Annotated in this window: 52 protein-coding genes and 1 tRNA gene (2 of these 53 only partly in view); 5 read left to right on the top strand and 48 right to left on the bottom strand. The window is 57.6% G+C overall.

Going from position 1 to position 57,503, the window contains the following annotated elements; translation table 11 throughout:
- From phnE to ACVKSX_RS01105, 15 genes are all read right to left on the bottom strand, one after another.
- Positions 1–204, bottom strand: partial view of a phosphonate ABC transporter, permease protein PhnE gene (phnE, locus tag ACVKSX_RS01175; protein ID WP_010670882.1) — the beginning only. It extends 657 nt beyond the left edge of the window; only the first 204 of its 861 coding nucleotides appear in the window; its start codon is at positions 202–204; its stop codon lies beyond the left edge, outside the window.
- Positions 205–297: 93 nt separating this feature from the next.
- Positions 298–1,224, bottom strand: a complete 927-nt coding sequence (phnD, locus tag ACVKSX_RS01170) for a phosphonate ABC transporter substrate-binding protein (RefSeq protein WP_010247773.1) — start codon at positions 1,222–1,224, stop codon at positions 298–300.
- A 26-nt stretch (positions 1,225–1,250) separates the two neighbouring features.
- A complete protein-coding gene (gene phnC, locus ACVKSX_RS01165; protein WP_010247776.1) occupies positions 1,251–2,081 on the bottom strand; it encodes a phosphonate ABC transporter ATP-binding protein in 831 nt (276 codons plus the stop codon).
- A 78-nt stretch (positions 2,082–2,159) separates the two neighbouring features.
- Positions 2,160–2,930 (bottom strand): phosphonate metabolism protein PhnP, encoded by a 771-nt coding sequence (gene phnP, locus ACVKSX_RS01160; protein ID WP_163763120.1) that lies wholly within the window; start codon positions 2,928–2,930, stop codon positions 2,160–2,162.
- Positions 2,931–2,995: 65 nt separating this feature from the next.
- A complete protein-coding gene (phnN, locus tag ACVKSX_RS01155) occupies positions 2,996–3,532 on the bottom strand; it encodes a ribose 1,5-bisphosphokinase (protein WP_163763041.1) in 537 nt (178 codons plus the stop codon).
- A complete protein-coding gene (phnM, locus tag ACVKSX_RS01150) occupies positions 3,532–4,668 on the bottom strand; it encodes an alpha-D-ribose 1-methylphosphonate 5-triphosphate diphosphatase (protein ID WP_062757903.1) in 1,137 nt (378 codons plus the stop codon). The genes phnN and phnM overlap by 1 nt, the downstream gene beginning before the upstream one ends.
- Positions 4,665–5,378 carry a phosphonate C-P lyase system protein PhnL gene (gene phnL, locus ACVKSX_RS01145; protein WP_187492837.1) on the bottom strand — a complete coding sequence of 238 codons (714 nt, stop codon included), beginning with the start codon at positions 5,376–5,378 and terminating at the stop codon, positions 4,665–4,667. Before phnL ends, phnM begins: the two co-directional genes overlap by 4 nt.
- On the bottom strand, positions 5,379–6,140 hold the full coding sequence (gene phnK / locus ACVKSX_RS01140) for a phosphonate C-P lyase system protein PhnK (RefSeq protein WP_354438222.1): 762 nt from the start codon (positions 6,138–6,140) through the stop codon (positions 5,379–5,381). It abuts the gene before it with no gap.
- Positions 6,130–6,978, bottom strand: coding sequence for an alpha-D-ribose 1-methylphosphonate 5-phosphate C-P-lyase PhnJ (locus ACVKSX_RS01135; RefSeq protein ID WP_010247794.1), 849 nt, complete (start codon positions 6,976–6,978; stop codon positions 6,130–6,132). The genes phnK and ACVKSX_RS01135 overlap by 11 nt, the downstream gene beginning before the upstream one ends.
- A complete protein-coding gene (locus tag ACVKSX_RS01130) occupies positions 6,971–8,047 on the bottom strand; it encodes a carbon-phosphorus lyase complex subunit PhnI (RefSeq protein WP_354438220.1) in 1,077 nt (358 codons plus the stop codon). The genes ACVKSX_RS01135 and ACVKSX_RS01130 overlap by 8 nt, the downstream gene beginning before the upstream one ends.
- Positions 8,047–8,622 carry a phosphonate C-P lyase system protein PhnH gene (gene phnH / locus ACVKSX_RS01125; protein ID WP_010247799.1) on the bottom strand — a complete coding sequence of 192 codons (576 nt, stop codon included), beginning with the start codon at positions 8,620–8,622 and terminating at the stop codon, positions 8,047–8,049. The genes ACVKSX_RS01130 and phnH overlap by 1 nt, the downstream gene beginning before the upstream one ends.
- Entirely contained in the window at positions 8,622–9,068 is a 447-nt protein-coding gene (gene phnG, locus ACVKSX_RS01120) for a phosphonate C-P lyase system protein PhnG (protein ID WP_010247802.1), read from the bottom strand. Before phnG ends, phnH begins: the two co-directional genes overlap by 1 nt.
- Positions 9,068–9,781 (bottom strand): phosphonate metabolism transcriptional regulator PhnF, encoded by a 714-nt coding sequence (phnF, locus tag ACVKSX_RS01115; RefSeq protein WP_010247805.1) that lies wholly within the window; start codon positions 9,779–9,781, stop codon positions 9,068–9,070. The genes phnG and phnF overlap by 1 nt, the downstream gene beginning before the upstream one ends.
- Positions 9,782–10,114: 333 nt before the next feature.
- Entirely contained in the window at positions 10,115–11,425 is a 1,311-nt protein-coding gene (locus tag ACVKSX_RS01110) for an SIR2 family NAD-dependent protein deacylase (protein ID WP_187495947.1), read from the bottom strand.
- Between the two features lie 188 nt (positions 11,426–11,613).
- Positions 11,614–12,705, bottom strand: coding sequence for a mechanosensitive ion channel family protein (locus tag ACVKSX_RS01105; RefSeq protein WP_010247815.1), 1,092 nt, complete (start codon positions 12,703–12,705; stop codon positions 11,614–11,616).
- A gap of 416 nt (positions 12,706–13,121) precedes the next feature.
- Between ACVKSX_RS01105 and ACVKSX_RS01100 the strand changes: the two genes are divergently transcribed.
- Entirely contained in the window at positions 13,122–15,308 is a 2,187-nt protein-coding gene (locus tag ACVKSX_RS01100; protein ID WP_159226541.1) for a putative bifunctional diguanylate cyclase/phosphodiesterase, read from the top strand.
- Positions 15,309–15,416: 108 nt separating this feature from the next.
- On the opposite strand, the gene biuH is transcribed toward ACVKSX_RS01100, so the two are convergent.
- From biuH to ACVKSX_RS01085, 3 genes are read right to left on the bottom strand one after another with little or no spacing between them, the layout of a single operon-like run.
- Positions 15,417–16,103, bottom strand: coding sequence for a biuret amidohydrolase (biuH, locus tag ACVKSX_RS01095; RefSeq protein WP_159226542.1), 687 nt, complete (start codon positions 16,101–16,103; stop codon positions 15,417–15,419).
- Entirely contained in the window at positions 16,084–17,400 is a 1,317-nt protein-coding gene (locus ACVKSX_RS01090) for a purine-cytosine permease family protein (protein WP_305820418.1), read from the bottom strand. Before ACVKSX_RS01090 ends, biuH begins: the two co-directional genes overlap by 20 nt.
- Positions 17,397–18,833: an amidase gene (locus ACVKSX_RS01085; protein ID WP_172608035.1), complete on the bottom strand. Its 1,437-nt coding sequence runs from the start codon at positions 18,831–18,833 to the stop codon at positions 17,397–17,399. Before ACVKSX_RS01085 ends, ACVKSX_RS01090 begins: the two co-directional genes overlap by 4 nt.
- Positions 18,834–19,039: 206 nt before the next feature.
- Here ACVKSX_RS01085 and ACVKSX_RS01080 point away from each other — a divergent pair, with 206 nt between their 5' ends.
- Positions 19,040–19,417 (top strand): hypothetical protein, encoded by a 378-nt coding sequence (locus ACVKSX_RS01080; RefSeq protein WP_267712455.1) that lies wholly within the window; start codon positions 19,040–19,042, stop codon positions 19,415–19,417.
- Positions 19,401–19,628 carry a hypothetical protein gene (locus ACVKSX_RS01075; protein WP_029519618.1) on the top strand — a complete coding sequence of 76 codons (228 nt, stop codon included), beginning with the start codon at positions 19,401–19,403 and terminating at the stop codon, positions 19,626–19,628. Before ACVKSX_RS01080 ends, ACVKSX_RS01075 begins: the two co-directional genes overlap by 17 nt.
- An 87-nt stretch (positions 19,629–19,715) precedes the next feature.
- On the opposite strand, the gene ACVKSX_RS01070 is transcribed toward ACVKSX_RS01075, so the two are convergent.
- From ACVKSX_RS01070 to ACVKSX_RS00940, 27 genes are all read right to left on the bottom strand, one after another.
- Entirely contained in the window at positions 19,716–20,558 is an 843-nt protein-coding gene (locus tag ACVKSX_RS01070; RefSeq protein WP_187500170.1) for an oxidoreductase, read from the bottom strand.
- Positions 20,559–20,656: 98 nt separating this feature from the next.
- A complete protein-coding gene (locus ACVKSX_RS01065) occupies positions 20,657–22,438 on the bottom strand; it encodes a thiamine pyrophosphate-requiring protein (RefSeq protein WP_033767679.1) in 1,782 nt (593 codons plus the stop codon).
- A gap of 62 nt (positions 22,439–22,500) precedes the next feature.
- The gene (locus ACVKSX_RS01060) at positions 22,501–24,459 is read right to left on the bottom strand and encodes a hydantoinase B/oxoprolinase family protein (protein ID WP_354438219.1); all 1,959 of its coding nucleotides are present in this window, start codon (positions 24,457–24,459) and stop codon (positions 22,501–22,503) included.
- Between the two features lies 1 nt (position 24,460).
- A complete protein-coding gene (locus ACVKSX_RS01055) occupies positions 24,461–26,506 on the bottom strand; it encodes a hydantoinase/oxoprolinase family protein (RefSeq protein ID WP_354438218.1) in 2,046 nt (681 codons plus the stop codon).
- An 18-nt stretch (positions 26,507–26,524) separates the two neighbouring features.
- On the bottom strand, positions 26,525–26,971 hold the full coding sequence (locus tag ACVKSX_RS01050) for a GNAT family N-acetyltransferase (protein ID WP_354438217.1): 447 nt from the start codon (positions 26,969–26,971) through the stop codon (positions 26,525–26,527).
- Between the two features lie 271 nt (positions 26,972–27,242).
- Positions 27,243–27,755 (bottom strand): Lrp/AsnC family transcriptional regulator, encoded by a 513-nt coding sequence (locus tag ACVKSX_RS01045; protein ID WP_010247853.1) that lies wholly within the window; start codon positions 27,753–27,755, stop codon positions 27,243–27,245.
- 290 nt (positions 27,756–28,045) lie between these two features.
- Positions 28,046–29,362 carry a 4-aminobutyrate--2-oxoglutarate transaminase gene (gene gabT, locus ACVKSX_RS01040; RefSeq protein ID WP_172608031.1) on the bottom strand — a complete coding sequence of 439 codons (1,317 nt, stop codon included), beginning with the start codon at positions 29,360–29,362 and terminating at the stop codon, positions 28,046–28,048.
- A gap of 113 nt (positions 29,363–29,475) precedes the next feature.
- Entirely contained in the window at positions 29,476–30,609 is a 1,134-nt protein-coding gene (locus ACVKSX_RS01035) for a M20 aminoacylase family protein (RefSeq protein ID WP_172608030.1), read from the bottom strand.
- A gap of 1 nt (position 30,610) precedes the next feature.
- Positions 30,611–31,537, bottom strand: a complete 927-nt coding sequence (locus ACVKSX_RS01030; protein ID WP_191921409.1) for a 2-hydroxyacid dehydrogenase — start codon at positions 31,535–31,537, stop codon at positions 30,611–30,613.
- Entirely contained in the window at positions 31,537–32,379 is an 843-nt protein-coding gene (locus tag ACVKSX_RS01025; RefSeq protein WP_122458183.1) for a GNAT family N-acetyltransferase, read from the bottom strand. Before ACVKSX_RS01025 ends, ACVKSX_RS01030 begins: the two co-directional genes overlap by 1 nt.
- Positions 32,380–32,390: 11 nt before the next feature.
- Positions 32,391–33,722 (bottom strand): NAD(P)/FAD-dependent oxidoreductase, encoded by a 1,332-nt coding sequence (locus ACVKSX_RS01020; protein ID WP_010670909.1) that lies wholly within the window; start codon positions 33,720–33,722, stop codon positions 32,391–32,393.
- Positions 33,723–33,857: 135 nt separating this feature from the next.
- Positions 33,858–35,522 (bottom strand): ABC transporter ATP-binding protein, encoded by a 1,665-nt coding sequence (locus ACVKSX_RS01015; RefSeq protein WP_033788375.1) that lies wholly within the window; start codon positions 35,520–35,522, stop codon positions 33,858–33,860.
- The gene (locus ACVKSX_RS01010) at positions 35,519–36,370 is read right to left on the bottom strand and encodes an ABC transporter permease (protein WP_010247873.1); all 852 of its coding nucleotides are present in this window, start codon (positions 36,368–36,370) and stop codon (positions 35,519–35,521) included. Before ACVKSX_RS01010 ends, ACVKSX_RS01015 begins: the two co-directional genes overlap by 4 nt.
- Positions 36,367–37,323 (bottom strand): ABC transporter permease, encoded by a 957-nt coding sequence (locus tag ACVKSX_RS01005; protein ID WP_354438213.1) that lies wholly within the window; start codon positions 37,321–37,323, stop codon positions 36,367–36,369. The genes ACVKSX_RS01010 and ACVKSX_RS01005 overlap by 4 nt, the downstream gene beginning before the upstream one ends.
- A gap of 27 nt (positions 37,324–37,350) precedes the next feature.
- Complete coding sequence (locus ACVKSX_RS01000) at positions 37,351–38,958, bottom strand: ABC transporter substrate-binding protein (RefSeq protein WP_354438212.1); 1,608 nt, start codon at positions 38,956–38,958, stop codon at positions 37,351–37,353.
- Between the two features lie 82 nt (positions 38,959–39,040).
- Complete coding sequence (locus ACVKSX_RS00995; protein ID WP_187510679.1) at positions 39,041–40,318, bottom strand: NAD(P)/FAD-dependent oxidoreductase; 1,278 nt, start codon at positions 40,316–40,318, stop codon at positions 39,041–39,043.
- A gap of 10 nt (positions 40,319–40,328) precedes the next feature.
- Positions 40,329–40,997, bottom strand: coding sequence for a haloacid dehalogenase type II (locus tag ACVKSX_RS00990; protein ID WP_010247881.1), 669 nt, complete (start codon positions 40,995–40,997; stop codon positions 40,329–40,331).
- Positions 40,998–41,025: 28 nt separating this feature from the next.
- Positions 41,026–42,495: an aldehyde dehydrogenase family protein gene (locus tag ACVKSX_RS00985; protein WP_354438211.1), complete on the bottom strand. Its 1,470-nt coding sequence runs from the start codon at positions 42,493–42,495 to the stop codon at positions 41,026–41,028.
- Between the two features lie 443 nt (positions 42,496–42,938).
- Entirely contained in the window at positions 42,939–44,396 is a 1,458-nt protein-coding gene (locus ACVKSX_RS00980; protein WP_033758293.1) for an NAD-dependent succinate-semialdehyde dehydrogenase, read from the bottom strand.
- A 160-nt stretch (positions 44,397–44,556) separates the two neighbouring features.
- Entirely contained in the window at positions 44,557–45,516 is a 960-nt protein-coding gene (gene cbl, locus ACVKSX_RS00975) for an HTH-type transcriptional regulator Cbl (protein WP_010247887.1), read from the bottom strand.
- A gap of 183 nt (positions 45,517–45,699) precedes the next feature.
- Entirely contained in the window at positions 45,700–46,152 is a 453-nt protein-coding gene (locus ACVKSX_RS00970) for a hypothetical protein (protein WP_010670915.1), read from the bottom strand.
- Positions 46,149–46,505 carry a tlde1 domain-containing protein gene (locus ACVKSX_RS00965; RefSeq protein WP_010247892.1) on the bottom strand — a complete coding sequence of 119 codons (357 nt, stop codon included), beginning with the start codon at positions 46,503–46,505 and terminating at the stop codon, positions 46,149–46,151. The genes ACVKSX_RS00970 and ACVKSX_RS00965 overlap by 4 nt, the downstream gene beginning before the upstream one ends.
- 12 nt (positions 46,506–46,517) lie before the next feature.
- Positions 46,518–47,009: a type VI secretion system tube protein TssD gene (gene tssD, locus ACVKSX_RS00960; RefSeq protein ID WP_010670916.1), complete on the bottom strand. Its 492-nt coding sequence runs from the start codon at positions 47,007–47,009 to the stop codon at positions 46,518–46,520.
- A 768-nt stretch (positions 47,010–47,777) separates the two neighbouring features.
- A complete protein-coding gene (gene nac / locus ACVKSX_RS00955; protein ID WP_010247899.1) occupies positions 47,778–48,695 on the bottom strand; it encodes a nitrogen assimilation transcriptional regulator NAC in 918 nt (305 codons plus the stop codon).
- A gap of 454 nt (positions 48,696–49,149) precedes the next feature.
- Entirely contained in the window at positions 49,150–50,175 is a 1,026-nt protein-coding gene (locus ACVKSX_RS00950) for an ABC transporter permease (RefSeq protein ID WP_170933484.1), read from the bottom strand.
- A 23-nt stretch (positions 50,176–50,198) separates the two neighbouring features.
- A complete protein-coding gene (locus ACVKSX_RS00945; RefSeq protein WP_187511790.1) occupies positions 50,199–51,683 on the bottom strand; it encodes a sugar ABC transporter ATP-binding protein in 1,485 nt (494 codons plus the stop codon).
- A 32-nt stretch (positions 51,684–51,715) separates the two neighbouring features.
- Positions 51,716–52,639: a sugar ABC transporter substrate-binding protein gene (locus ACVKSX_RS00940; protein ID WP_010247907.1), complete on the bottom strand. Its 924-nt coding sequence runs from the start codon at positions 52,637–52,639 to the stop codon at positions 51,716–51,718.
- Between the two features lie 505 nt (positions 52,640–53,144).
- Between ACVKSX_RS00940 and ACVKSX_RS00935 the strand changes: the two genes are divergently transcribed.
- Positions 53,145–53,220, top strand: a tRNA-Asn gene (locus tag ACVKSX_RS00935).
- Positions 53,221–53,310: 90 nt separating this feature from the next.
- Here the strand turns inward: ACVKSX_RS00935 and ACVKSX_RS00930 are convergent.
- The 3 genes from ACVKSX_RS00930 to ACVKSX_RS00920 form a co-directional block, all read right to left on the bottom strand.
- Positions 53,311–53,613, bottom strand: coding sequence for a helix-turn-helix domain-containing protein (locus ACVKSX_RS00930; protein ID WP_010247918.1), 303 nt, complete (start codon positions 53,611–53,613; stop codon positions 53,311–53,313).
- Between the two features lie 4 nt (positions 53,614–53,617).
- A complete protein-coding gene (locus ACVKSX_RS00925) occupies positions 53,618–53,971 on the bottom strand; it encodes a type II toxin-antitoxin system RelE/ParE family toxin (RefSeq protein WP_010670918.1) in 354 nt (117 codons plus the stop codon).
- Between the two features lie 298 nt (positions 53,972–54,269).
- Complete coding sequence (locus ACVKSX_RS00920) at positions 54,270–55,358, bottom strand: YncE family protein (RefSeq protein ID WP_287062464.1); 1,089 nt, start codon at positions 55,356–55,358, stop codon at positions 54,270–54,272.
- Between the two features lie 395 nt (positions 55,359–55,753).
- On the opposite strand from ACVKSX_RS00920, the gene fhuE reads away from it, so the two are divergent.
- A protein-coding gene (gene fhuE, locus ACVKSX_RS00915) for a ferric-rhodotorulic acid/ferric-coprogen receptor FhuE (protein WP_354438208.1) crosses the window boundary here: on the top strand, positions 55,754–57,503 show its 5' portion. Its footprint extends 413 nt past the window's final position; 1,750 of the gene's 2,163 nt are visible here — the first part of the coding sequence; its start codon is at positions 55,754–55,756; its stop codon lies beyond the right edge, outside the window.

The following is a 57,503-nucleotide window of genomic DNA, read 5'->3' as shown; positions in this document are numbered from 1 at the left end:
AAACAGCAGCGGCAGATGCAGTACCGGCAGGATTTCGTGCAGGTAGTCAAAGAAGTGCGGCAGCGACTGCCAGACGGTAAGCAGATTAAATTCTGCCACCCTGCCCGCCGCCAGGTAGAGTGCCACCAGCAGCAGTGACCAGAGCAGCGTGTCTCGTTTCTGCTGGCGACGGATGCGTTGGTAGTAGTGTTCGAATTCGGTCAAAGGGGATCTCCGGCGCTAAAGCAGCGGGACGCGGGCAAGTTTGCCGCGCCCCGCTTTCCCCGCCTGAGCGGAGAAGAAAAGGAGTAGCTGGATTTAGCCGCGGCTGCCTTTCATCAGGTCGCGCTTCATATCGATGATGTTCTGATAATCGGCAACCGTCGCCTGACCGATGTGCTGCTCGCCGCCCACCGCTTTCACGAAGCAGGCGTGATCTTCCTTATCCAGCTTTTTAATTGCCGACACCACTTTCGCTTTAAAGTCAGCGGGCAGCTTGTTGCTGACCAGCACCGGACCGTTGGGGATCAGCGGTGACTGCCAGATAATGCGGATCTGCTTCATCAGATCAGGATGGTCCATGCGGATCAGACGGCCAAACGCGCCAGAGGTATAGCCGCTGTTGTAGTCACCGACCAGTGAGGTCCAGGTCACTGCGCCATCAAACTGGTTATTCAGCACGCCCAGAATGTCCTGCTCATGGCCGCCGGAGAAGGTCACGCTGGAGAAGGTGTTGTTATATTTGTCATCCACTGAGCCGCCGAACATCTTCTTAAACGCCTGGTTTGGCATCAGGAAGCCGGACGTCGAGTCGGGATCGGCCATACCGAAAGATTTCCCTTTCAGGTCTTCCAGTTTTTTGTAGGGGCTGTCCGCTTTGACGATCACCACCGAGTGGTAGCCGCGTGACTGATCTTTGTCATCCACCACAATGCCAACCACGTCCACCGCTTTCGGGTCCTGAATGTAGACCGACGCAAACGAGGCTGGCGACATGCTCAGCACCATATCAATCTTGCCACCCAGCAGACCCTGAATCACGCCAGAGTAGTCGGAGGCGTTGCGCATCTGGGTATCCACACCCAGCTCTTTATCAAAGAAGGTCTTCACACACTGATTATCGCCAATCTGCTGGGTGGCGTTCTGACCGCCCAGAATCCCCAGATTAAGCTGTTTCGGCGCATCCGCTGCGCTGACACCAAACGCCATTACACTGGTCAGGAGTGCTAAAGAAGTCAGTTTCATTCGGGGTTGTTCTCTTGCTGTGGAAGTTAATGGATTTGGTTAAGTTCATCGCCGTACAGCTGGTGCAGCAGGCTGTCGGTCAGTCCTGAAGGATGGCCGTCAAACAGCACCACGCCGCGCTGAATGCCAATCACCCGGGTGCAGTAGCTTTTCACCAGCTCAATCGAGTGCAGGTTGACCATCACGCTGATGCCCTGCTCGCTAACCTGACGCAGCACATCCATGATACGCTTGGTATTTTTGGGATCGAGTGACGCCACCGGCTCATCGGCCAGCAGGATTTTGGGGTTCTGCATCAGGGCACGGCAGATCGCCACACGCTGCATCTGACCGCCAGAGAGGTTTTCCGCCCGCTGCAGCGCCTGCGGCAGCATGTTCATCCACTGCAGCAGTTCGATGGCGTGCGCCCGGTCATTGTCGGAGAAGATTTTAAAGAAGGATTTCAGCGTACCGGTCTGGCTCAGACGGCCCAGCAGCACGTTGGTCAGCACGTCGAGGCGTGGCACCAGACAGAAATCCTGAAAGATCATGCCGCACTGGCTGCGCCATTCGCGCAGCTGGCGGCTGTTGAGCGTAACCACGTTACGATCCGCTTCGCCATGATGCAGACTGATAATCGCGCCGGAAGTCGCTTCAATCGTGCCGTTGAGCATGTGCAGCAGGGTCGATTTACCCGCGCCAGAGCGGCCAATCACCGCCACCAGCTCACCGGCGTGCAGGTCGAAACTGACCTGATCCAGCACCTGAGTGTCGCCGTAGGCTTTGCTCAGTTTCTGCACCGACAACACTTTTTGTCCGCTGAGGCTGGCCGGTGGCAGGTCGTTGTCGACCACCGTTTTCAGAAGTGCCTGTGCCATGGTTTCTCCGTCATCGCTGATTGCGTTCTGCGGGTTATTAAGGCGTGACGCGATGAACACGAGATGACAGTCAGATGATCAAACCGTGACAGGCCAGTGCGCGCCGCACAGCAATGTCTGGCCGTCACGGGCAGCCAGCACGCCGTCCGGTAACGGGTTCTCAGCTAACCAGTTATCCATCTCATGACTGAGATGGGTGAGCCAGGTCTGACGCGGCTGGAGCATCTCTGCTATCGCCAGCGCCTGGGTCACATCATTATGGTTACGCGGTTCTGCTTGCGGCGGATCGTTGCAGTCAATCACCAGCTGATCCAGTGGCTGGCCGCGCAGGAAGTCGGCGGTGTCAGGCGGCAGACCGCAGGTGTCACACAGCCAGGCGAGCCGGGTGCCGTGCCAGTCGAACAGATAGCCATGCGTCAGCTTCGAGTGTTGCAACGGCAGCGGTGTGACCTGCATTTCTCCAAAGGCGTGCGCCACAAACGGCGTTAAGGCGGGACGGAAATCGAGCAGGCCAGGGTGTTTGTAGAGATCGTCACAGCCTCGCGGATCGGGTGGCCCCCAGACCGGAATCGGCGCGCCCACTCCCCAGCGCAGTGCAAAAAGCCCCTGCACATGATCCATGTGGTAGTGAGTCAGCAGAATGCGTGTCAGTGTGCCGGGCGGGAAGCGCGACGCCAGCAGCGGCAGACCGGCATCCAGCAGGATGCGCTCGCGACCAAACTCAATCAGCGCGCTGCAGGGTGCACGCGCGTAGCCACTGTTGAGCTGCGCCCGCTGACAGGCGCGACAGGCGCAGCCCGACAGCGGTGCGGCAGTGACCCCGCCAGTACCCAGAAAAGTGAGTTTCATTGATGCACCTTTGGTAGCGGATGTCGATGCCGGACTGTCTCCGCCGGTGCCAGGATAAGAGAGTTTCATTGATGCGCCTCCAGTATCTGACGCAGCAGGCACACGGTATCCACCAGCGCGCCGTCGTTGTTGAGGATAAGGCAGCCATCGGGCTGTGGCTGTGCGGCGCGCGCCAGCCGCCGGGCGATCTCCGCCTCATCTTCCCGTCCGCGCTGGCGCAGCCGCGCTGCCAGCACGGCGGGCGTGACCTGCAGACAGACCGGCAGCAGCTGCGAGCCGAAACGGGCCTGCGCCTGCGCCAGATGCAGCCGCGAACCGTTCACCACCACATTCTGCCCGCGCAGCAGCCACTGTTCCGTCTCACAGCCAATGCCATAGCTGAAACCGTGCGCCTGCCAGCTCACCGCGAACAGACCGAGTGCTGCGCGACGGGCAAACTCCGCCTCGGTCAGTGCCACATGGTTTTCACCGCCCGCATCGGCGGCGCGGGTAATGTAGCGATGGGCGATCAGCAGCCGTGGCGGAGGTGCCGCCCGCAGCGCATCCAGCAGGCTGTCTTTACCCGAGCCCGAGGGACCGGTGAGCCAGATCAGCCGCGCCATCAGTACACCTGCCGGCCTTTGCTCCAGACGTGCCGCACGTGCGGGTAGCCGTGTGCGGTGTGCGCCAGCACCAGATCGGCGCGGCAGCCTTCGGCGATTACCCCGCGATCTTCGAGCCCTAAGGCGCGCGCCGGGTTACAGGTGACCAGCGCGATCGCCTGCGCCATGCCGAGGCTGTTGCGCTCATCATCTGCCAGCCGGAACGCTGCATCCAGCAGGCTCGCCGGATAGTAATCGGAGGAGAGAATATTCAGCAGGCCGTGTGACGCCAGCTCCCAGGCGGCGACGTTCCCGGAGTGCGAGCCGCCGCGCACGATGTTAGGCGCGCCCATCAGCACCTGCATATTGCGATAACGCGAGGCGCGTGCCGCCTCCAGCGTGGTCGGAAACTCCGCGATGCGGCTGCCCGCGGCGTGAGACTCTTCAACGTGCGCCGCGGTGGCATCATCGTGGCTGGCAATGGCGATGCCATGTTCCCGGCAGAGTCCGGCAATCGCCTGACGATTGGGCTGTGACCATTCTGCTGCCAGGGTGAGCTGGTCATGCTCGAACTGATCCATCTCCGCGTCGTTGAGCTGATATTTGCCCTGATAATATTCGCGATACTTCGTCAGGGACGCGTACTGACGCTGGCCCGGTGAATGGTCCATCAGCGACACCAGCGCCAGCTCCGGCGTGCCCATCAGCGCTTCAAACAGCGGCGCAGTGGTGGGATGCGGCAGTTCACAGCGCAGATGCAGCAGATGCTCGGCCCGGTTCAGTCCTTTGCGGTTGCTGTCGCGGATGGCGTCGATCATCTTGCTGAGGTTATCCAGCCGGTGCCCGCCGTCGCGCACATCCCCGACGCCAATCGCATCCAGCACCGTGGTAATGCCGCTGGAGACCATCAGCGCATCGTGGCTGCTCATCGCCGAGTGTGCCGGCCAGTCCACTTTCGGACGCGGCGTGAAAAACTTATCGAGGTTATCGGTGTGCAGCTCCACCAGACCCGGCAGCAGCCAGGCGCCCTCGCCATCCAGCGCGCCCGGCTGCTGGCTGGTGGTTTCGCTGAAGCTGCTGATGCGCTCGTCGCGGAACTCCAGCGATCCGGTTACCACTTCGTTTTCCAGCACCAGTCTGACGTTATTGATGATCATGCCTGCGCTCCTGTCTCGATCGGGTGCATCAGGTGCAGCCGGTCCGCTACCCGCTCGCGCACCGCCCGATCGTGAAAAATACCGACGATGGCGGCACCACGGGCGCGCGCCTGTTCAATTAGGCTCACCACCGCCTCGCTGTTGACACTGTCGAGCGAGGCGGTGGGTTCATCCAGCAGCAGCACCGGATAGTCGGCGATAAAGCCGCGGGCGATATTCACGCGCTGCTGCTCTCCGCCAGAGAAAGTGGACGGGGCCAGCGACCAGAGACGCTGCGGCACGTTGAGCCGGGTCAGCAGTTCGGCGGCACGCGCTTCACATAAGGCGCGCTCGACGCCGCGCTCCAGCAGCGGCTGCATCACAATCTCCAGCGTCGGCACGCGCGGGATCACCCGCAGAAACTGGCTGACCCAGCCCAGCGTGTCGCGGCGCAGGGCGATAATCTGGCGCGCCGATGCCTGCGCCATGTCGATCCACTCGCCCTGATGCGCGACCCGAATGTGGCCGCTGTCGGGCTGATAGTTGCCGTAAAGCGCGCGCAGCAGTGTGGATTTACCGCTGCCGGAATGACCGTGCAGCACGACGCATTCGCCCTCGCCTGCCGTCAGGCTGGCGTTGTGCAGCACCGGCAGCGCCGCGCCTTTCTGGTTATGCAGCACAAAGGTTTTACACAAATTCTCTACCCGCAGGCGCGGAGTGATAGTTGTCATTTAATTGAGCACCGAAGAGACCAGCAGTTGAGTGTAAGGATGATGAGGATCGTCCAGCACGCGGTCAGTCAGACCGCTCTCCACCACCCGCCCCTGCTTCATCACCAGCAGGCGATGCGCCAGCAGTCGCGCCACGCCGAGATCGTGGGTGACAATCACCACCGCCAGATTCAGTTCGCGCACCAGCGTCCGCAGCAGATCCAGCAGTCGCGCCTGCACCGACACATCCAGCCCGCCGGTCGGCTCATCCATAAACATCAACTGCGGCTGCGTCACCAGATTCCGGGCGATCTGCAGACGCTGCTGCATACCGCCGGAAAAGGTGGTGGGCAGATCGTCGATGCGACCGGCGTCAATCTCCACCGCCTGCAGCCAGCGGCTCGCCTCGGCGCGGATGTCGCCATAGTGGCGCTGTCCGGTCGCCATCAGCCGTTCGCCGATGTTGCCGCCCGCGCTGACCTGCGAACGCAGCCCGTCCAAGGGATGCTGATGCACCACGCCCCATTCGGTGCGCAGCAGGCGACGGCGATCGCTTTCACTCATCTGATAGAGGTCGCGGTTCTGATAGAGGATGCTGCCCTGCTGCGGCGTCAGACGCGCCGACAGGCTCTGCAGCAGCGTGGTTTTACCGGAGCCGGACTCGCCGACAATGCCCAGCACTTCGCCGGGAAAGAGATCAAAACTGACCTGCTCAAACCCTTTGCCCGGCGCATAAAGGTGGGTGAGCTGGTTCACCGCAAGCAGCGGCTGTTCACTGTGCATGTTGCTGTTCCTGCTGCTGATGGCAAAAGTCGGTGTCGGAGCAGACAAACATCCGCGTTCCCTGATCGTCCATCACCACCTCATCGAGATAGCTGTGGCGCGAGCCGCACAGCGCGCAGGGTTCATCCCACTGCTGCACGGTGAACGGATGATCGTCGAAGTCCAGGCTTTCCACGCGGGTGTAAGGCGGCAAGGCGTAGATGCGTTTTTCACGCCCGGCACCAAACAGCTGCAGCGCGGGCATCATGTGCATCTTCGGGTTGTCGAATTTGGGAATGGGCGATGGATCCATCACATAGCGATCGTTGACCCGGACCGGATAGGCGTAAGTCGTCGCGATGTGGCCGTAGCGGGCGATATCTTCATACAGCTTCACCTGCATGATGCCGTACTCCTCCAGCGCATGCATGGTGCGGGTTTCGGTTTCACGCGGCTCGATAAAGCGCAGCGGCTCCGGGATCGGCACCTGGAAAATCAGGATCTGATCCTCTTCCAGCGGCGTTTCCGGGATGCGGTGCCGGGTCTGGATCAGGGTGGCATCGGCGGTGCGCTCGGTGGTGGCAGCATTGCTGACTCGCTTAAAGAACTGGCGGATCGACACCGCATTGGTGGTGTCATCTGCGCCCTGATCGATCACCTTCAGCACATCCTGATCGCCAATCACGCTGGCGGTGATCTGGATGCCGCCGGTGCCCCAGCCGTAGGGCATCGGCATCTCACGTCCGGCGAACGGCACCTGATAGCCGGGGATCGCCACCGCTTTCAGGATGGCGCGGCGGATGGTGCGCTTGGTCTGCTCGTCGAGATAGCCGTTGTTATAGCCGGTGAGTTCAGCCATGGGTGCGCTCCTGATAATCGTGCTGCAGCTGTTTCAGCAGTTCCAGTTCCGCCTGGAAATCGACGTAGTGCGGCAGCTTGAGATGCGAGACAAAGCCTGCGGCTTCAACGTTGTCGGCGTGCGACAGCACAAACTCTTCGTCCTGCGCCGGGCTGGTAACACGCTCATGCTGTTCGCGGCTTTGCAGCGCCCGGTCCACCAGCGCCATCGCCATCGCTTTGCGTTCGGCGCGGCCAAACACCAGCCCATAGCCCCGGGTAAAGTGCGGCGCCGTTTCGTCGCTGTGGGCAACGCCGTTGACCATTTCACACTCCGTCAGTAGCAGCTCACCGATCTCCAGCTCAAAACCCAACTCTTCTGGACAGATACTGACGCTGAGAGTGCCGGTGCGGATCTCGCCGGCAAACGGATGGGTGCGCCCATAGCCGCGCTGGGTCGAGTAGCCGAGCGCCAGCAGAAAGCCTTCGTCGCCACGCACCAGCTGTTGCAGGCGCGCGGCGCGTGAGGCGGGAAAGCTCATCGGCTCGCGGGTGATATCGACAGGCTCGCTGCCGTCATCCATCTCAGCGGCAGCCAGCCCTTCATCGCTCATCATGCTGAACATGTGCGGGCACCGATCAGGCACCGAACGATCATCACGCGGCGCGGCGGGCGTTTCGCCATTGGCCAGCAGGGTGAAGTCGAGCAGACGGTGGCTGTAGTCGTAAGTTGGCCCCAATACCTGGCCGCCCGGCAGATCTTTATAGACCGCCGAGATGCGGCGTTCGATGCGCATCGCACCGGTCGCCAGCGGCGTGCTCCCCGCCAGGCGTGGCAGCGTGGTGCGATAGGCGCGAAGCAGAAAGATCGCCTCGACCAGATCGCCGCTGGCCTGTTTAATCGCCAGCGCCGCCAGTTCGGGATCGTAAATCCCGCCTTCGGTCATCACACGATCCACCGCCAGTCCCAGCTGCTGCGCCACCTGATCGCAGCCGAGTTCGGCTACCGCTCTATCGCCGCGCCGCAGATCGGCCTGCAACTGGTGGGCATTTGAAATGGCTTTTTCGCCCCCTTTCACCGCGACATACATCAGCACACCTCCACAACGGTGGTGCGCGGCACGGCCATGATCGCTTCGCCACAGGTGAAGATCAGGTCCACGCCCTGTGGAAACGGATGCGGACGAGTGCGCAGATATTCCAGCACGCTTTCGGGCAGCTGTGGCGCGATGGCGCGGGTTTCCCGCAGTCCAGGGCCGGAGAGGCGCAGCGTCAGGCCGCCATTCAGTGACGGCACTTCGATAATCAGCGTGGTGCTTTTTTCCGGTGACATGTTGTCACCGGCCGCGAACTGCGTCGGGTCGGGCTGCGCCGCCGCATGGCTCAGGGCAAAAGGCGCATCCTGCTGCGTGGTGATCGGCGCACCGGTATGGAAGCGCAAATTGTTGCGCAGCTGTTCGTTGTCGATTTCCGCATCCAGCCAGACCGGGCTTTCCTGATCGACCAGCGTCAGCAGCAGCGCCGTGGCCGCCGGTGACAGTGCGCCCCAGCCCTGTTGCAGCGGCAGCGAGACCATCACGCCCGGTTCGCTCATCGCTTTCAGAATGCGGCGAAACGCGCGCTGCGCATCCGCCACCGGATGGTTAAAACTTGCCAGTAAAGTCATCAGTTATCTCCGCGAACCAGCGTAAAGAAATCCACTTTGCTGCTGGCGATCTCGCGGGCGCGCAGCTGTCGCTGCTCATCGCGCCACGCCGCCAGCGGGGTAATAATCTTCTCTTCCAGCAGTTGCCGGGTTTCCGGCTGCTGTAACAGCGCATCCAGCAGGGCGCAGCGCTCGGCATGGGCTTTGTCACGCCCTAACAGGTAGCTGTAACCCAGAGTGCCGTCGCTGAGCTGCACCACCGCGCGCGTCACCGTGGCATCGCCCATCACAAAGCGTTTGCCGGTGGCCCCCATCCGCGCCTGCAACCGCGTCAGCCCGATCTCTGCCGGACGGATCAGGGTAAAGGCGGGCTGGAGGTTAAGCGCCTGCCAGTGCGTCTCAAGCAACGCGGCGCTGCTGTGCGCCAGCACCGACAGCCAGCGCTGGCGATCCGTTTGCTGTTCCATTAGTGCTCCAGAGTCAGTTCAATCATGTCGCCGCGCGTCAGGCTGACGGAGTATTCCGCCACCGCGCCATCACTGGTTTTGTTCAGGGTCCGCACGCAGAGCAGCGGCGAATGCAGCGCGATGTCGAGCTGCCGACACTCTTTGGCCTGCGCCCGGCGAGTGCTGATGCGGGTCTGGGTGCGTACCAGTTGCTTGCCGGTGTGCTCCACTAAGAAGTCGTGTAGCGACCCGCTGTTAAATTGCTGAAGCTGTGGCCACCAGCTGAGGTCGGCGAGGAAATGGTTGATCAGGCAGAGCGGCACGCCGTTGGCGCGTCGCAGGGTGCGCAGATGAATGACGTTGTCGCCCTCTTTCACGCCCAGCGCATTGGCAACGTCGTTGCTGGCCGGACGCAGCACCGCCAGCAGCCGTTCGCTGGTGGGATGACTGCCCTGCTCAAGCAGGTTCTGGCTGAATCGCGCCTGGGCATGCAGCGGATAGTCATAAGGGCGCATCAAAACCAGGATGCCGACGCCGTGACGGCGCTGCAGCAGCCCTTTGTGCACCAGCTCATCCACCGCCCGACGCAGCGTGTGGCGATTCACCTCATAGTGATCGGCCAGCTGTTGCTCGGAAGGAAGATAGTCGCCGCAGCGGTAGCGCTCTTTCAGCGCCTGCTCCAGTTGTGCGGCAACAGCCTGATAGACAGTGGTCGGATGTCTGGATAACTCCATCACGATGAAATCCTCACGGGTTACAGAGTGGGAACGCAGTGAAAAGACGCTGCGGGATGGTGTTAGCTTGAGGGGATCAGATGACAGAACCGTGACGCGGGGGTGAAGGAGAGGTGAATGTGGGTGTTGGGTGAGGGTGTGGGGAGTCCAAAGATGAAGAGGGCGTTGGGTAAATTAAGAATGGGTGAAATACAGCGGATGCTGACTCAAAAATAAATATGGATGGTTGTCGTTAACTATGAATTCTGAGGATTTCCACTCGAATGGAGCACCTATAAACGAGGTTAGCAAGGTGCAGTCCAATTTAATATAGTCAATCATTAACTTTAGAAATCATGAATCAATATCATTAACTACAGTTAACGCATCAGGCCAAGTAGTATTTGCTTCAATATATTTTTTAATAAGCACTCGATTCGACACAATCATGGATGACCACCGATTTCTCCAAGAACTGTATGCATGCCAAGAATACCCAATATAGTTACCTTTTCTCATTGTTGACATCGAGCGTAGTACTGCTTCAAGATATTTCCCTTCAATTGATGTCTGGCTCACTTCAAAAATAGCCCCAAGATAAATCAACCAACGAGCCAAATGTTCATACTGTTCCCAAGCATTATGCTCATTGGTTAAATTTGTTTTTGATTCAATGATATCACCAATCATTACTACTACTAAATTATTATTCCAGCTCAATCCCTCAGCGGCAATTGCTGAAATAATTTGATAAAATGAGTCTTCAAGTTTTAAGTACTCATCTTTGAAAGATCTTTTTTCATATACGACTTTTCGAATCGACTTCAAAGACTTCTCTGAAATTTTTTCCGCCTTTGGTATTTCTATATTCAATTTTTTAAAAAAACTCTTAATGCCAATTGAATCTAACACTCTAATTCCATAACAATGGAAATAATAGTCCTTTACATACTGATCGATTGAAGACCTAGAAATCAAAAAAATATTAGATCCTACTACATGGCTTTTAGAAAAAGCTTTATAATCATTGATAATTGCTTTTAGGTTATTATCTCCAAGCGAATAGCCCAAAATCACAACAGTATTTTCGTACAATACAGTACTTAATTTTCGAGAAAAATATGAGTCGCTATTTATAAACTTAAAGTAATCTTCTGAAGTGATTACCATATTTGTCGCAGAATCGACTGAACCATGCACATGATATACTTTAACATTAGAAGAAGATCTTGGTATTGGTAATCCAGGCGTAATCGATTGAAAAGTATTTTCACCTGTTAGATTTTCAGCAAGCTTATCATAGTTAGTTGTTATAACCCGGAAGGAGCGATTTGAAAAGAACTCCTCAATATCCTCATTGTCATCACCCAACTCAATATTGGAAATAATCTTAGCAACCTCTTCATGGATGTCCATATCTTGAGCTGCCAATTTTATCGAAATTACTTGCGCTGTTTCTTCAAGATTTAGGGGTGATGGATTATCTTTTGGGAAAAGTGATGATTTCAGTTTTACTGAATTTGGTAGAATATCGCATAATTCTTCCAGAAGACCTTTCCATGTCGGAGCCATGCCATTAGATACTTCCTTTGAAAACCCGGTTCCAGTAAACAGACAGAGTCTGTTTGTAGCAGCAGCATACGCAATTTCAAAAATCTCACTCATCTGAAACTCCCTTTTCATTTTTTATAACAAGCAAAATACAGCTAAGTAAGTACTTTATCAATATAGGAATGCCCATTTCCAGCCTCAAGTAACTAAAATTAGCCTTCCTTCAAAACGGCAAACAAAAAGCGCAACGACAGCTATTCTGGTGCGTACCCATCATACCCAACTGCCGCTCCCCACTTGCCCTATTCTGCCGTCCCTATTCCCACCTTCTCACGCCCACTATCCGTCAGTGATGCTCTCACCTGCGGCAGGCTTTCCGGATAATTCTGCTGAATAAACTCAATCATCTTTTCCCGCACGTAACAGCGTAAATCAAAGGCGATTGGGGAGTTCTGCGCGGTCATCAGCATCCTGATGGTCATGGTTTTCTCGGTAGTGTCGGTCACCTGCAGCACAGACGTTTCCTGATCCCAGAGTTTGGTTTCACTCAGCACTTTTTCAAAGTGCTTGCGCAGCGGCTCCAGCGGCATGGAGTAATCCACGTAAAGGAACACCGAGCCTAAGATCTGGGCGTTATTGCGCGTCCAGTTCTGAAACGGATTTTCGGTAAAGTAGGTGATCGGCAACACCAGCCGACGCAAATCCCAGATGCGCACCACCACATAGGTCAGGTTGATCTCTTCAATCCAGCCCCACTCTTTTTCTACCACTACCGCATCATCAATTTTAATAGGCTGGGTAAAGGCGATCTGAATACCGGCGAACAGATTGACCAGCGACTTTTGCAGCGCAAAACCAATAATGATACCGGCGACACCGGCACCCGCCAGGATGGTGGTGCCGAATTTCCGGACGCCAGGGAAGCTGAGCAGAATCAGCGAAACACAGAACAGAACCAGGATGACAATAACCACTTTTTTGACATAGATAATCTGCGTGCGAATTTTACGCGCACGAAGGTTATTGGAAATATTAATGTCATAGCGGATATAAAGCATATCCTGCGCCACATTGGTCAGCCGGATTAAGACCGAGCAAAATGACATAATAATAAAGACATTGATGATATTAGTAATTAAAGAGAGAGATTCCGGTTGAAAATCGATGTAATTAACGCCGACATTAATCATTAATAACGGAATAAAAAAGAACATAGAGCCGCTAAGATGCTTCTCAAGGGATTTGAACAGCTTTCTGTCACGAATCTGCCAGTAGCGGATGAACCGGAGCAGGATAAGGCGGGCCAGAAATCCCAGCACAAAAGAGAGCGAGACGAGTAATACAACAGGCACCCATGACGGGAAACCAGATAACTCACCGAATAACAATGGCATTATTTTCCCTTATAGTAAGCTGACAACCTCAGGCTGTCAGATAAGTGACAAACTCAGTAACCGTTGTCTTCACGGCTATCCGTTCGTAACACAGTCAGCGCACATGAGTATGAACCATCGCGGCGAAGTTAACAGGAAATGCGCAGTGATGCGTCCAGAGAGGCTGTTGCGCGCCAGTCTTACGGCTACTGATACGGAGGCAGAATGTGGCCTTTATGTCACCGTCCGGCCAGTCCAGCATCATTAAAATATCTGATACAACACAGCCACTTTTTCACTCCCCTTTTTTTAGCCAGCCCTGATCATCCGGCAACAAAAACGTTGCCAGAATCACTAAGCGCAACGCTTTGCGTGGACGTTTTTGTGCAATCTGCTAATTTTTAAGCTGTTCTCCTGCTGCTGAGAAAAACAACAATATGATTAACACCCTTAAACTTTCCTCTGATTTTCGTCGCAGTTTCCTGCGTGAGGTATTGGTGCCGCTGGTCGCTATCTTACTGCTGACGTTTGTAGGTGCAGGCGCTGCGCTCTTTGTTGGTACCTCACTCACCAATACGGAGGCCCGCCATCAGCAGCAACGGATGATTGAAGCCTCTTTTTCACAGAGTCTGAATGAGCATCTGCGCCAGCTGCATAGCCTGTCGCGCTGGGGACCCTTTGAGCAGCATCTGGCGGAGGGCAACAGCAGCAGGTGGCTGGATGAGAACATTGGGCTGTGGCTGTATGAGATGTTCGGCCATCAGCTGATTCTGGTGCTGGACCAGCAAAATCAGATTGTCAGAGTCTGGCGCGAAGGCCAGCCGGTCTCCGCCCCTGAAAATGACCCGCTGATTGGTGAGGTGCTGCAAAGCCCGCTGGTCAACGATCCGGCGCGCCACGATAACGCGGATTATGTCCGTGTGACAAACCGTGCCGCCGCGCTGGCTGTAGGTAACATCCAGCGGGAGAGCAATGCCCTGCCGCGTTTCCGGCTGGTGAGCCTGAAATTTCTTGATGACGGCTATCTGACGGGCCTGGCGGAACGCAATCAGCTGCAGGGGCTGCACTTCTCCGACGGCACGCCACAGCCGGGAATCGGTGCGCGCTATCTGCTGATCGCGCAGGCGGGTGAGGCGGTTGGCTATCTGAACTGGATCCCCTCCCGTCCCGGTGCGCAGATGCTGCGCACCATCGGGCCATCTACCGGGCTGGCGGTACTGGCGATATCCCTGCTGTGCCTTTATATGGTGCGGCGACTCTGGAATTCGTCGGTGAACCTCTCGCAATCCATGCTCAGGCTCGGCGCGTCGGAGGCTCAGGCACAGCACCTGGCGTTTCATGATGTGCTGACCGGCCTGCCGAACCGCGCACTGGTCGAAGACCGCTTAACCCAGGCGCTGGCCCTGGCGACGCGCCACGATCAACGCGTGGCGCTGCTGCTCATCGACCTCGACCGCTTTAAAACCATCAACGATACCCACGGTCATCACGCCGGAGATGAACTGATCATCGCGGTCGCACAGCGCCTGAGCCGTATCGTGCGGGCCAGCGATACGGTAGGACGCATCGGCGGTGATGAATTTATCGTGGTGATGCCAGATGTCGATAATATCGGCCAGGTGCATAGCCTGGCGCAGCGCATTATCGATGAACTGAGTGAGCCTTTTACGCTGTTTGGCAGCGATGTCTGGAGTGGTGCCAGTATCGGACTGGCGCTGGCACCCAAAGATGGGGTTGATCGGCTGGAACTGATGCGCAAAGCGGATATTGCGCTTTATGAGGCCAAAAGCGGCGGGCGCGGCACGTATCGACAGTTTGAACGGGCGATGGATGAGTCGGTGCGGACCCGACAGACCATCGCTGCCGACCTGCGTACGGCGCTGCATACCCATCAGGGGCTGGAGGTGTGGTATCAGCCGCTGATGGATATTGGCGGCCAGCAGATGGTGGGCATCGAAGCGCTGCTGCGCTGGCACCATCCAGCCCGCGGCCTGATTGCGCCTGGCGAATTTATCGCGATTGCCGAAGAGACCGGCCTGATTATTCCGCTGGGCGAATGGGTGCTGGCTGAAGCCTGCGTCACTCAGCAGCGTTTTCCCGAGCTGCTGGTGGCGGTCAACGTCTCGCCGGTACAGTTCCGCTCTACCGGCTTTGTTGAGCGGGTGATGGCGATTGTCAGCCAGAACGGCGGCGATCCGAAGCGCCTGGAACTGGAGATCACCGAAGGGGTGTTAATCGAAGATGAACGCGAAGCACGCGCCATTATTGTGGAGCTGCGTGACGCGGGCTTCCGGATTGCGCTGGATGACTTTGGCACCGGTTACTCCAGCCTGAACTATCTCAGCAACTTTCCGGTGGATAAAATCAAAATCGATCGCTCATTTACCCAGTCGCTGGGCGTGGCGGAAAATTCAGTGGCGATTGTTGAATCGGTGGTGAAACTGGGTCATGCCATGGGTCTGATGGTGACAGCAGAAGGCGTCGAGACGCCAGGGCAGATGTCTGCGCTGGCAGATGCGGGCTGTAATCAGTTGCAGGGCTATCTGTTCAGTCAGGCGGTGCCCGCCGATCAGCTCTCAGCACTGATGAAAACGATTGCGCCAGACAACGCGCAGCACGAGTGATCGCTGATGTGGAAAGCCTGAGCACAACGTTGTGCTCAGGCTTTCCGGCTGCGTGATGCATCTGAGATCAGAAGATCAACATCACCCTTTACCCGTCGTCGCGGGAAATTAAACCCCCAGGCTATCCAGCAGCGCGGCAGAATGGGCGACCGCGCCAAAGATGCCGCCCTGCATATGGATCATGCTCAGCGCCGCCTCATGATGACGCTGCTCGGTCGCAGCGCAGCAATCGGACAACACCAGGCACTCAAAGCCGCGATCGTTGGCTTCGCGCAGCGTGGTGTGGACGCAGACGTCGGTGGTAATGCCGGTGAGGATCAGATTACGGATGCCGCGACTGCGCAATATCAGCTCCAGATCGGTGGCATAAAACGATCCCTTACCCGGCTTATCAATCACCACTTCACCCGGCAGCGGTGCCAGCTCCGGGATAATCTCCCAGCCCGGTTCACCGCGCACCAGAATACGGCCGCACGGTCCGTCATCCCCGATCCCGGCGTTCATTCGCCGCGAGCGCCAGCGTTTGTTGGCGGGCAAATCACTGAGATCGGGCCGGTGCCCTTCGCGGGTATGAATAACCGGAAACTGCCGGGCGCGCATCGCCGCCAGCACCTGCTGCAACGGGACAATGGGGGCGCGGGTCAGACTCACGTCATAGCCCATGCTGTCGACATAACCGCCCACGCCACAGAAGTCGGTCTGCATATCAATCACGATCAGCGCGGTGTCAGCCGGCGTAAAAGTGCCGTCAAACGGCCAGGCGTAGGGGGTTGAATTAACGCTGTAGTCGGGCATTGCTGTTCTCCATTACCGGGCGCGGCATGCGCATTCTGCTGATCACGCTGTAGCTGATGGCGGCAGTTACCAGACCAATAACCGCTTCACCAAATTGAGGGAAAGCGACGTGGGCGATCACCGCACACAGGCTGCCAATCGCCCAGGCGGCAAACGCAGTACCACGAAAACGCTGCGCCGGACGCTGCTCGCTGATGCGCGCCATAAAAATTAAATCCACGATCATCACGGCACCAAACGGCGGCACCACAATGCCAAGCAGGCTGAGCCACTCCAGGAAGTAAGACCAGACGCCCGCCAGCGCCAGTACGCCGCCAATGGCACCCAGGATCAGCGTCCAGAGCCGCATTTTGCTGCTGAACAGATGACTGAAGCCTACCGCCCCGTTATAGAGGCAGTGTGTGCAGACCGATCCGAGATTGATAAAGACAAACAGGCAGGCCACTACCGACAAAAAGGCGCTGTGCCCCATCAGCATCGGCAGGAAGTTACCGCCATTGGTCAGCGGATCAACCGCGGCACCCACGGCCACAATCACCACACCGAACAGGTAAGAGATAACATTGGCAACCGGGAAGGCAGAAAACGCGGCGATCACCGCCGAACGGCCATTCTTCGACCAGCGGGTAAAGTCAGCGGTCATGGTGCCGGAGTCAGCAAAACCGGCCACCACCATGGTGACGGCGGTGCCCATACTCATTGCACCGGCTGCGCTGGCGCTGCCCTTCCACTGCGTCACCACGGAGAAGTCGTGCTGTTTACTAATCAGCCACAGCGCCACCATTCCCAGCACCACAAACAGCGGCGCGGCGATCATCCCCAGTACCGACAACGCCCGCACGCCCAGGAAGGTAATGCTGGTATAGAGGATCATGGCAAAGGCCGTCACCGCCAGCGCATTCCAGCCGAAGGTCTGATTAATGACCGTGCCGGTAAGGCCGGTCTGGAAGGCATACCAGCCGATCACCACCGTCGAGAGAAAACCCGAGACCAGGATGTAGCCTTTGCTGCCAAAGGTGCGTCTGGCCTGCAGGGCGAAATTCATTCCGCTATTACCGGCGTACCAGCTCAGCGCGCCGACATAGGCGAACAGCACCAGATTTCCCAGCAGAATAGCAATCAGCGCGGGCCAGAACCCCAGATGCCAGGTGATGATGCCGCCAAACAGCGCATTGGTGAGGATCATCGGAAATCCAAACCAGACGGCCGAGACAGAGCGGGTAGAATGACGGTGCGAAAGCGGTACCGGCTGATGTTCAAACTCCTGCTCCAGCGCAGGCGTAGTAGACGTTTTCATTGGGCGATTCCGGGTTGAAGGTGATTCCACGGCTGAATGCGCTCGAAAGCGGCACTGGCAGCCAGCACTAAGGCATCATCAAGATGACGTCCGACAATCTGCAGACCGATGGGCAAGCCGCTGGCAGTAAAACCGGCGGGCACGGACGCGGCGGGCTGACCGGTGAAGTTGAACGGGTAGCAGAACGAGAGCCAGTGATCGCTGCGGACCATGCGGCCATCAATGATCTCCGGTCCCTGCATCCCCAGCGGAAACGGCGGCACCGCCAGCGTCGGGGTAATCAGCAGGTCAAAGCGCTGCATAAAGCGCCACAGGCAGTTGCTGACCGCTTTGCGGGTGGTGATGGCATCGGTGAAGTTTTCCGCCCGCCAGTCGCGCTGCAGCATGGCGACCAGATGCGGCGACATCTCGCCGCCCTGCTCCGCCAGCATCTGGCGCATGCCGGTGAGATCGCTCTCCATCGCCACCAGCGCGCCAAAGGCCGCCGACGGATCAGGGAAGCCGGGATCGGCCAGTTCCAGTTCAGCACCGATTTCAGCGGCAAAACGCTGCACCGCCGCGCTGACCACTGCCCGCACTTCCGGATCAACGGCCACATAGCCAAAATCTGCGCTGAAGGCGATGCGCAGTTTGCCTGGCAGATGGTGTGGCGCGCCCAGCCAGTCGACATCGCTGCAGGGAATCGAGTGGCGATCGCGCATATCCGGTCCTGCCATCAGCGACATCATCAGCGCGGCATCGCGCACGCTGCGCGTCATCGGACCGATGTGCTCCAGCGACTCCCAGCTCGACACGCCGGGGTAGCGTTCATCACGGCAGCCGGGCCAGAGCGGCACCCGGCCCATCGACGCCTTGAAGCCGAAAATACCGCAGTGCGCCGCCGGAATGCGTACCGACCCGCCGCCGTCGCTGCCCAGTGCAATCGGGCAGAGCCGCGCCGCCACCGCCGCACCCGAACCGGCGCTGGAACCCCCTGGCGTCATGCTCAAATCCCAGGGATTCCGTGGCGACGGAAACAGCGGATTGTGCCCGACCCCGCTGTAGCCAAACTCCGGTGCGGTGGTTTTGCCAAGCAGAATGGCGTCGGCGGCCAGCAACCGTTCCACCGTGATGTCATCATCTTCCGGCACGAAATCTTTGTACGCCGCCGAACCGGAGGTGGTTCTGACGTTTGCGGTGCAGATTAAATCTTTCACCGCCAGCGGTACGCCTGCCAGCGCGCCCAGTGTTTCACCGCGTGCCCGTCGGGCATCCACGGCTCTGGCCTGTGCCATTGCCAGTTCAGGCGTCGGGGTACAAAAAGCCTGTATCGCCGGTTCCCGCTGTTCCATCCGTGCCAGCGCCGCCACGGTCAGCTCGCACGCCGACACGTCCCCGCTGCGAATCAGAGCGGCCATCGTGGTGGCATCTTCGTCTAATAAGGAGTCAAGCATGGGTTACCTCGCCAAAAGTGTACCTGTCGGCTAGTGCATGAAGCGTGCCAGTTAGCGGTGATTCATCCGGTCTGAAACGGGGATGCCAGATGGAATACGGGCTGGGATACAAGATCGAATTCTTATGATGCCAGGTGGAGGCGGCTGTTTATTTTTCCAGCACGATGATGGCGCAGGGCTGCGCGATAAGGGGGCGTAATAGCTGAATGGTTAACGGGCTGGCTGAAGTCTGTTTTGACGTGTTCGATGGTCTGGAGTGCCTGGGCGATTTCCGCCATATCAGCTTTGCAGGATTAGGCAGTGCTGTCGTTTTCAAAAGCGTACTCCTGGCGTTAATTGCACACCATGAAAGCTTCTTTATAGGCGGTTTTGTTTTCCAGGCTGCATCAGGAGAGATCGTTGACCGCAGTCGCCCGACACCCCTTGAGGAGATCTACGATGCTTTGTTTGGGTTAAAAAATGAACTACGCTACAATCGCCAGACAGGGTTGCCAAAGAAAGCGCCGCAACCTTTAATCCCGGACTGTTTCCGGGCTTATAAAGTAGTGACTACAGGGAGAGCTTGCTATGTCGTTTTACAATAAACACGATGAAACAACCCCTTTGGCTCCGGTCGAAACCAGGTATAAGGAGTTAAGGGCACTATTGATTGCTGAATGGCTGGCCAGACCCGATCTGCCCGCCATTAAAGCCCAGTTAGCTCAGAGGAAAAAACGCTCGTCGTCTGCCCTGTTACGCCGCAAGTTGAAAGAGCTGAATGCGCGCGAAATGCAGAAAGCTAAGATCAGCGCTTAACGCTTAAAGGCCCGATAACGGGCCTTTCGTATTTTTATCAGCTTCTGGCTCACTCGCAGACGGCTTTCCGCCACCCGCAACTCACCTCTACTCCGGAAAATCCGTCTCCACCGACGTCTGTTTCCACGCTTCGATCTCAGCCAGCCGCTCTTTAAGCTTGCTGGTTACGGCATCATGGCCCCAGGCACCCATCACCAGATGGCGTGGCGGGTTATCATGCTCAGTGATGGCGATCATTGCCGTGGCGGCCCGCGCCGGATCGCCCTTCTGCGTGCCGCTGTACTCGGCGGTGGCTTTCATACGCGCGGCTGCAGTCTCTGCATAGTCTGGCAGCGTGCTCGGCGTCTGATGCAGTGAGCGTCCGGCCCAGTCGGTGCGGAACGGACCTGGCTCGACACAGGTGACGCGAATGCCCAGCGGTCCCGCTTCCAGCGCCAGCGAATCTGACCAGCCTTCCACCGCATGTTTGCTGGCAGAGTAGTAGCCTGAGCTGGCAAAGCCAATTAAGCCTGCCACCGAGGTAATGTTGATGACGTGGCCGCTGCGCGCCTTTCTCATCGCGGGCAGCACGGCGCGGGTCAGGGCAAACAGGCCAAAGACGTTGGCATCAAACTGCGCGCGGATTTCGCTTTCCACACCCTCTTCCACCGAGCTCTGATAGCCGTAACCGGCGTTGTTTACCAGCACATCAATGGTGCCGAACCTGTCGAGTGCCGTTTTGACGGCCTGGTCGATGCTCGCCTGGTGGGTCACATCCAGCGCTACTGCCAGCGCGTTGTCGTATCCCTCAACCAGATCGGCAATGGAAGAGGTATCACGTGCCGTCACGACGACCTTAAAACCACGCGCGATGGTCTGCTGCGCCAGTTCACGACCAAATCCGGTCGAACATCCCGATATTAACCAGACAGGGCTGGAGTGAGCAGTCATGGTAAGACTCCCGTTGATGATGATGAAGTGACTGGAGACCCGGACGCGAGTGCATCCGGGATTTAAGGTTAGCGAGGCGCGACCGCCCCACTTAGCCCTTAATGCTTTTTATTGAACAGCTGGCTGGCGGTGTCGCTGATGATCTGTGCCGCACCGCGATCGCCTTTCACCATCGACGCCATAAAGGCTTTCGCCTGTTTAAAGGTGATGTGCGGCGGTAACGGGGCAACTTCCGGATCGGTTTTCACCTCCAGCAATACCGGGCGATCGGCGCTGAGCGCACGCTGCCATGCCGCCGCCAGATCGTCAGGATTATCGACAAAAATACCGACCATTCCCAGCGACTGCGCAAACTCGGCATACTTCACATCCGGCAGTTGCTGCGAGGCGTCAAAGCGGGGATTCCCCTCCATGACCCGCTGCTCCCAGGTGACCTGATTGAGATCCTGGTTGTTGAACACGCAGACGATCAGGCGTGGATCGGCCCACTGCTGCCAGTATTTCTGGATGGTGATCAGCTCCGCCATGTTGTTCATCTGCATCGCACCGTCACCCACCAGCGCCACCACCGGTTTGTCGGGGTGGGCAAATTTTGCGGCAATCGCATAAGGCACCGCCGCGCCCATACAGGCCAGACCGCCGGAAAGCGAGGCGCGCTGACCCTGCTTAACCCGATAGTCGCGGGCGAACCAGTTGGCACAGGAACCAGAGTCCGAGGTGACAATGGCGTTATCCGGCAGTTGTGGCGACATCTCCCACACCACCCGCTGCGGGTTGACCGGATTAGCGGGTGCCATGGCGCGCTCTTCCATCAGCGTCCACCAGTCGCGCACCTGAAGCGCGATATCTTCCTGCCAGCTGCGATCCTCTTTGTGCTCCAGCAGCGGCAGCAGGGCGCGCAGGGTTTCAGCCGCATCGCCATGCAGGTTCACTTCGCTGGGATAGCGCAGGCCGAGCATGGCGGGATCGATGTCGATCTGCACCGCACGCGCCTTGCCCTCTTCCGGCAGGAATTCTGTCCACGGGAAGCCGCTGCCGATCATTAGCAAGGTGTCGCAGTTCTGCATTAAATCGGATGAGGGCTTCGTGCCCAGCAGGCCAATCGAACCGGTCACAAACGGCGCATCGTCCGGCAGCACATCTTTGCCCAGCAGCGCTTTTGCCACGCCCGCACCCAGCACATTGGCGACCTGTACCACCTCGACGGCGGCGTTACGTGCGCCTGCGCCAATCAGAATCGCCACTTTTTTGCCGGCGTTAAGCACCTCAGCGGCGCGTTGCAGATCCGCTTCATAAGGGATCACTTTGGGACGCTGATAGCCGCTGCCGGAATGGGTAAAACCGTGCAGATGCTGCGGCGGCTGCCACTCTTCATCCTGAATATCTTTAGGGATGATGATCACCGCCACGCCGTTTTGCGCTTTGGCGATGCGCACGCCCCGGTCGAGCAGATGGCGAACCTGGGTTGAAGTCGAAGCTTCCTGAACGAAGTTGGCAACATCCGAGAAGATGCGATCCAGGTTCATCTCCTGCTGATAACTGGAGCCGCGCGCGGTCGCTTCCGCCTGGCCGGCAATCGCCAGCACCGGAGCATGATCCATTTTGGCGTCATAGAGTCCGGTCAGCAGATGGGTCGCGCCCGGCCCGCCGGTAGAGAGGCAGACGCCCAGCTCACCGGTGAATTTGGCGTGTCCTGCCGCCATAAAGGCCGCCATCTCTTCGTGGCGTACCTGAATAAATTCGATGCCGTCGCCTTTGGCGTTAGCACGCTGAATGGCGCCCAGCACCCCATTGATGCCATCTCCCGGATAGCCATAGATGCGTGTGACGCCCCACTCTTTCAGGCGCTGGACAAAAAAATCACTGGTTTTCATGCTCATCGTCGCGTTTCCCCTTGTAGTCCATGCAGACTTAAAGCGTAGTAGACGATGCGCAATCGCCGTTAATTGTTCGCCATTGCCGGGTATCGCTGACGCAAATCACTGAATATTTGTGCCATATCCGCCGTTTCGCCTATCTCTGCCACCGCCCGGAATACCTGGGTTTTCAGGAAGTGACGCCAGCTCACCGGCGCGCTTGCCAGAAAGGCGGTCAGTAACTGATAACGCTGTGGCGTCCAGAGCATTTCGAAGCGACTCCGTGCTTCGCCGTGCTCAAAATGGTGCGCAGCCTGCTGCGGCATCGTGGCGCGCAGGTGCTCCGTTGCTGCCCGATCCACGTGGTGATCAACCACTACCACGCCATACTGCGTCCTGGCTGCCGCGACGCTGAGATAACCGCAGCGCACATCCTGCATCACCGCATCGGCATCGCGCTGTGTCGGCAGGCCATAACCGCCCGCGCCGGGTCCGCGCACTTCGACCACGTCACCCGGCAGGCAGTGGATCACATCAGTGTTACCGTGATTGATGACCTCACCGTCGCGCCGGGTACGGAAGTAAGAGAGCGCCCCACTCTGGCCGCCGACGACACCCGCCGAGGCAAACACCGATCGGTTACGGTTGCGCGCGGTAATGGTGGTATTGGGCGAGAAAACCTCAAATGCCATTTCGGTGGCTAAACCGCCGCGATAGCGACCGGCTCCGGCGCTGTCCTGGGCCAGTCCGTAGCGATGAAAGCGGATTGGCACTTCCGCTTCGTTGATCTCAATCGGGGTGTTTTTCAGAAAGGCTGAAAGACCGCCGGAGCCGTCAGGCCCATCGTGACGCGGCGTGCCGCCCGCGCCGCCGCCCACCGGACCCAGCGAGGCGACCACACTGCGATTCTGCGTCTGGGTACGAATGTTCATGATTGAGTTGCCGCCCGGTGAATTCGCAGGCAAACGCTCCGGCATCGCCAGCGAGAAAACGCCGATAGTGGCAATCTGCGACAGTGCACAGGTCAGCGAGCGCATTCCCACCGCTGCGGGCGCTTCACAGTTCATGACCGTGCCAGGCGGCAGGATTGCCCGGGTGGGTCGCAGCGTACCGGCGTTAAGCAGCAGTGAACGGTCCAGCGTGGAGAGCACATAGGTAACACCCACCAGCGCCAGCGGATGTCGCTCACGTCCGCCAGTCGGCATATTCAGCGACGAGGCCAGCTGCGGGTCGCTGCCGGTGTAGTCCAGCTCCAGCTGTTCGCCCTGCACCCGCAGAGTAATGGCGATCCGGCAGGGATAACCGCCCTCGCCATCTTCATCGGCGTAGTCGGCATAGAAGTATTCCCCGTCGGGAATGGTTTTGATAATGCTGCGCGCCTGCGCTTCGGCGTAATCGAGAATGCCCTCAATGCCCTGCAAAAAATCGGCGATGCCAAAGCGGGCAATAATGTCGTGGATTTTACGCTCGCCGACGTTCACCGACGCCAGCTGGGCTTTGAAATCGCCCCAGTTCTGATCCGGCACCCGCACATTGAGCCGCATGATGCTGGCGACCTCTTCGTTGAGCTGACCCTGCCGCATGATCTTCAGCGGCGGGATGCGAATCCCCTCCTGCACGATATCGGTCAGCGAGCGCGACAGTGAGGCAGGCACCGCGCCGCCGACGTCGGTGTTATGAATGTGGCCCACAACGAAGCAGACAATTTCACCCTGGTGGAACACCGGTTTCCAGATGTGGATATCGGGCGAGTGGGTCGCCACGTTGCCGGCGTAGGCGTCGTTGGTAATGCAGATGTCGCCGTCTGCATACTCTTCAATCAGCGCCAGTACCGGCGCATAATCGATGCCGCTGTACCAGGGCGCGCCGAAGCTGCGCGGCGAGGCAAACGCCAGGCCGCTGCGGCTGACAATCTGACAGGAGAAATCTTCCGTCTCTTTCACAAAGGTGGAGTGCGCCGTGCGCATCAGGGTAAAGGCCATCGCATCGGCAGCGGCGGCGCAGTAGTTCGCCAGGATCTGTAAGTTACGTCCATCAATCGCCATGTTATGCCTCGTTCGCCGTGATCAGCAGATTACCGAATGAATCGACCGTGACGCCCATGCCGGGCGGCACGCAGGTGGTGCAGTCATCCTGGGCGATGATGACCGGGCCACTGAGCTGATGGCCGGCACGCAGCACCGAACGCAGCACTAAATCAACCTGATGCCAGCCGCCGTCGATCCACGCCCTGGTCTGTTTCAGTACCAGCACCGGTTCCGTGGCCGGAGCCAGCGGGTTAATCACCGGTTTCGGCGTCGGTGATGCAATCACCAGCCGCAGGTTGATCAACTGCACCGGCGCCTGCGGGTCACAGTGACCAAACAGCTGCTGGTGCTGGCGATCAAAGGCGTCATGCAGCGCAGTGAAATCCGCCTGCGCCAGCCAGTTCGCCTCCAGCGGTACGTCGATCTCAAACGACTGACCGCGATAGCGCATATCCGCGCTGAACTGCAGGCTGTAAGGCATATCGCTGCCGTGCTCCTGGGCCAGCCAGCCACAGGCGCGTTGCTGTAATGCTTCGGCTTCACTGGCCAGGGTGTCGGCCAGAGCGGGCGTCAGATCGCCGTAGAGCGTGCGAATAAAGTCGTTGCGGATATCCGCCACCAGCCCGCCCAGCGCGGACAGCACGCCCGGCGTCGGCGGCACAATCACCCCTTTCATATTCAGTTCGCGGGCCAGAAAGCAGCCCATCATCGGACCCGCTCCGCCAAAGGCGAGGAACCAGAATTCACGCGGATCGAGACCAAAGCGCGACAGCAGCCCGCTGGTGTCGCTGTACATGCTGGAGATCGCCAGCTGGATGGCGGTTTCTGCCGTTTCCTGCACCGTGACGCCAAGCGCATCCGCCAGCGGCTGCCAGGCCGCGCAGGCGGCGTCCACATCAACAGTGACGGCGTTATAACCCAGCGCGCCATGGCCCATCATGCCGCAGGCGGCGAACGCATCGGTGGCGGTGGGCTGCGTGCCGCCGCGCTGGAAGCAGACCGGGCCAGGCAGCGATCCGGCACTGTCCGGGCCCATCTGCAGCACGCCCTGACCATCGATCCACGCCAGCGAGCCGCCGCCCTGACCCACCGAAGTGACGGCGACAGAAGGAATAAAGATCGGGAAATCCCCGATGATTTCGCCGTTGCCCTGCGCCACTTTGCCGTCGATGATCACCGCCACGTCGGCGCTGGTGCCACCGATATCCAGGCTGAGGATTTTGTCAAAACCACAGGCGCTGGCGAGATAGCTGGCACCAATCACCCCGGATGCGGTGCCGGAGAGCACCATCTGCACGCATTCGCGTTTCGCCTGATCGACGCCCATCACCCCGCCGTTGGATTTGGTGATGCGCGGCGGCGGCCTGACGCCGAGCCGTTGCAGCGCCTGCTCAAAGGATTCCAGGTAGTGGATCACCATCGGCTGCACGTAGGCATTAATGGTGGCGGTAATGGTGCGTTCATATTCACGGATGATCGGCCAGATGTCAGCGGAACAGGAGGTCAGCAGCTCGGGTGCCACCTCGTCGATAATCGCCTTCACCGCCGCTTCATTGTGCCGGTTGCGATAGCTGTGCAGCAGCGACACCACAATGCCCTGACAGCCTGCCGCGCGTGCCTGAGCGATTGCGTCGAGCACGCTCTGGCGATCAGGCGCGTGCAGCACGTTGCCGTGCGCGTCACTGCGTTCACGGATGGCAAACACCCGATCGCGGGTGATCAGCGGAGCAGGACGCCGGGAGAAAAGATCGTGAATATGCGGGATTTTAAGCCGGGCCAGCTCCAGGACATCGCAGAAGCCCTCCGTGGCGAACAGTGCCAGCCGCACGCCACGCCGCTGGATCACCGCATTAATGCCTACCGTGGTGCCGTGGGTGAAGTAGCCAATCTCAGCGGGGTCAATGCCCTGATGCTGCTGAAACTGCGCCAGCCCGGTAACGATTTCGCTGCCTGGCTGATCCGGTCGCGACAGGACTTTCAGGGTGTGAATCTGGTTCGTTTGCTGATCGAGCACGGCGAAATCGGTAAAGGATCCACCAATATCCACGCCAACGCGGTATCGCATATCGGGGTAACTCCAGTGTCAGGAAGGGGGAAATTCCATCAGCGCCTCGGGATGCTGCACCACACGCCAGCCGAGCCGCTGATAGACCTGATGGGCATCCTGGGTTGAGAGCATCCAGCGATGCACCGTTTGCAGCTCCGGGTGTTCACGGACGCAGGTTGCCAGCCAGCTGCCCAGTCCGTGACCGCGCCAGTTTTCATCAATCATTACGTCACACAGCCAGCCAAACCGGGTGTAGTCAGTAATCAGTCGGGCAAAGCCAATCTGGCTCTGCTGGTGATAGAGGCCAAACGGCAGCGAACCGGCAATCGCCCGCACGGTTTTAGCCAGAGGCTGGCCTTTGGCCCAGTAGGACTTATCCGCCAGCTGGATGTGGATCCACGCCAGGTCGAGCCGCTGGCGGCTGGTGGAGACAGTGAACGCCTCGCGCTGCCACTGCTGGTCAGCAATCTGCAATGAGTCCATGACAACTCCTTGTATCGGTTGAAAACAGTGTAAAAGGGTTCGCCCAACGGTTGAGGCTGTAGCGCGCTACAGAACCGGCTGTTGCGACTGAATTTTGCGTCATGAAGAAATTTTATGCTGAGGGGGCATCTGGCACATTAACGGGAGAAGTGAAGCGGATGGGCGAACAAAAGTGCGGCTGGGGTGAATCAGGAAAGAGTAAGCAGAAACAAGGCAGGTGACGGCCCTCTCTCCACCGGTAAACATGGCGAGGGCGACGCCTGGCCGCCCGCTACACGCCGAACTCCACCGAATTGTGCTTGCCGATCAGCGATCGCAACGGCACGCTGCTTTTCATGATCGGGGATTTGATCACGATATAGCTAAAGTACTTATCGATGCCGATCTGAGCGTCGAGCATCTTCTCAATCACTTCCTGGTAATGTTCAATACTGCGGGTAATAAAGCGCAGCAAATAGTCATAGCCGCCAGTGATCAGATGGCACTCCATCAGCTCATCGACGTCGCGCATCGCACTTTCAAATTTCATAAAGTCTTCGCGGCGATGGCCTGACAGAGTGACTTCGGTAAAGACCGTCACCGAATCGGTAATGCGGGTGAGATTAATGTGCGCTTCATAACCGGTGATAAAACCGGCCTGTTCCAGACGTTTGACCCGTTGCAGACAGGGACTGGGCGAAAGGCCTACGGCGTCGGCGAGGTTAACGTTGCTGATACGGCCATCTTTCTGGAGTTGCACCAGGATGTTGATGTCGATGCGGTCGAGTTTCATTAAGCCGTTCATAGCACCCCCCTCATTGTCAGAGCCTGTCCCACCAGGCGTCATTGTTGCAGGCAGTCTGGAGACGGACAGCGCGGAACAACCGGCGCGTACATGGCGTACGTGAGGATTGTAAGCACTGACCAGGTTCAGACTGACAAATGAAATAGCCTGATGGGATAGACGCTTAATTAAATGTGCAGAACCTCCCGAAGGTATATCACGCTTTACCGTAAACGCGCCAGCGCTTCGCAGTGGTTATACCAGCGGGAGATTTTCAAATTACTTTAACAATATCAATGAGGAATGGCACTTTACCCCAACCGGCCTGTGGCGCGGGCCAGCGCAATATCGAAGATATGCAGCGCCTCTTCCAGCTGTGAGTCGGTAGTGACCAGCGGCGCCAGGAAACGGATGGTGTTGCGATGCAGGCCGCATTTGATCAGCAGCAATCCTTCCTGGCAGGCGCTGTCGAGGATCCTCTGGGTTAAGGCCGCATCCGGGCGACCGGTTTCGAAATCGAGGATCTCCACCGCCTGCATAAAGCCTACGCCGCGGACGTCACCGATGCAGGCATATTTATCCGCCAGTTGCCGCAGTCGTGCATTGAGTTGCTCACCAAGCTGGCAGGAGCGCTGCAACAGGTTTTCCTGCTCAAACAGATCCAGTACCGCCAGCGCCGCCGCACAGGCCAGTGCGTTGCCGCCATAAGTACCGCCTAACCCGCCAGGCGTCGGTGCATCCATGATCTCCGCACGCCCCACCACACCGGAAATCGGCAGACCGCCGCCCAGGCTTTTCGCCAGCGTGACTAAATCGGGTTTGATACCCAGTTGCTGGAAGGCGAACATCGTGCCGGTACGCCCGAAGCCGGACTGGATTTCATCACAAATCAGCAGAATACCGTGCTGGCTGGTGATGCGACGCAGCGCCTGCATAAATGCCGGGCCAGCGGGCAGGAAGCCGCCGTCACCCTGAACCGGCTCAATGATAATCGCCGCGACCCGCTCCGGCAGGATCTGCACCGCAAACAGCTGATCCAGCGCTTTCAGGCAGTCCGCTTCAGTAATACCGTGCAGCGGGTTCGGGAAGGGCAGACGGTAAATATCGCCGGGGAACGGGCCAAAATTCTGTTTGTAAGGCGCGGACATGCCGGTCAGGGTGATACCCAGCAGGGTGCGGCCATGAAACGCACCATCAAAAGCGATGATGCCAGAGCGCTGGGTGTGTGAGCGGGCAATCTTCACCGCATTTTCCACCGCTTCCGCGCCGCTGGTAAAGAAGACGCTTTTGTACGCCTCATCGCCGCCCACCAGTTTGTTCAGCCGCTGCGCCAGCTCGATGTAGCCCGGATAGGCCACCACCTGAAAGCAGGCATGAGACACCAGGCCGAGCTGGCGGGTCACCGCATTGACCACCGCCGGGTGATTGTGGCCGACATTCAGCACCCCGATGCCGCCGACAAAGTCGAGATAGCGATTGCCCTCCACGTCCCACACTTCACTGCCTCTGGCGCGTTCGATCACCAGCGGATGGGCGGTAACTACGCCGCGCGGCACGTTCTGCTCGCGTGCATCCAGTAACAGGCTGTTATCGGAGTATGCTTGCTGCTCTGCCATGACATTCTGCATTTTAAACCCTCATCCACGTAACGTTCGGTTGGCTCAAGTATCGCAACCCGCTGGTTTGTCACGCTGCCGTAATTCCTCAGACAGCGGCATTTCCTGTCAAAATCCTGCGGCATTCAGCAGGGAAATTTCTCTGCCAGCGCCTGACGAATCAGCGTGACAAAAACGTTAACGCCATGCGGGATCAGCGCATCGTTGAAGTCGTATGCAGCATGATGCAGCGGCTTGCAGGGTGCCGACCCCAGCCACAGATAGGCACCGGGCCGCGCCTGCAGCATAAAAGCAAAATCTTCTGAGGTAAGTGCGGGCTGGGGCGCGGCCTCAGCCGTAATGCCCGCCTGCGTCAGCGCCTGCAGGCAAAACTGCGCTTCAGCATTACTGTTCAGGGTCGCCGGGTAGTAGCGCAGATAGCTGACCTCTGCGTGCAAACCGTGGGCGGCGGTGATGTGCTCCGCCATCTGACGCAGTCGTGCTTCAATCGTCGCCTGCGCTGCCGGGCTGAAAGTGCGCACCGTGCCGGTGATGTTCGCCTCCGCCGGGATCATGTTGTGCGAAAAGCCGCCCTGCATCCGGGTGACGGTGAGCAGCGCCGTTTCGCACGGATCCAGGGCGCGCGAGACCAGAGTATTCAGCTGCACCACCAGCTCGCTGGTCGCCAGCAGAGTATCGCGCGTCAGATGCGGCTGCGCGGCATGACCGCCTCCGCCCAGTACCCGGATATCAAAGCGATCAGCCGCTGCCATGATCGCGCCAGGGCGGGTCTGTACCTGGCCGAGCGGCAGTTCCGGCCAGTTGTGGATGGCGTAGACCGCCTCACAGGGAAAGCGGCTGAACAGGCCATCGTCAATCATCGCCTTTGCGCCCGCCAGCCCCTCTTCGGCGGGCTGGAAGATAAAGCAGACGCTGCCATCAAAGCTGACGTCGCGCGCCAGTTTTTCTGCGGCTCCCAGCAGCATCACGGTGTGACCGTCGTGGCCGCAGGCGTGGCTCACCTGCTCCAGGCGGCTTTGCCAGTCGGTGCCGCTCTGATCCTGCATCGGCAGCGCATCCATATCAGCCCGCAGGCCGATCATGCGTTCACTGCTGCCCTTTTTCAGTATCCCGACCACGCCGGTTTTACCGATGCCGCGATGCACCTCAATGCCCAGCTGTTGCAGAAAGTTCGCCACGATGTCGCTGGTGCGCTGCTCCTGAAAGCCCAGTTCCGGGTGCGCATGCAGGTCGCGGCGCAATGCCACCAGATGTTCCATCTTAATATCCTCGCGAACGGTCAATCTCACCGTGCAGCGGCTCGCCACGCTGATGGCGCCGCAGATTTTCCAGCAGTGCCGCAATGGCGCTCTCATTCTGCGTCTGGCTGGCGATGTGGGGTGTGAGCCAGATGGCGGGATGGTGCCAGAAGGGATGACCCGGCGGTAACGGCTCCGGGTTGGTCACATCGATCACGGCGGCACGGAGCTGCCCGCTCTCCAGCGCCTGCAGCAGATCGTCCTGATTCAGCTGGGGGCCGCGCCCGGCCTGCACCAGCGCCGCGCCCTGTGGTAGCTGATTAAACAGGGTTCGGTTAAGCAAACCCTGTGTGGTGTCAGTCAGCGGCAGCAGGCAGACCAGAATCTCGCTGTGCGCCAGAAACGCATCGAGCTGATCGTCACCGTGCCAGCAGCGGACGCCGGGAATCTGGCGCGGTGTGCGGCTCCAGCCAGCGCAGTCAAAGCCCAGCGCCACCAGCTGTTGCAGTGCGGCCTGGCCCAGTTCGCCCAGCCCCATGACGCCTACCCGACGCTGCGCGGCAGGTAATACCGCGTGTGCCAGCCACTGCTGCTGGCGTTGCTGATGAAAATAGCGCGGCATGTCGCGATGCAGGCCGAGTACCGCGAAGGTGACATACTCCACCATGCCCTGGGTCAGGCCTGGCTCGATCATTCTGATCACCGGCAGGTCGGGCGGCAGCGCGCCAAGGTCAAACTGATCGGCCCCGGCACCCACGGAGAACAGCAATTTCAGCCGGGGGAAAAGCGCGGTGATGTCAGCCGGTGGCTGCCAGGCGACCAGCGCCTCAACCTGCTCTGGATCGCCGGTCTCAGGCCAGATATGCAGCTGAATGTCAGGCGCATGCGCTGCCAGCCAGCGCTGCCAGATCCGGCCACGTTCCGGCTCCGATTTATAGACGATATGCATCAGGCCATCGCCTGCGTCATCAGTCCAAACGCCTGCATACCCTGCGGTGTCCAGGGCGTGCCGCGCACCATAGTCGCAGGCGCATCGACCTGAGGGATGCCGAGGCTCTGTAGCCAGGCGGCCATCGGCAGCGCGGCATCGGTGTCGATGCGCAGGAATTCCCCCTGCAGCGACTGCATCAGCGAGGCGACCAGCGCCTTCGCTACCGCGAAGTCTCCCGCGATGATCGGGCCTATCGCCCAGCCGTGACCAAAGCGGCGCAGGCTGGCGAAGCCCTGAATTTGCTGTTGGTCATCCTGCAACAGCACCGTCTGGCAGTCGCGCAGCAGGTGGTCGAACAGTGCCGGACGATGCATGCCGTGCGCCTGCTGATCCAGCGTCACCAGTGTGGCGTGATCGGCCAGTGTTGCCGGACGCAGCTGCAGTCCCGCCGGGATCACGACGTCTGGAAGGGTGGTCACTGCGCGGGTCTGGTGCTGGCGAATCTCACCGCAACTGACAAACCCGAGTTTTTCATACAAACCTTTGCCCATTTCGGTGGCGTGCAGACGCACATTACAGTCGGGTAATTTTTCCAGTTGCGCCAGCATCAGCTGTTTGCCAAGGCCACGCCCCTGCTGCTGGTTATCGACGATCACCAGCCCCAGCGTGGCGGCGCGCTCGCCCCAGCGCCAGAGCACCGCGCTCGCAATCAGCTTGCCCTGCTCTTCAATCACCGTGCCCTCGCCCAGCTGCAGCGCCAGCGCCCAGTCTTCACGTCGGTGGGGCCATTTCAGTGCCTGCGTTAAGGTGAAACAGGGGTCGATATCGTCCGGCGTCATTGCGCGTATTTTCAGGCTCATTGCAGGTCTCCTTACATCATGCCTGGCGTTTCAAGTCCGCTGCCGTCAACCAGACGGCTGTAGCGATAAGGGGTGGGATCAACGACTGGCGTGGCTTCGGTCGCCAGATCGGCTGCCAGTCGTCCGGCACCCGGTCCGATACCGAAGCCATGGGCGCTGTAGCCCGCCGAGAGCACCAGCCCCGGCAGTTTCGCCACGGTGGAGATCACCGGAATCGCGTCCGGGGTGCTGTCAATCATGCCGCCCCACGACTGCGCCAGCCGCAGGTTCGCCAGCGCCGGATATTCACGCCGCATCGCCGCCAGTCCCTCTTCCACGATCGTTGCATCGGCTGCCGGATCGAGAATGCGCATGCGCTCAAACGGCGACTCGCGGTCAAATGCCCAGCCACCCATCGCTTCCGGGCCATTGAAGAACGGCGACAGGCCAAGATTCAGGGTGAGATTCTTGCGGCGGCTTTTAAAGGTCGGATAGAACTGGCGGGCATAGCGCAGCCCCTGCGCGCCAGGTTCCAGACGCCCGCGACCCGAGACGGAGACGGTGTAACTGCCGTCCATCTGTGGCCGACAGGCAAAGCCAGGTGTGTAGAGTGGCATGGCAATCGCCTGCTCAATGGGCTGCGTGCGGAAGGCGGTACCAATCACGTTGCCCAGCGGCAGATCGATACCGTGACGACGGCAGAACATGGAGGTCCAGGCCCCGGCGGCACAGATCACCCGGCTGGTTTTGATCAGGCCGCGCTCGGTCCAGACGCCGCTGACCCGTCCGGCGGCGATATCCAGCCCGCGCACCGCACATTGCTGAAACAGCAGCGCGCCTTTTTTCAGCGCGCCCGCCACCAGCCCGGGCGCGGCCAGCCGTGGTTCGGCGTGACCGTCAGTTGGCGCTGAGAGACCGCCCCGCCAGTTTGTGGTGCTGCCGGGCGTCATCGCTTTGGCCTGCTCCGCCGTGAGGATCGAACTGCGCACGCCATAGCCTTTTGCCATCTGGATCCACTTATCCCAGGCCGCAATGTCCGACTCTTCCTGCGTGGCGTAAACCAGCCCGCTGCGGCGGAAACCCAGCTCCTCGCCGGTTTCATCGTTAAGCTCACCCCAGCGTTGCAGCGCATAAATAATCAGCGGCAATTCGCGCTCATCGCGGTTCTGCTGGCGACACCAGCCCCAGTTACGGCTCGACTGCTCCGCTCCTACCAGGCCTTTTTCGATTAGCACGACCTTCAGTCCCTGCTTCGCCAGCTCCCAGGTGGCGGCGGCTCCGGCGATACCGGCGCCAATCACCACTACATCGGCGGAATCGGGAAAATTCGCACTGTCCTGTACATAACGAATCGGTGCAGGCATAACAAGACTACCTCTGTTGTCAGTATCTGGTCTGGCACAGTGCGATATCGCCGCGGTGCCTTGACCCGTGCCGCCCGCGCATTACATCAGTGCTGTGCAGGCGGATTAATCAGGGTGCCAGTTGCTTCAGGCAACTCACTCTGCTTTTAAAATCTCTTCATGCTCATCCAGCCAGCCCTGACGCAGCTCCGGCACCGCGCGTTTCAGCCGCTCGAAATACAATTCGCTGGTCGGCTTGTCGTAGTCGCTGCGCGCCAGCTGGGTGACGATGCGACCGCTCTTCATCACCACGATTTCATCACACACCGCGCGTACCGCATGCATGTCGTGGCTGATGAAGATCACCGAAAGTCCCAGTTCGCGGCGCAGTTCGCTGATTAAGTCGAGAACGGCGGCGGCAACCACTGTATCCAGCGCCGAGGTCACTTCATCACACAGAATCAGATCCGGCTCAGCCGCCAGTGCGCGCGCCAGATTGACGCGCTGCTTCTGCCCGCCGGAGAGCGCCCAGGGACGCCGCCACAGCACGCTGCGCGGAAGCTGCACCAGATCCAGCAGCTGATAAAGCCGCTGCTGTCGGGCCGCACCGCTCAGACCGTGAAACAGCGTCAGCGGACGCGACAGGATGCGTTCAACGCTGTGGGCCGGGTTCAGCGCGGTGTCTGCCATCTGGAATACATATTGAATGCGGCGCAGCTCGTTGTCAGGCCGTTTTTGCATATCGCCCGAGATGTAGTGGCCGTTGAACAGAATATGGCCGTGGCTTGGAGCGTTGAGTCCGGCAATAGCGTGCGCCAGGGTGGTTTTACCTGAGCCTGACTCACCAATGATGCCAATCGCCTGCCCTTTCCACAGCCTGAGATTGATATCTTCCAGAATGCGTATTTTCGGATAGCCGTCGCTGCCACGCGGACCATAACCTGCGCTGAGGTCGCGCACCTCAAGCAGCGGCTGAATATCGGCGGCAACCGGGCACCAGTTGCTGGGCCGCTCTTTCTGCCGCGCCGCCTCCATCAGTAAGCGGGTGTACTCCGCCTGCGGTGCGCCGATCAGATGCGCGGTGCTGCCATACTCCGCCATTTTGCCGCGCAGTAGCACCAGTATCCGGTCTGCCATCTGCGCCACCACGGCTAAATCGTGACTGACGTAAATCGCCGTGACGCCGCGCTGCACCACCACGCGGCGAAACGCCTTCAGCACTTCCACCTGCGTGGTCACATCCAGCGCGGTAGTAGGTTCATCAAGGATTACCACGTCAGGATCGCCAATCAGCGCCATCGCCGTCATCAGACGCTGCAACTGACCGCCCGACACCTGGTGCGGGAAGCGGTCACCAATGGTCTCGGGGTTGGGCAGCGCCAGTTCGCGGAACAGCTCAATCGCTTTGGCTTTTGCCGCTTTGCGGGTCAGGGTGCCGTGGATAACCACCGGCTCAATCACCTGGTCGAGGATCTTCATGCCCGGATTAAACGACGCTGCCGCGCTCTGGGCGATATAGGCGACTTTGTTGCCACGGAAAGCGCGCAACTGCCCCGGCGTCAGGCTGTTAACGTCGGTGCCGGCAACGTGAATGTTGCCGTCGGCGATGCGGCAGCCGCTGCGGGCGTAACCCATCAGCGCCATCGCGATAGTGGTTTTACCTGAGCCGGATTCGCCAATCAGCGCCAGCACTTCGCCCTTCTGCACGGTAAAGTGAATATCGGAAACCAGGTCGATCTCTTCGCCGCGATCGGTCTGCGCAGTGACGCGCAGTTTATCCACCGAAATCACCGGCATGGCGGTATGTGGTGTCACGTTCATGCTCCCTCCTTCGCCAGCGTCATCGGACGCATCGCCTGCAGGCTGTCAATAAACAGGTTGGCACCAATGGTCAGGCTGGCAATCGCCAGCGCGGGCATCAGCACCGCAGGCGAGCCGTCAAACAGCCCCTGCATATTTTCACGCACCAGCGTGCCCCAGTCGGCGTAGGGCGGCTGAACACCCAGACCGAGGAAGCTCAGGCCGCTCAGCAGCAGCACGATGTAGACAAAGCGCAGACCAAAATCAGTCAGCATCGGGTGCACCATGTTGGGCAGGATATCGTGAATGGCGATATACCAGCGGCTTTCGCCCCGCAGCCGTGACGCCCGGACGTAGTCCATGCTGCGCAGCGAGCTGGCCATGGCAAACGCGATACGAAATGCGCCCGGCCAGTAGGTGAAGACCGCCGTGAGGATCAGCATCGGCAGTGAGGAGCCAAATACCGCGACTATCATCAGCGACAGCACTTTGCCCGGCAGTACCAGCAGCGCGTCGTTGACGCGGCCCAGTACCTCCTCCAGCCAGCGCCCCGCCACCGCTGCCAGCAGCGCCAGCAGCGTGCCGATCAGGCTGGCCAGCAGCGCCGCACTCAGCGCCAGACCGATAGAGAACTTCGCGCCATAGAGAATGCGGCTCAGCATGTCGCGCCCAAGGTAGTCGGTGCCCAGCAGGTTATCGGACGTCAGGCCGCCCATCAGCGGGCCGCCGCCGATGTCATCAATGCTGTGCGGGGCCAGCGGGGTGCCGAATACCGCCATCAGCAGCCAGAACAGCGACATTATCAGACCCAGCCGTCCCGACCAGGAGAGCGACTGTAAGAAACGCCAGGGCAACGAGAGAATATTCATGCGCTTCTCCATTTCGGGTTAAAGGCGATAGTCAGAATGTCTGCCGCCAGCAGCAGGACCAGATAGCAGGCGGCGAACAGCATCACGCAGAGCTGCACCACCGGCAGGTCGCGGTTACTGACCGCATCCACCAGTTGGCTGGCGAGACCGGGATAGCTGAAGATGGTTTCGATGATGATTACCCCGCCAAACAGATAGGAGAGGCTGAGTGAAATGGCATTGGCGATGGGGCCGACCGCGTTAGGCAGTGCGTGACGCAGCACCGCTCTCAGCGGTGAAACCCCTTTCAGCAGCGCCATCTCCAGATAAGGGCTGTCGAGCTGGTTGATAATGGCTGCCCGCGTCATACGTGCCATCTGCGCCACCAGCACGCAGCAGAGGGTCAGCACCGGCAGCGCGTAGGCTTTGAGGTAACTCAGCAGGTCGCTATCCGGGCTGCCGAACGACATCGCTGACACCCAGTGCAGCTTGACGGCAAAAATCAGTACCGCCACCGTCGCCACCAGAAACTCCGGCACGGCAACCGTCGCCATGGTGCCGATGACCAGCGCCCGATCGAGTCGGGAACCGCGATTCATCGCCGCAATAATGCCGATAATCAGCGCCAGCGGCACGCAGATCAGCGTGGTATTACCCGCCAGTTCAAAGGTAGCGGGAATACGCTGCGCCACCAGCTGCGAGACCGGCAAATGGCTGGCAAACGAGGTGCCAAAGTCGCCCTGCAACATGCCTGTCAGCCAGTGGAAGTAGCGCATCAGCAAAGGCTGATCGAGACCCAGCTGCTGCCGTAACGCCGCCACCGTTTCCGGCGTGGCGTTCTGGCCGAGGATCATCTGCGCTGCGTCGCCCGGCAGCAGGCTGGTGATGAAAAACACCACCGCCGAGACGATAAGCAAAGTCAGGATGCCGGCACCAATTCGCCGGGCAATCAGGAACAGCATGTATCGGTTCATCGGCGTACTCCTTCCTTAAATAACGTATCAGGCGCTCAGCCACGCAAATTCATGGAAGCGATAGCCCATCATCATGCCTGACGGCCAGGCCTCCACCCCTTTGACCTTTTTGTTATAGCCATCCGTGGAGCTGATAAAGGTCGGGATAAGGGTGCCGCAGTGGTCATAAATCAGCGTCTGCATGTCGCCATACATCTGCTTGCGTTTCGCCTGATCGCGCTCACCGCGTGCCGCGACCACCAGTTGATCAAACTGAGGATTTTTCCAGCCCGATTCGTTATTCGGTGCGGTAGAGAGATAGAACTGTGAGAAGAGCATGTCGAGCGTCGGACGCGGATTTATCGAGCCATATCCCACCGGATCTTTCATCCAGTGCGAAGACCAGTAACCGTCATACGGCACACGTCGCACTTTGATGTTCAGCCCTGCCCCGCGCGCCATCTGCTGGATCATCTGACCGCCTTCATTTGCCCCTTCGATATTCGGCGTGGTGATAATCTCCACCGTGGAGCCGGCCATGCCCGCTTTTTTGATGTGGAACTTCGCTTTTTCAATGTCCAGCGCACGCGGTTTGAGATCGGCGTTATAGAGCGGATGCCACGGCGGCACCGGGGTGTCATTACTGACGTCGCCGTAACCCTGCAGCACCGTTTTCACCAGCATTTCACGTGGCTGCAGATATTTCATCGCCAGCACGAAATCTTCATTGTTACCCGGCTTCACATCGGTGCGGATAATCAGGTTGGTGTACATGCCCGATTTACTCTCCAGCACGCCAAATTCGCTGCTGGCTTTGATGCGTTTGCAGTCGGCAGCGGTCAGCGTGGAGACCATCTGCAGATCGCCTGACATCAGGGCATTAACGCGCGCTGCGCCGTCGGTAACGCCGATGAGTTCTACCTCATCCAGATGTGGCAGACCAGGTTTGTAGTAGTTGGGGTTTTTGGTGCCGATGGTGCGCGTACCCGGCATAAATGTTTTGCAGACAAACGGACCGGTGCCGATGCCTTTGCTGAAATCTTTGGTGCCGTCCGGTACGATCAGAAACGGCGGTGTTGCCAGCATATAAGGGACGTCGAAGTTAGCGCTGCTCAGCTCCAGCTGCACCTCGTTATCATTGACCGCGCTGAAGGTTTTGAACTGATCGGCCAGCTTAAAGGCGATAGAGGCGATGGCCGGATCTTTGTGACGGCTGAGCGAGTAGATGACATCTTTGGCGGTCAGCGGTTTGCCATCATGGAAAGTGACCCCCTTACGCAGTTTGATATGCCAGGTAATGCCGTCGCTGGATTCCAGCGATTCGGCCAGCGCCGGTTGCGCCATCAGGTTTTTATCCAGCTCGGTCAGGCCGCTGTAGAACATGAACTGGCGGGTGTAATCCGCACTGTTGTTACTTTTGGCCGGATCAAGTGTATCGGTGGCCGAGGCATTCGACATCGCTGCCCGCAGTTTACCGCCCCTGACCGGCTTGTAATCCGCCAGTGCCGCCCCTGAAAAAGTGATCAGGCCGCTGCTCATCACCGCACCGGCTGAGAGCATTTTCATCAGACTGCGACGTGAAAGTGAGCCTTCTGTGATCATGCGCGTCAGTGCCGGATTTACCGCATCAGCGTCGTTATTATCAAATTTACTCATCTCTGTACCCTCAATAGTCAGGCGAACCGGGGATCATGTTCTAACGGTGCTGATAACCTGGCGGTCAGCACCCGACGGGACGTTATGAAAGGCGATCCTTTGCTTTGTAATAGAGTCCTGCGAGCGGTAAAAACCATGGCTTGCCGTGATAACCGGGCAGCGCGGGCCATGTGTCGCGCTGCCAGGGATTTTCAGTGCGCTTTTCAGCCAGCAGACTGGCCATGACGCGTCCCATCCACACCGACATCTGGGTGCCGTGACCGCTGTAGCCCAGCGAGTAGAAGAGGCCATCCTGTTCACCCGCGTGCGGCAGACGGTCGGCCGTCATATCAACCATACCGCCCCAGCAGTAATCCACCTGCGACTGGCCAAGCTGTGGCAGCATCTGCGTCATCGCCCGGCGCAGGATCTCACCGCTACGCGAGTCCGACGTCGGGTTGCTGACGGCAAACCGCGCCCGCCCGCCAAACACCAAACGGCGATCGGCCGTAGTACGGAAGTAGTTGCCGATATTCAGTGAAGTAACGTAGGTGCGATCGTTTGGCAGAACCTGGCGCAGCAGCGCCGGGTCGAGCGCCTCCGTCACCACGATAAAGCTGCCGACCGGCACAATACGGCGCTGAAACCAGGGAAAAGGGCCGACGTTGGAGCAGCCGGTCGCCATCAGCACTTTGTCCGCCAGAATGGTGCCCTGCGCGGTCTCTACCCGATGCTGATAACCCTTCAGGCGTTCTAGCTTCGTCACGGCGTGGTGCGGAAAAATCTTCGCGCCGCTGCGGGCGGCGGCCTCAGCCAGCCCGACGCCGAACTTGCCCATGTGCATCTGACCGCCACGTTTCTGCAGCAGGCCGCCGTGGAAGTCATCGCTGGCGATCTCGTCACGCACTGCGGTTTTGTCGAGCAGTTCGATCTCCGGGTCAACGGTGCGCCGCATCAGCTCATACGCTTCCTGCAGCCCGGCCACATGCGACGCTTTGCTGGCGAGCTTGAGTTTGCCGCACAGCCGGAAGTCGCAGTCGATCGCTTCATCCTGGATCAGTTGCTGGACATAGCTCACCGCCTCATCAAACGCCCGGTAGAAGCGGCTGGCCTGCTCCAGACCGTGGCTCGCCACCAGCGAGGCGAAGTTCTGCGCCACACCGGTGTTGCAGTGGCCGCCGTTGCGCGCCGAGGCCTGGCTCATCACGTCGCCACTCTCCAGCAGCACCACGCTGATGCCGCTGCGCGCCAGGTTCAGGGCCGCCGAGATGCCGGTGAAGCCACCGCCAATCACCACCACGTCCGCCTGTGCGGGCAGCGGTTCGCGTGCGGCACCGGTAAAGGCCGGAGCGGTGGCCTGCCAGAACGATTCCAGTTTCATGGGGTGTTCCTCAGAGTCCGACGACGCCAGGCAGGCCGCCGATATCGTTGATTTCGGTGTACTGGTAATACGGATTCGCCGGTTCATGACCGCGATTGACCCAGACTTTGTTTTTGATGCCGAGATCGTGGGCAGTCATCAGGTCATAGCGGAAGCTGGAGGAGACGTGCAGGATCTCCTCCGGGCCGCAGCCGAGCTTATCCAGCATGTACTCGAAGCCCTTCATCTGTGGTTTGTAGGCTCCCGTCTCTTCTGCCGTGATAGCCATATAGATTGGCGCGCCCAGACGCGGTTCGTGATGAGGGATCAGGTCTTTCATCGAGTTGGTCAGCAGCACCAGCGGAAACTCCTTAGCCACCTTTGCCAGCCCGGCGGGCACGTCGGGATGCGGACCCCAGCTGGCGCAGTCGGTGTAGATAAAGTCGCTGTCGGCTTTGTCCCAGCGGACGCCCCACTTTTTACAGGTGCGCTGCAGGGCATTACTCACCACGTCGTAGTAGGGTTTCCACGCGCCGAGCACCTCATCCAGCCGGTAGCTGGAAAAGTCGGTGGTAAAAGCGTGCATTGCGTCCGGGTCGACGCGGTCGCTGAAACAGCGCTGCGCGGCACCCGCCATATCGAAGCGAATCAGCGTGCCGTAACAGTCAAACGTGATGAATTTCGGTTTAAACAGTGCCATGTAACACCCTCGTCATTGTCAGTTGCGCTTAGAAATCGATGAGTACACTCTTCTGGCGCTGGCAGGCCTGAAACGCCTGGCGGCCTAAATCTTTACCAATGCCGGAGCCGAGAAAGCCACCGGTCGGAATGATGAAGTCGCCGGAGCGTCCATAGCGGTTGATCCAGACGGTGCCCGCGTCAATGGCGCGCATTGCCCGCAGCGCGCGCGGCAGACTCAGGGTGTGAACACCGGCGCAGAGGCCATAAGTGTCATGGGCGGCCATCGCCAGTCCCTGCTCTTCATCATCAAACGTCTGCACCGTCAGCACCGGACCAAAAATCTCCTGCTGGACTGCCGGGTTATCCTGCGCCACTTGACTCAGCAGCGTGGGCTGCCAGAACCAGCCGTCGTCGGTGTCGGCAAAACGCTCACCGCCCACCAGTACTTCTGCGCCCTGCGCTTTTGCCGCTTCAATAACCGAGCAGACTTTGTTGCCCTGTCGTTCATCGATCAGCGGCGCGTAGCGGCTGTCCTCCTGCCAGGTGACGCCCGGTTTAACCTCCCGGCAGAGTTGAGCCAGCCGCTCAACCAGCGGATCGGCAATGTTGCGCTGCACAATAAGACGGGTGCCCGCCACGCAGGCCTGACCGCCGTTGGCGGTGAAGCCGCGCAGAATCCGCTGGGCCAGCACCTCAAGGTCACCCGCGTCATCAAACACCAGTTGCGGACTTTTGCCGCCCAGCTCCAGCGTCACCGGCTTCATGCCGTTTTGCGCGGCATCGCTCATGATGCGCGCGCCAGTCAGGGTCGAGCCGGTAAACGAGACTTTGCGCACCAGCGGATGTTTTACCAGTGCACTGCCGGTCACCGCGCCACTGCCCTGGACAATGTTCAGCACGCCGGCCGGCAAGCCCGCCTGAATGGCCAGTTCGGCCATGCGTACGGTAGAAAACGGGGTCAGTTCAGAGGGTTTAAGCACCACCGCATTGCCCGCCGCCAGCGCCGGTCCGCATTTCCACGACGCCATCGACAGCGGGAAATTCCACGGGGTAATCGCGGCGATAACGCCATAAGGTTCGGCAATCAGCATGCCCAGGCTGCTGTCGCGGGTGGGAAAGAGATCCCCGCTGTATTTGTCAGCGCATTCGGCATAGAAGCGAATCGCTTCGGCGGTAAAAGGAATTTCGTGCAGCACCACGTCATTGATCGGCCGGGTGGAGCCCAGCGCCTCCAGCTGTGCCAGCAGCGCGTCCTGCTCAATCAGATCGGCCCAGCGGCGCAGTATCCGTCCGCGTTCGCGCGGCGGACAACCGGACCAGCCGCTGCTTTTCAGCGCCTGATGCGCCACAGTCACGGCACGATCGACATCCTGCGGCGTGGCGTCCTGCAGCGTGGCATAAACCCTGCCATCCGAGGGACGTTTAACCTCAAAGGATGCGCCCTGGCTCTGGCAGTGCTGGCCGCCAATATAATGGCCAGTCGGGAGAGAAACTTTTTCCGGGTCGAAACTTAACATGGAAGAATTCCTTATTTGTTACACCCATCAGTTGCTGGTTTATTAGCGTTTAAAACTGCCGGTTTCTGCGCTGTTAATAAGCTAATGCAGAAAGTATGCCAGCCGGGCAAAAAATAAAAATGCGTTTAAAACAGTGCAAAAAAATTTTCTGCCGTATTGGCGGGGGATTTTTTGCGGAATTGCCGAACAATTAAACAGATGATTTACTTCACAAAATTTATGCGCCCTGCTGGTGCAACCTGCACGGAAATTGCACCAAAGCGGATATTTCGGGTCAGGCGGCTCAATCCGGTTCACATGATCCGCCGATTTAACGACCCGCTTCACATCCCTGATAAATTCTTTAATTTTTCAGAACAATTATTTGACGCCGGTAAGTTTTTACGGAGCCTCAGGCAAAAAAAAGCCAGCCGGATTATCCGGCTGGCTCTTTTCATTTTTAGTTACAGACTGCCAATGTGAAATGTTTTCTGTTCCAGATATTCATCAATTCCGTAGCGGGAACCCTCCCGGCCAATACCGGAGAGTTTCACGCCGCCAAACGGCGCGACCTCCAGGGAAATTGCGCCGGTATTAAAGCCGACCATGCCAAACTCCAGCGCCTCCGCTACCCGCCATGCGCGCCGGATGTTCTCGGTAAAGAAATAGGCACCCAGGCCGTAGGGCGTGTCATTTGCCATCGCGATTGCCTCCTCTTCATCATCGAAGATAAACAGCGGCGCGACCGGACCAAACGTCTCTTCATGGGCGATGCGCATGGTGGCGGTGACCTCACCGAGCACCGTGGGCTGCACAAAGGTCCCGTTGCCCTGGCTGATGCCGCCGGTCAGCAGCGTTGCACCCTGACTGAGCGCATCATCAATATGACCGTTCACTTTCTCCACCGCGCGGCTGTTGATCAAGGGACCAATAGTGCTGTCGGGCGCAAAACCATCCCCCACTTTCAGGGTGGCGACCGCCTCCAGCAACCGGGCGGTGAAACGCGGATAGATACTTCGCTGCACCAGGATGCGGTTAGCGCAGACGCAGGTTTGTCCTGCGTTGCGGAACTTGCTGAGCATGACCCCCGCGACGGCAATCTCAATATCGGCATCATCAAACACGATCAGGGGCGCGTTGCCACCCAGCTCCAGACTCAGGCGCTTGATGCTGTCGGCGCTCTGTTGCATCAGCAACTGTCCGATGCGGGTTGAACCGGTAAAGGAGATTTTACGTACCGTGCGGCTTTCAGTCAGCGTCGCGCCAATCTCCGTGGGCAGGCCGGTCAGCACCTGCAACACGCCGGACGGGAAGCCGGCACGTTCTGCCAGCACCGCCAGTGCCAGCGCCGACAGCGGCGTCAACTCGGAAGGCTTAACAATAATCGGACATCCGGCGGCCAGCGCGGGCGCCACCTTGCGGGTGATCATCGCAATCGGGAAGTTCCACGGCGTGATTGCGGCGGCAACGCCTACCGGCTGTTTCAGCACCAGGATGCGCCGGTCCTCGCTGGGCGCGGGAATGGTGTCGCCATAGATGCGGCGTGCCTCTTCCGCGAACCATTTCACGAAGCTGGCTCCATAGAGCACTTCGCCTCTGGCTTCCGCCAGCGGTTTGCCCTGCTCGGCGGTCATGATAATCGCCAGGTCGTCAGCGTGTTCAATAATCAGTTGATGCCACTTTTCCAGCAGCGCGGCACGGCTGGCATTGGTAGTTTTGCCCCAGCTGATGCGCACAGTTTCCGCATAAGCTATCGCCTGCCCGGTTTCTGCCCGACCCAGTGCCGGAATCGTCGCCAGGGTTTCGCCCGTGGCGGGATCGGTAACCGGCAGCGTGGCGCCCTGATGCGCATCCTGCCAGCGTCCATTAAACAGCGCCTGCTGGCGCAGCAGATCGCTATCGTTAAGTTGTAGTCGCGACATATCATCCCCTTGTGGTCAGCTGATTCCACTTTATCGCGCCGGGTCAGCGCAGGATGTTGTTGTGCGGGGTGAGAAAGGTCGATAGAGGAGATTTTCGCGGTGATTTGAAATTTTATGCCGTGCGGAAACAGGCGCGCATCCGGGTGGATGCGCCGTGTGCTTAAATCTGGAAGTCGATAACCGGTTCGTCGTCATTGCTGTAGGAGAGCGCCTGACGCTTGATCTCTTCCAGCGACAGGTTGGCGTTGCAGAGTTCCAGGAACTGCCAGACGTAGTTGCGTTGCAGCTGGCCGCGCTTGAGGCCGAGCCATACGGTGCTGGCATCGAACAGATGGGTGGCATCGAGGCGTACCAGCTCTTCACTCTCTTCAGTTTCACACGCCTGATCGGCCAGTATCCCCACGCCTAAACCGAGTTTGACGTAGGTTTTCACCACATCGGAGTCCTGAGCACTGAGCACAATATCTGGTTTTAAACCGGCCGTCTGGAATGCACGGTCAACCCGCGAACGTCCGGTGATACCCTGCCGGTAGGTGATCAGCGGATAGCGGCTGAGCGTGCTCAGTGAAACCGGCTGGTTCTGCACCAGTTCATGCCCTTTCGGCACCAGTAAGGCGTGATGCCAGCTGAACCAGGGGAACGCCGCCAGGCTGCTGTTGTTGACCAGTAATTCACTGGCGATGCCAATGTCCGCCTCACCCGCCAGCAGCATGGTGACAATTTCCTGCGGCGACCCCTGATTAAGTTCAAGCCGGACGTTAGGATAGAGCTGACGAAACGCTTTGATCACTTTCGGCAGGCTGTAGCGCGCCTGAGTATGGGTAGTGGCAATAGTCAGGATGCCGCTGGTTTCATTGGTAAAGACATCGGCCAGACGTCGTACTTTGCCCGCTTCATCCAGGATACGCTCAGCGATGGTCAGCAGCGCTTTGCCCGGCTCGGTCATCCCCAGCAGGCGCTTGCCGCGACGGATAAAGATCTCAACCCCGAGTTCATCTTCCAGGTCACGAATATGCCGACTTACTCCCGACTGGGAGGTAAACAGCGTATTAGCGACTTCCGTTAAGTTAAACTCACAGCGGGCCGCCTCGCGGATGATTTTAAGCTGCTGGAAATTCACGGTATTTACCTCCCTTTACATAATCTGATTATCTGATGGTAAGAACTATTATTGATAACCGGAAATACTAAAAAATTCGGATTTATGACTTTAGGGAATAACGGGGTGGGTTTGGGGGGGCAGAGAGGTTTGAGATGGGCGGCCGGACTTCAGAATTTGACTGAAACCCGGCCTGGGGAGAGGCTATTTTACAGAAGGCGATAGATTACGCATTCTGGCGCTCTCTGCTTTCATCTCTTCATAGCTTGCTTCCAGGATCCACAGACAGGTCGCACCCTGGTCAGTTGCCAGTAGCGCCAGACGGGTTTGTTGATAAAAATCCTCTATAAAGGCTGTAGGTTGCTCAGCCGGAACGCTGCAGACAATGTCTGTACCTGCCATATGGGGCCAGGATCTGGCGTCAATAACCCGGAGCGTCTCCAGCACGCCCGGGGTATTCTTTGCTAACGCCGAGGCAAGGGCATCTTCCATCCGGGTTGCCTGCTGAACATCAGCCGTAGCTGCCAGTTGGGGCACTTTTGCAAGCCAGGCTTGCTCTCCTGACGCGATGCCCTTCAGCGAATTTTCCCAGTCGGATGTATTCGCTCCAGCCCAGACCGCGAAGGGCAGAAGGCCAATCAATATCAGATATTTCATCGGACCACCTCCAGCGTCCCGCCTTCACGCAGCACGCGTCGCCGGGTTGCAAGTGACATAATGATGCAGCCTTCTGAGGCGAAGCCCGCTGGCTTATTGACCCTTTCGCCATGAATGCGAAATGCCGAACGGCCAAAAGACTCTCCGGAAGTCTGCACCAGAATAATGGTCAGGGGTCCTTTTGATGTGGAGTGCCCTGCAATTCTGTACGTTCCCTGAGGAAGGGGCCCCATCCCTCTTACATGCTGGCGATCGGGATTATTTTTGTTAGTCAGACTACCTGAGTAGCCGGCCTCAATAAATTCACTGTTGTGGTATAAGTGACCCGTGCTTTGCTCATATGTCCATGTCATCGTTATATTCCTTTATGCTGTCACTCGATCATTCCAGCTGTCCGAGTGGACGATATTTCCGTCTGCATATCGCCAGGTAATTTTTTCGTAAATCAGCTCTACAGTTTCCAGATGATCCCGCGCCTCACCATAGCGGGATTTAACGTCATACATCATCGGGCCCACACAGATAACGGTTACGCCTTCCATCAAAGTATTGAAATATTCCACCTCCTGCCCCGCGTCATTTATCCGGTAAAATCTTATTTCCGCTGAGCAAAGCTTTTGACCTGAGGTCACAGCCCTGTAAAGGCAGGGACTGGACTTATCGATCTCTTTATCAAAACTGTAAGAAGCGTGTTCGCGGACAGCGGTTGTTTTACCCGTCACGTTGTCTGTGGAGAGCATGACGCCGTGATTCAGGCCGAGGACTTCAATAGCGCCTTCACGACCTGCCACGTCGACTGATCCGACAATAATGTTGTTACCGTCATCTTTAAGCCAGAGATAAGCTGGAATAGCCATCGTTTTAAACTCCATTTTAAAAAGAGAAAGCCAGCCTGTTTTCTGCTGACAGGCCCACTGCTTTCACAGCCTGATTAAACTATCTTCCGGCAAACATCAGATCAATTTTCATAAAGCGTGAAATCAACCTGATTGAAGTTTTATTGTTTGAGATATAGAGATCGCGGAATAACGCGGTATCAGGGAAATAAAAACGTGCCCAAAAGCTATTCAGAATAATTTAAAAGTCGTATCAGCAATTCTTCACGCCAACATGGATTTATCATTCGTGCTATGAAGTTCACATTGTGTCGAAATGGAAAGATAGAACCTCTTCCTGTACAGCCAGTAAACAGCTCTGTGCAGCAAATAAATACAGAAATTACAGACGAAGGTTTACCAGAGGCGTCCGGAGCGCTGAGGAACAACCGCAGGCAAGGATGAGCCGACAGGACGTCGGCGAAAGGACGGCACGAGCCAGGGATGGCGAGTCCGGACGGTCCGTCGGCCGCAGGGCGTGACGAAGGTACCCCGCACAGCGGGGCGCGCAGGCAGCCGGACGCCGGGATTGTTAAGGGGCGGGCGTCCGCCCCTTGACGCGTCCGCCTGCTCGGGCAACCTGAAACTCCTCATCGCCTGGCGGGCGAAACTTCCTCAGTGCATACCCGTTGCTAAAGGCTCACAGCCTCCATCGCCTGGCGGGCGTAACCCGCTCAGTGTAGCCCGCTGCAAAGCGAAACCCGCTGCAAAGCGAAACCGGCTGGTTGCCAGCCCGCTGCAAGCGCCCTCTTAACTCACTAACATCAACTCCCGCTCCTCACTCAGCGGCTTATTCAGCAGCGACAGCAGAATGTTCTTCACTGCCTGCGCTGAAGGTGACAGCGGCAACCGGGCGGAGACGTTCAGTGACAGCGGCAGACTCAATGACGGGCTGTTAATGCGTGACATCCAGGCATCGGTGGATCCCACCAGCGAACGGGCGGCGGACTCAGGTAATACGGTCACGCCCATGCCGCTGGAAATGGCTGCGGTCAGGGTTGAAATCGATTCGATCTCACCGATGATGCGTGCACTCAGACGACGCAGCGAAAAGGCCTCATCGACCCGCTTGCGTACTGCGCTGTAATCACGCGGTAAGAACAGACTCATCTGCGCCACATCGGCCAGATCGACGCTGGCACCTGGGTAATCGGTGGCGCCTACCAGAAAGAGATCCTCTTTCATCAGCGGCATGCTGGTGATCCCGGCAGTGGGCGCGCGATCGTACAGCACCGCCATATCCAGCTGACCGTTCATCACTTTCTCATTCAGCACGCTGCCGCTATTTTCGTGCAGGTAAACCAGCACTTCCGGAAATTGATCGCGCACGGTCTGCAACAGCGGCATAGTCAGCGATGAAGCCGCCGTCCCTGGGGCCAGCCCAATCGATACCTGTCCACTCAGTACCTGACCAGCGTTAATTACCGCAGTCTGGGCCTGCTCACACTGGCGCAGAATGGTGCGCGCATGACCATAGAGAATCTTACCCGCCTCAGTTGGCGTAACGCCGCGCTTGGTACGAATCAACAACTGCTGATCCAGTTCATTTTCCAGCGTCGCGACCTGCTGACTGAGTGCAGGCTGGGCGATGTGCAACACTTCTGCTGCCTGCGTCAGACTGCCGATATCGACGATTTTCACAAAGTACTTCAGTCGTCTTAAATTCATCTTGCCTCCGTCACTCACCCCGAATAGCGAAATGGGTCTGATCCCATCGCCCTGATAACAGAGATTTTGCAAGATGCAGGCCAGGTTTAAAAAATTCAGGTTATCAAGCAGCCAGATTTTTCCTAACGGCCCGGAAAATAAGCGTTTCTGATTACCTCTTATGGGTTAATAAGGATCAGGAATGGCTGAGAAGAGAGAGTAAAGCCGTCAGGCGCACTGTGACAGTGCAGACGCTGCGAGTCAGACGTGCAGAAAAGTGATGACAGGTTGTACAGTTTGAGTGCAGTGGAAACGCATTGCACCTGATGAAGGCTTGCAGGGCCTGAACAGAGGAGTAAAAAACAGGGAGTGAATGTAACCGCTATCAGCAGGATTTCTTATCGCTGACGAATGCCGGATGATAAAAAGCAACCGTTGCCCTCTCCCGCATCCGGAAGAAGGCAACGCCTGCTGATTAACGTTTTTTGCGGTTACGGTGCATGTCGATAGAGACCGCAGCCACAATAATCATCCCTTTGATGATGTCCTGAATGTACGCATCGACACCAACGAAGGTGAATCCGCTTTTAATCAGGCCAAGGATCACTGCGCCAATTAATGTTCCGGTGATACGGCCCACGCCACCCATCAGGCTGCTGCCACCGATAACGGCTGCGGCAATCGCATCCAGCTCGTACGACATCCCCATGCTCGACTGACCGCTGCTGACGCGCGCCGCCAGTACTACACCCGCCAGGCCAGAGAGCGCGCCTGCAATGGTGTAGACGATAATCAGATACTTATTAACGTTGATACCGGAGACTTTCGCCGAGGTCATGTTGCCGCCGATGGCGTAAACATATTTACCGTAGCGGGTATGCTTCAGGGCGATATGGAACAGCAGCGCCACCACCAGGAAAATCACTACCGGCATGGCACCCTGTCCGATTGAGGTGAAGCCATCGGAAAGGAAGCTGATCGGATTGCCCTGGGTGTAATACTGCGCCAGACCGCGTGCCGACACCATCATGCCCAGCGTAGCAATGAAGGGCGGAATACCGGTGCGGGTGATCAGCACACCATTGACCACACCCGCCAGCAAACCGACGCCGATACCGGCCGCAATAGGGATCACCGCAGGCATATTCACCAGCGACGGATACATTGGCGACAGGCTGTCAGAGGTCTGCGCCAGGCTCGCGGCCACCACCGCCGCCAGGGCGATAACGGACCCGGAGGAGAGATCGATACCGGTGGTGATGATGACCTGGGTCACGCCGACGGCGATAATCCCGATAATCGCCACCTGCAATACAATCAGGATCAGACGGTTGGTGTTGAGCAGGAAAGACTGGTCACGCACGTACCAGCCGAACATTTCAAAAATTAACGCAATCCCCACCATCACCACGAAAATGCCGGTATCTTTCGGCAATTTATGACGCAGGCTGGCAAAAAAAGAGGGTTGCTGCGGGGCTGCCGGGGTGGCAGTAGCTTTCATATTGCTCATAGTGGTCTCGCGCCTCACTCGGATGCCAACGACAGAATGGTTTCCTGATCGGCTTCTTCTTTATCGAGGATGCCGGTTATACGCCCGCCGTGCATGACCATTACCCGGTCGCTCATGCCAAGAATTTCCGGCAGTTCAGAGGAGACCATGATGATAGCCACGCCACGATTGGCAAGTTCACTGATTAAGCGGTAAATCTCCGCTTTCGCCCCGACGTCAATGCCGCGCGTCGGTTCGTCCAGAATCAGAATCTTCGGTTGCGCCAGCAGCCAGCGGGCAATCAGGACTTTCTGCTGATTACCGCCGCTGAGGTTATTGATGATTTGATCCATGGTCGGCGTTTTGATGTTGAGACGACGGATTTGATCCATGCAGTCCTGCGCCATCTTCACATGGCTGACAAATCCGCTTTTGCCGCTGTACTCCGGCATGTTAACGATGCTCATGTTCTCCATCACCGATAGCACCAGAAACAGGCCGGACTTTTTACGGTCTTCGGTGAGGAACGCCATGCCCTTTTCAATCGCGGTTGAGGGTGAGTCGATCGTCACCGGCACGCCATCAATCAGGATCTCGCCGCTGTCGAAGCTCTCCATGCCGAACAGGCTCTCCATCACCTCGCTGCGACCCGCACCCACCAGTCCGGCGACGCCGAGGATCTCCCCCCGGCGCACACTGAAACTGACGTCGGTGAAACGATCTTTGCAGGTGAGATTGCGCACCGTCAGCACCTCTTCACCAATTGCGCTGTTGAATTTCGGGAACAGCTGGGTCAGTTCGCGTCCCACCATCTGGGTAATCAGCGACTGGCGGGTATATTTCGACGTCTGATCGCTGGCGATCCAACTGCCGTCACGGAAGATACTGACTTCGTCGGTGATGGTGAAAATTTCATCCATCTTATGGCTGATGTAGATGATCGCTTTGCCCTGCTCCCGCAGGTCACGAATGATGGTAAACAGATGCGCCACTTCGGTTTCTGTCAGCGCGGAGGTGGGCTCATCCATGATCACGATGTCTGAATCCCATGAAACTGCTTTGGCAATCTCAACCATCTGCTGCGACGCGATGCTCAGCTCACCCACCATCCGATCGGCTTTCAGGCGGATATTCAGGCGGTTCAGCAATTCCTGCGTCTTCTGATTAAGTCGGGCGTGATCGACAAAGCCAAATCTCATCGGCTCGCGACCCAGCCAGATATTCTCGGCGACGGTCATGTAAGGCACCAGGTTGAGTTCCTGGTGGATCATTGAAATGCCGGAACGCAACGCGTCCATGGTGTCCTGAAACTGCACCGGCTCCCCTTTAATTTTGATGGTGCCCTGATCGGGACGATACATCCCGATCAGGCACTTCATTAAAGTGGATTTGCCCGCGCCATTTTCGCCCATCAAGGCATGTACCGTTCCCGGACGCACCCGCAACGAGACGTTGTCGAGGGCTTTAACGCCGGGGAAGAACTTGCTGATGCCTTCGGCTTCAAGCGCAAAAGCGTTCATACATCACCTCCGTACAGCTGGGTCAGGAACGACTATTTCAGGTTACGCTTGGTAAACTGTTCCATGTTTTCTTTAGTAATCAACTGGTAGGGGATATTGATGACTTTCTGAACTTTCTCGCCATTCACCAGTTTGATTGCCGTCTGCACCGCACCTTCACCCTGGCCCTGCGCATCCTGGAATACCGTGGCGACCATCTTGCCCTGCTTCAGCATCTGCAGCGCATCGGGTGTGCCATCGACGCCAGCGATCAGGATTTTGTCCGGATTTTTACCCAGTGCCTGCAGCGCACCGATCGCCATTTCATCGTTGTTAGAAGCGATGGCATTGATCTCATCACCGGCAGTCATCCAGTTACTGACTACGTCTACCGCATCGTTACGGGTAAATTTGGCGGTCTGTTTCTGAACAATTTTGATGCCAGGGAATTTAGCCGCAACCTCTTCCACACCTTTGGTACGGTCACGGGTCGCTTCATTCGCCAAATCACCCATCAGGATGGCAACGTTGCCTTTGCCGTTCATCGCTTTAGCCAGCGCTTCCATCTGTAAGCGTCCAGCCAGTTCCGAATCGGACCCGACATAGGCCATTTTGCCGGTCAGCTCAGCCTGTGGACGGCGGTTGACAAAGATCAGCGGGATACCCGCTTTGCTCGCCTGGTCCATAATCGGTTTCACCGCATTGGTATCGACCGGGTTGACGATCAGCGCATCAACCCCCTGACCGATAAAGTTCTGAACCTGCTGCAGCTGCTGTGAAACGTCGCCTTTTGCATCCTCAACCTGCCCTTTAACGCCATCTTTCTGCATCTCTTTCTGCATTGAGGTACGCAGAATGGTGAGGAAGTTGTCATCAAACAGCGCCATGGAGACGCCAACTGAGATATCTTTTGCCATAACCGCGGCAGGTAACATGCAGGCTAACAGTGAGGCGACAATCGTTTTTTTAATGTTCATAGGGACCCTTCTTATTTGTTAACTTGCTCAGCGGCTGTGACCGCGAATGAAAAATATCTTTTACATTCACCCAGCCTGTCTGGCGTCTGTTTCGGGAAATTTGAGGTAAGACTTCAGGTTCTGACTATTTTTGTGATCGACCACTCCTTTTCACAATCACTTGATCTGCAAACAGTTAACTTCAAAATAGCGTTTCACTTTCAGACGATAATGACGACCGTGATGATAAGCAGTTTATTTATTCCATATAATCACGTTTTGAAATTTTTATCATAAAAGCACTGAAACGGTTGTTTTAACATCGGCAAACAACAAAACTTTGACATGCCTCTAACATCTGCGGAGAAATGCCCGCAAAGTGAGATCCTGTTGGCAGTTTGAAAATCCAGCAGAATCGGGTAAAAATCGCCAATCCGCTGCTTTTACGAGCATCTGAACGCAATTCGGTAAACAGGGCTTTGACAAGCGGGATCTGCGCCGCTAATATTCGCCCCGTTCAAGCGATTCCTCTGTAGTTCAGTCGGTAGAACGGCGGACTGTTAATCCGTATGTCACTGGTTCGAGTCCAGTCAGAGGAGCCAGAATCAGAAAAGCCCGCTCAGGGAAACCTGAGCGGGCTTTTTGCTTTTATGTTTTCGGTCACGGCGGCATGACATCCCCGCCTGAATGGCTTACACCTCAAACCCGTAGTGCGAGCCGTCCGGCAGTTCCACCACCAGCCGCAGCTTACCCCCTGCCGCATCGATATAGCGCTTGAGCGTGGAGAGCTTCAGATCGCGGCCCGGCTTCTCCATACCCGCCACGGTAGGCTGTGTAATGCCCAGCGCCTTTGCCATTTCGACCTGTGTTTTCTGCACTTTCTCGCGCAGCTCGGCAAGGTGAATGTTGAGCAGGATATCCGTCGCCATCGCCTGTGCGTCGGCAACGACTTCCGGTTTTTCATCCGCAATAAGCTGTTCAAGCGTTCTGCCCATCTGGTTACTCCTCATCTTTAAAACTATTCAGCCAGTGTGTGAATTCCCGATCGGCAACCGGAAGCATCTCCTGATAAAAACGCTTTTCATTGCCCACCTTATTTCCGGCACAAAGCACAATCGCCGTTCGGTTTGGGTCAAAAGCAAAGAAAGCCCTTATCGGATCGCCGCGACTCTGAATACGCAGCTCTTTCATGTTGATATAAACAGAGCCTTTTAGCGTATCCGCGTATGGCCTGGACAACCCCGGCCCCTTTTCGCGCAACACCATTAATGCTGCCAGTACGCAGGCGCGATCGCTCTCATTAAGCAAGGTAAACCAGCGATCAAACCTCTCCGTCGTTTTAATCATCCACACGGGATCTCCTTATTAATATAGGTCAAATACTATATAGGTGTAAAGCGATAATCGAGTGTGATGCAGGGGGATTTCAGATGCCTGTGCTTTTAGTGCAAAGTGAGAGAAGCGTTCAGCCGGGTCAGTGATGAATCCACACAACCTTCATCGTTTTGCGAGCTGTACCGGATTGGTTATGGGGTGAGATGATGTGAGGCGTTGTTATCAATAAGAAAGCCCGCTCAGGCTTCCCTGAGCGGGCTTTCACTTTGTTCGCATCGCTTCCCTGCCAGTGCAGAGTGACGCTTTTAGCGCGTGATTACGGCAGCGCGATACGGGCAATCTCGTCAGTGCCTTTGGTGGAGGAATCTTTGTTGAATTCCGCCTTAAGCGTGACATAGAGCGTGTTGTTGTCCGGGCCAATCAGCAGGCTGTTTGGGTTCTTGTCAAACGACCAGCTGTTTTTCACCGCGTAGGTGGTGGCATCCAGTTGCAGCACTTTCTTCGATTCGCGCTGGCTGATGTAAAGCTCATTGCGTTTAGCGTTGAACTTGATGCCCATCGCATCGCCTTCGATGCGCTTGATCACTTTGCCGGTGCGCTCATCAAAGATCAGCGTGGTTTTGCCTTTGGAGTCGTCAGTAACAAACAGGCGACCGGTAGCAGGATCTTCCGCCATGTTCAGGAACAGATACTCTTTGCCATCGCCTGCGGTCCAGCGCTTCTCGATTTTATGGCTGCGTGGATTGATCACCAGAATTTCACCCGAGCCGTTAGCCGCATAAATGCGCTCAGTCAGCGGGGAATAGATGATACCGGTGACCCATTTCCCGGCGTTTTTAATCTCGGTTTTCAGCTTAAACGTTCGGGTATCCACGACGGAGATATAGCCCGGTTCGGCTACGCGACCGACATAAAGCTCGTTGCCGTGCCACAGGACTTCACGCGCACCCGCCGGATAGCCTTCTTTACTGATCTTGCCCGGGAACACCAGACGCTGCAGCACTTTGCCACTCTGGGCGTCCACTTTGGAGATCGCGCCATCCAGTGAGTTGGTGGTGTAGAACACCTGACCATTTTCATCGATAGCGGTACCGAAGTTTTTCATGTCGGTATGCGTTTCGCCTTTGGTCGTCAGCGTGGCCGGATCGAGACGATAGATCATGCCGCCGTTCACATCCTTAAACGCCTGCGCGCTGGCGACAAACAACGCTTTTGACGCAGGGGAGTAAGCCATTTCGTACAGACCATCACCCAGAGCGCGTTGTGTCACTGCGGTATTAACCGGTTTTGGGGCTTCAGCGGCAGGCGCATCGGCTTTTTTAGCAGGAGCCTGACACGCTGTCAGGCTAAAGGCAGCGGCAACTGCCATGGCAATAGCGGCTTTGCGCGGGCTTAACGATTTCATGCTGAACTCCGTCAGGGAATAAAGAATGAGAATCATACGCATTAACAGCCAGTAATCAAATTATGACTCGGCTATCCAGACCTGTCCGGTCATTTTACCCGCGTTAAACTGCTTAACTGCCCCGCTAAATTCCACCTGTATGCCCTTTTTCTGTTTTCAAATCTGATAAACACCAGCAACTAAAAGGCTTTATATCTCCCTATCACACTGAATTATAAATAATTAACATAAGGTTACACTTTCGATTGAATCCTTTGAAGAATATATAAAGCAAATGATTATCATTGGCGTTCTCATAAATGGTTGAGCGTCTTTCTCCAGAAGATGAGTGGATAAAAAATAACAACCAAAGACACAACGGTTTAACTCAATACCAATTTTTAATGGAAAATTTTATGGCTCGTAGTGGCAGGGAATCAGGTTTCAGAAACAGCTTTAGCGTCTCATTACTGACACTGGCGATACACGCTCTCTTCCACCCCGCCCTGGCGGCGGAGGAGACATCGCAGGATATGGTGGTCAGCGCCACGACTGACGAAACCAGTGACAGCGGTAAGCAGAATTACGCGGTGCAGACCACCCGCGCGGGCACCAAATTAATGCTGACACCGCGAGATGTGCCTCAGTCACTCAGCGTGGTGACGCAGCAGCGAATGCAGGATCAGGATCTGCAATCGGTTAATGATGTGCTGACCAACGCCACCGGTATCTCCACCAATCTTATCGACAGTGAACGCTCCGAGTACTATTCACGCGGCTTCAAAGTCAGCAACTTCACTTTCGATGGCATTCCGACCTCGGTTAACGATAACTGGAATTACGGCGATGCGGCGTCCGACACGGCAATCTATGACCGTATTGAAATCGTGCGCGGTGCGACCGGCCTGATGACCGGAGCGGGCAGCCCTTCGGCCTCGATCAATATGGTGCGTAAACATGCTGACAGCAAAACCGCGACCGGCACGCTGAGTGCCAGCTATGGCAGCTGGAACAAGCAGCGCTACGTGGCGGATCTCTCTGCCCCGCTTAACAGCGATGGCAGCCTGCGCGGCCGAGTGGTGACCGGTTATACCGATCAGGAGAGCTGGCTGGATCGCTATCAAAAAACCAAAAAATTCATCTACGGCGTGATTGATGCGGACCTTACCGACAAGACGACGCTGTCACTGGGCTACGACTATGAAGATGACAACACCGGCAATCCAACCTGGGGTGGCCTGCCGATGTTTTACAGTAACAACGCCACGACACATTACGACCGCAGCCTGAATTCATCAGCTAACTGGGCGCGTTACAACACTAATTCGCGCAAAGTCTTTGCGGATATCGACCATAACTTCGATAACGGCTGGAATATTCATATCAACGGCACGCATGCTGAGAATACCTTCAGCGATAAGCTGCTCTATGTGATGGGCAATCCCGATCAGGAGAGCGGTGAAGGCACTACCGGTTATGGCAGTATGGATCGCGGCAAGCGTAAAATGGATTCAATCGATGGCTTTGCCAGCGGCCCGTTTGAACTACTGGGTCGTCATCACCTGTTGATGGCCGGGGCAAGCTACAGCCGCCAGCATAATGCCGCCTACAGTCAGGATGGATTCAGCGATGCGGAGGCGGGTGAAATCACTGCCGCCGATATGGGGATTTTCAATAATAGCTGGACCGGTAACGTAGCGGAACCTGAATGGCAGGGCTGGTATCTCAACGATGATGACACTGTTCGTCAGAAATCGGTCTATAGCGCTGCACGCCTGTCGCTGGCCGATCCGCTGTCGCTGATTATTGGCGCTCGCTATACCCAGTGGAGCACCCATGGCAGTAGCGGAGAGATGACTAAAAATAACACCACGCCTTATGCAGGGCTGGTGTATGACATTAATGACACCTGGTCCGCCTATGGCAGCTACACCGCCATTTTCCTGCCGCAGACTTATCGCGATACTCACGGCAGTTACCTCTCACCGGTGACAGGTAAAAGTTACGAGACCGGTCTGAAATCGGCCTGGAACGATGGCCTGCTGACCGCCAGCGTAGCAATTTTCCGCATCGAGCAGGATAACGTTGGACAGGCGATTGATGGCGTTTATCTGAGCGGCAATGAGCAGGCCTATGACGCCGCCAAAGGTGCAGTGAGTAAAGGTG

The organism is Pantoea sp. PvP021 (assembly GCF_054056055.1).
Note: the sequence above shows the minus strand (reverse complement) of the source record. Positions and strands in the feature narration are given on the sequence as shown.

Excerpts from the sequence above, each read along its gene's own strand:
- ACVKSX_RS01090 (WP_305820418.1), bottom strand. The coding sequence starts at position 17,400 with ATGAAAACGTCTACTACGCCTGCGCTGGAGCAGGAGTTTGAACATCAG.
- ACVKSX_RS01130 (WP_354438220.1), bottom strand. The coding sequence starts at position 8,047 with ATGTATGTCGCGGTGAAAGGGGGCGAAAAAGCCATTTCAAATGCCCAC.
- ACVKSX_RS00970 (WP_010670915.1), bottom strand. The coding sequence starts at position 46,152 with ATGAAATATCTGATATTGATTGGCCTTCTGCCCTTCGCGGTCTGGGCT.
- ACVKSX_RS01030 (WP_191921409.1), bottom strand. The coding sequence starts at position 31,537 with ATGCATATCGTCTATAAATCGGAGCCGGAACGTGGCCGGATCTGGCAG.
- ACVKSX_RS01065 (WP_033767679.1), bottom strand. The coding sequence starts at position 22,438 with ATGAGCATGAAAACCAGTGATTTTTTTGTCCAGCGCCTGAAAGAGTGG.
- phnL (WP_187492837.1), bottom strand. The coding sequence starts at position 5,378 with ATGACAACTATCACTCCGCGCCTGCGGGTAGAGAATTTGTGTAAAACC.
- ACVKSX_RS00990 (WP_010247881.1), bottom strand. The coding sequence starts at position 40,997 with ATGGCACTGTTTAAACCGAAATTCATCACGTTTGACTGTTACGGCACG.
- tssD (WP_010670916.1), bottom strand. The coding sequence starts at position 47,009 with ATGGCTATTCCAGCTTATCTCTGGCTTAAAGATGACGGTAACAACATT.
- phnM (WP_062757903.1), bottom strand. The coding sequence starts at position 4,668 with ATGATCATCAATAACGTCAGACTGGTGCTGGAAAACGAAGTGGTAACC.
- phnH (WP_010247799.1), bottom strand. The coding sequence starts at position 8,622 with ATGACTTTACTGGCAAGTTTTAACCATCCGGTGGCGGATGCGCAGCGC.
- ACVKSX_RS00950 (WP_170933484.1), bottom strand. The coding sequence starts at position 50,175 with ATGAAAGCTACTGCCACCCCGGCAGCCCCGCAGCAACCCTCTTTTTTT.
- ACVKSX_RS01060 (WP_354438219.1), bottom strand. The coding sequence starts at position 24,459 with ATGGCGATTGATGGACGTAACTTACAGATCCTGGCGAACTACTGCGCC.
- ACVKSX_RS01035 (WP_172608030.1), bottom strand. The coding sequence starts at position 30,609 with ATGGAACATCTGGTGGCATTGCGCCGCGACCTGCATGCGCACCCGGAA.
- ACVKSX_RS01085 (WP_172608035.1), bottom strand. The coding sequence starts at position 18,833 with ATGCTTGACTCCTTATTAGACGAAGATGCCACCACGATGGCCGCTCTG.
- ACVKSX_RS00940 (WP_010247907.1), bottom strand. The coding sequence starts at position 52,639 with ATGAACATTAAAAAAACGATTGTCGCCTCACTGTTAGCCTGCATGTTA.
- ACVKSX_RS01070 (WP_187500170.1), bottom strand. The coding sequence starts at position 20,558 with ATGACTGCTCACTCCAGCCCTGTCTGGTTAATATCGGGATGTTCGACC.
- phnN (WP_163763041.1), bottom strand. The coding sequence starts at position 3,532 with ATGGCGCGGCTGATCTGGCTCACCGGTCCCTCGGGCTCGGGTAAAGAC.
- phnD (WP_010247773.1), bottom strand. The coding sequence starts at position 1,224 with ATGAAACTGACTTCTTTAGCACTCCTGACCAGTGTAATGGCGTTTGGT.
- ACVKSX_RS01000 (WP_354438212.1), bottom strand. The coding sequence starts at position 38,958 with ATGAGTAAATTTGATAATAACGACGCTGATGCGGTAAATCCGGCACTG.
- ACVKSX_RS01050 (WP_354438217.1), bottom strand. The coding sequence starts at position 26,971 with ATGGACTCATTGCAGATTGCTGACCAGCAGTGGCAGCGCGAGGCGTTC.
- ACVKSX_RS01080 (WP_267712455.1), top strand. The coding sequence starts at position 19,040 with ATGGTTAACGGGCTGGCTGAAGTCTGTTTTGACGTGTTCGATGGTCTG.
- ACVKSX_RS01025 (WP_122458183.1), bottom strand. The coding sequence starts at position 32,379 with ATGAGCCTGAAAATACGCGCAATGACGCCGGACGATATCGACCCCTGT.
- ACVKSX_RS01075 (WP_029519618.1), top strand. The coding sequence starts at position 19,401 with ATGTCGTTTTACAATAAACACGATGAAACAACCCCTTTGGCTCCGGTC.
- ACVKSX_RS00985 (WP_354438211.1), bottom strand. The coding sequence starts at position 42,495 with ATGTTAAGTTTCGACCCGGAAAAAGTTTCTCTCCCGACTGGCCATTAT.
- ACVKSX_RS00980 (WP_033758293.1), bottom strand. The coding sequence starts at position 44,396 with ATGTCGCGACTACAACTTAACGATAGCGATCTGCTGCGCCAGCAGGCG.
- ACVKSX_RS00945 (WP_187511790.1), bottom strand. The coding sequence starts at position 51,683 with ATGAACGCTTTTGCGCTTGAAGCCGAAGGCATCAGCAAGTTCTTCCCC.
- ACVKSX_RS00995 (WP_187510679.1), bottom strand. The coding sequence starts at position 40,318 with ATGAAACTGGAATCGTTCTGGCAGGCCACCGCTCCGGCCTTTACCGGT.
- biuH (WP_159226542.1), bottom strand. The coding sequence starts at position 16,103 with ATGCCCGACTACAGCGTTAATTCAACCCCCTACGCCTGGCCGTTTGAC.
- ACVKSX_RS01045 (WP_010247853.1), bottom strand. The coding sequence starts at position 27,755 with ATGAACGGCTTAATGAAACTCGACCGCATCGACATCAACATCCTGGTG.
- ACVKSX_RS01110 (WP_187495947.1), bottom strand. The coding sequence starts at position 11,425 with ATGAGTGAGATTTTTGAAATTGCGTATGCTGCTGCTACAAACAGACTC.
- phnF (WP_010247805.1), bottom strand. The coding sequence starts at position 9,781 with ATGGAGTTATCCAGACATCCGACCACTGTCTATCAGGCTGTTGCCGCA.
- phnP (WP_163763120.1), bottom strand. The coding sequence starts at position 2,930 with ATGAAACTCACTTTTCTGGGTACTGGCGGGGTCACTGCCGCACCGCTG.
- ACVKSX_RS01015 (WP_033788375.1), bottom strand. The coding sequence starts at position 35,522 with ATGAACGTGACACCACATACCGCCATGCCGGTGATTTCGGTGGATAAA.
- ACVKSX_RS01105 (WP_010247815.1), bottom strand. The coding sequence starts at position 12,705 with ATGCCATTGTTATTCGGTGAGTTATCTGGTTTCCCGTCATGGGTGCCT.
- ACVKSX_RS01055 (WP_354438218.1), bottom strand. The coding sequence starts at position 26,506 with ATGCGATACCGCGTTGGCGTGGATATTGGTGGATCCTTTACCGATTTC.
- phnG (WP_010247802.1), bottom strand. The coding sequence starts at position 9,068 with ATGGAACAGCAAACGGATCGCCAGCGCTGGCTGTCGGTGCTGGCGCAC.
- ACVKSX_RS01135 (WP_010247794.1), bottom strand. The coding sequence starts at position 6,978 with ATGGCTGAACTCACCGGCTATAACAACGGCTATCTCGACGAGCAGACC.
- ACVKSX_RS01020 (WP_010670909.1), bottom strand. The coding sequence starts at position 33,722 with ATGCCTGCACCGATTCGTTATGTACAGGACAGTGCGAATTTTCCCGAT.
- gabT (WP_172608031.1), bottom strand. The coding sequence starts at position 29,362 with ATGCAGAATGTCATGGCAGAGCAGCAAGCATACTCCGATAACAGCCTG.
- ACVKSX_RS00965 (WP_010247892.1), bottom strand. The coding sequence starts at position 46,505 with ATGACATGGACATATGAGCAAAGCACGGGTCACTTATACCACAACAGT.
- nac (WP_010247899.1), bottom strand. The coding sequence starts at position 48,695 with ATGAATTTAAGACGACTGAAGTACTTTGTGAAAATCGTCGATATCGGC.
- ACVKSX_RS01100 (WP_159226541.1), top strand. The coding sequence starts at position 13,122 with ATGATTAACACCCTTAAACTTTCCTCTGATTTTCGTCGCAGTTTCCTG.
- ACVKSX_RS01010 (WP_010247873.1), bottom strand. The coding sequence starts at position 36,370 with ATGAATATTCTCTCGTTGCCCTGGCGTTTCTTACAGTCGCTCTCCTGG.
- ACVKSX_RS00930 (WP_010247918.1), bottom strand. The coding sequence starts at position 53,613 with ATGGGCAGAACGCTTGAACAGCTTATTGCGGATGAAAAACCGGAAGTC.
- ACVKSX_RS00920 (WP_287062464.1), bottom strand. The coding sequence starts at position 55,358 with ATGAAATCGTTAAGCCCGCGCAAAGCCGCTATTGCCATGGCAGTTGCC.
- phnC (WP_010247776.1), bottom strand. The coding sequence starts at position 2,081 with ATGGCACAGGCACTTCTGAAAACGGTGGTCGACAACGACCTGCCACCG.
- phnK (WP_354438222.1), bottom strand. The coding sequence starts at position 6,140 with ATGCACAGTGAACAGCCGCTGCTTGCGGTGAACCAGCTCACCCACCTT.
- ACVKSX_RS01005 (WP_354438213.1), bottom strand. The coding sequence starts at position 37,323 with ATGAACCGATACATGCTGTTCCTGATTGCCCGGCGAATTGGTGCCGGC.